Source organism: Sporomusa sp. KB1, from assembly GCF_007830295.1.
Classification (GTDB): domain Bacteria; phylum Bacillota; class Negativicutes; order Sporomusales; family Sporomusaceae; genus Sporomusa.
In genome coordinates, this window is the sequence record NZ_VLKC01000002.1 from 1,773,231 (window position 1) to 1,830,901 (window position 57,671).

50 protein-coding genes and 1 riboswitch (2 of these 51 cut by a window edge) are annotated in these 57,671 nt (G+C 43.3%); of the genes, 17 read left to right on the top strand and 33 right to left on the bottom strand.

The window, feature by feature from the left end:
* The 6 genes from SALPA_RS11940 to SALPA_RS11965 form a co-directional block, all read right to left on the bottom strand.
* On the bottom strand, positions 1-973 hold the start of the coding sequence (locus SALPA_RS11940) for a methyl-accepting chemotaxis protein (RefSeq protein WP_255451171.1). 998 nt of this gene lie to the left of the window's left edge; 973 of the gene's 1,971 nt are visible here — the first part of the coding sequence; the start codon lies at positions 971-973; the stop codon falls past the left edge of the window.
* A gap of 701 nt (positions 974-1,674) precedes the next feature.
* The gene (locus SALPA_RS11945) at positions 1,675-2,535 is read right to left on the bottom strand and encodes a VOC family protein (protein ID WP_145094061.1); all 861 of its coding nucleotides are present in this window, start codon (positions 2,533-2,535) and stop codon (positions 1,675-1,677) included.
* A 459-nt stretch (positions 2,536-2,994) separates the two neighbouring features.
* The gene (locus SALPA_RS11950; protein WP_145094064.1) at positions 2,995-3,225 is read right to left on the bottom strand and encodes a hypothetical protein; all 231 of its coding nucleotides are present in this window, start codon (positions 3,223-3,225) and stop codon (positions 2,995-2,997) included.
* A gap of 102 nt (positions 3,226-3,327) precedes the next feature.
* A complete protein-coding gene (locus SALPA_RS11955) occupies positions 3,328-3,762 on the bottom strand; it encodes a 4Fe-4S dicluster domain-containing protein (protein WP_145094066.1) in 435 nt (144 codons plus the stop codon).
* On the bottom strand, positions 3,737-6,112 hold the full coding sequence (locus SALPA_RS11960; RefSeq protein ID WP_145094069.1) for a molybdopterin-dependent oxidoreductase: 2,376 nt from the start codon (positions 6,110-6,112) through the stop codon (positions 3,737-3,739). The genes SALPA_RS11955 and SALPA_RS11960 overlap by 26 nt, the downstream gene beginning before the upstream one ends.
* A gap of 466 nt (positions 6,113-6,578) precedes the next feature.
* Positions 6,579-7,898: a CoA transferase gene (locus SALPA_RS11965; RefSeq protein ID WP_222427972.1), complete on the bottom strand. Its 1,320-nt coding sequence runs from the start codon at positions 7,896-7,898 to the stop codon at positions 6,579-6,581.
* A gap of 537 nt (positions 7,899-8,435) precedes the next feature.
* On the opposite strand from SALPA_RS11965, the gene SALPA_RS11970 reads away from it, so the two are divergent.
* From SALPA_RS11970 to SALPA_RS12000, 7 genes are all read left to right on the top strand, one after another.
* The gene (locus SALPA_RS11970) at positions 8,436-10,487 is read left to right on the top strand and encodes a sigma-54-dependent Fis family transcriptional regulator (protein ID WP_145094075.1); all 2,052 of its coding nucleotides are present in this window, start codon (positions 8,436-8,438) and stop codon (positions 10,485-10,487) included.
* A gap of 157 nt (positions 10,488-10,644) precedes the next feature.
* Positions 10,645-11,064, top strand: coding sequence for a PaaI family thioesterase (locus SALPA_RS11975; RefSeq protein WP_186451047.1), 420 nt, complete (start codon positions 10,645-10,647; stop codon positions 11,062-11,064).
* 540 nt (positions 11,065-11,604) lie between these two features.
* A complete protein-coding gene (locus SALPA_RS11980) occupies positions 11,605-12,840 on the top strand; it encodes an OFA family MFS transporter (protein ID WP_145094081.1) in 1,236 nt (411 codons plus the stop codon).
* A 67-nt stretch (positions 12,841-12,907) separates the two neighbouring features.
* Positions 12,908-14,518, top strand: a complete 1,611-nt coding sequence (locus tag SALPA_RS11985; RefSeq protein WP_222427973.1) for a class I adenylate-forming enzyme family protein — start codon at positions 12,908-12,910, stop codon at positions 14,516-14,518.
* A 53-nt stretch (positions 14,519-14,571) separates the two neighbouring features.
* A complete protein-coding gene (locus tag SALPA_RS11990; RefSeq protein ID WP_145094084.1) occupies positions 14,572-16,047 on the top strand; it encodes an S-layer homology domain-containing protein in 1,476 nt (491 codons plus the stop codon).
* A 216-nt stretch (positions 16,048-16,263) separates the two neighbouring features.
* Positions 16,264-17,565: a trigger factor gene (gene tig, locus SALPA_RS11995; RefSeq protein WP_145094087.1), complete on the top strand. Its 1,302-nt coding sequence runs from the start codon at positions 16,264-16,266 to the stop codon at positions 17,563-17,565.
* A gap of 34 nt (positions 17,566-17,599) precedes the next feature.
* Positions 17,600-18,436, top strand: coding sequence for a DUF2064 domain-containing protein (locus tag SALPA_RS12000; RefSeq protein WP_145094090.1), 837 nt, complete (start codon positions 17,600-17,602; stop codon positions 18,434-18,436).
* Between the two features lie 81 nt (positions 18,437-18,517).
* Here SALPA_RS12000 and SALPA_RS12005 read toward each other — a convergent pair whose 3' ends face one another.
* The 12 genes from SALPA_RS12005 to SALPA_RS12060 form a co-directional block, all read right to left on the bottom strand.
* Positions 18,518-19,822: a M20/M25/M40 family metallo-hydrolase gene (locus SALPA_RS12005; RefSeq protein ID WP_145094093.1), complete on the bottom strand. Its 1,305-nt coding sequence runs from the start codon at positions 19,820-19,822 to the stop codon at positions 18,518-18,520.
* Positions 19,823-19,870: 48 nt separating this feature from the next.
* On the bottom strand, positions 19,871-20,074 hold the full coding sequence (locus tag SALPA_RS12010) for a hypothetical protein (RefSeq protein ID WP_145094096.1): 204 nt from the start codon (positions 20,072-20,074) through the stop codon (positions 19,871-19,873).
* Between the two features lie 35 nt (positions 20,075-20,109).
* A complete protein-coding gene (locus SALPA_RS12015) occupies positions 20,110-21,534 on the bottom strand; it encodes an amidase (RefSeq protein ID WP_145094099.1) in 1,425 nt (474 codons plus the stop codon).
* 54 nt (positions 21,535-21,588) lie between these two features.
* Entirely contained in the window at positions 21,589-22,284 is a 696-nt protein-coding gene (urtE, locus tag SALPA_RS12020; RefSeq protein ID WP_145094102.1) for an urea ABC transporter ATP-binding subunit UrtE, read from the bottom strand.
* Positions 22,277-23,041 (bottom strand): urea ABC transporter ATP-binding protein UrtD, encoded by a 765-nt coding sequence (urtD, locus tag SALPA_RS12025; RefSeq protein WP_145094105.1) that lies wholly within the window; start codon positions 23,039-23,041, stop codon positions 22,277-22,279. The genes urtE and urtD overlap by 8 nt, the downstream gene beginning before the upstream one ends.
* A gap of 3 nt (positions 23,042-23,044) precedes the next feature.
* A complete protein-coding gene (gene urtC / locus SALPA_RS12030; RefSeq protein WP_186451048.1) occupies positions 23,045-24,148 on the bottom strand; it encodes an urea ABC transporter permease subunit UrtC in 1,104 nt (367 codons plus the stop codon).
* Between the two features lie 5 nt (positions 24,149-24,153).
* Complete coding sequence (urtB, locus tag SALPA_RS12035; protein WP_145094111.1) at positions 24,154-25,023, bottom strand: urea ABC transporter permease subunit UrtB; 870 nt, start codon at positions 25,021-25,023, stop codon at positions 24,154-24,156.
* Between the two features lie 145 nt (positions 25,024-25,168).
* Entirely contained in the window at positions 25,169-26,356 is a 1,188-nt protein-coding gene (locus SALPA_RS12040; protein WP_145094114.1) for a transporter substrate-binding domain-containing protein, read from the bottom strand.
* 14 nt (positions 26,357-26,370) lie between these two features.
* Entirely contained in the window at positions 26,371-27,681 is a 1,311-nt protein-coding gene (locus SALPA_RS12045) for a M20/M25/M40 family metallo-hydrolase (RefSeq protein WP_145094117.1), read from the bottom strand.
* A 14-nt stretch (positions 27,682-27,695) separates the two neighbouring features.
* On the bottom strand, positions 27,696-29,024 hold the full coding sequence (locus SALPA_RS12050; RefSeq protein WP_222427974.1) for an aminotransferase class III-fold pyridoxal phosphate-dependent enzyme: 1,329 nt from the start codon (positions 29,022-29,024) through the stop codon (positions 27,696-27,698).
* Positions 29,025-29,072: 48 nt separating this feature from the next.
* A complete protein-coding gene (locus SALPA_RS12055) occupies positions 29,073-30,212 on the bottom strand; it encodes an iron-containing alcohol dehydrogenase family protein (RefSeq protein ID WP_186451050.1) in 1,140 nt (379 codons plus the stop codon).
* 182 nt (positions 30,213-30,394) lie between these two features.
* Complete coding sequence (locus SALPA_RS12060) at positions 30,395-31,555, bottom strand: PucR family transcriptional regulator (protein WP_145094123.1); 1,161 nt, start codon at positions 31,553-31,555, stop codon at positions 30,395-30,397.
* Between the two features lie 452 nt (positions 31,556-32,007).
* Here SALPA_RS12060 and SALPA_RS12065 point away from each other — a divergent pair, with 452 nt between their 5' ends.
* From SALPA_RS12065 to SALPA_RS12095, 7 genes are read left to right on the top strand one after another with little or no spacing between them, the layout of a single operon-like run.
* On the top strand, positions 32,008-32,973 hold the full coding sequence (locus SALPA_RS12065; protein ID WP_222427975.1) for a Gfo/Idh/MocA family protein: 966 nt from the start codon (positions 32,008-32,010) through the stop codon (positions 32,971-32,973).
* Positions 32,960-33,931 carry a GNAT family N-acetyltransferase gene (locus tag SALPA_RS12070; RefSeq protein ID WP_145094129.1) on the top strand — a complete coding sequence of 324 codons (972 nt, stop codon included), beginning with the start codon at positions 32,960-32,962 and terminating at the stop codon, positions 33,929-33,931. The genes SALPA_RS12065 and SALPA_RS12070 overlap by 14 nt, the downstream gene beginning before the upstream one ends.
* A 14-nt stretch (positions 33,932-33,945) precedes the next feature.
* On the top strand, positions 33,946-34,917 hold the full coding sequence (locus SALPA_RS12075) for a glycosyltransferase (RefSeq protein WP_145094132.1): 972 nt from the start codon (positions 33,946-33,948) through the stop codon (positions 34,915-34,917).
* A complete protein-coding gene (locus SALPA_RS12080; protein WP_145094135.1) occupies positions 34,914-35,768 on the top strand; it encodes a UDP-3-O-acyl-N-acetylglucosamine deacetylase in 855 nt (284 codons plus the stop codon). The genes SALPA_RS12075 and SALPA_RS12080 overlap by 4 nt, the downstream gene beginning before the upstream one ends.
* Entirely contained in the window at positions 35,765-36,847 is a 1,083-nt protein-coding gene (locus SALPA_RS12085; RefSeq protein ID WP_145094137.1) for a DegT/DnrJ/EryC1/StrS aminotransferase family protein, read from the top strand. The genes SALPA_RS12080 and SALPA_RS12085 overlap by 4 nt, the downstream gene beginning before the upstream one ends.
* A 12-nt stretch (positions 36,848-36,859) precedes the next feature.
* Complete coding sequence (locus SALPA_RS12090; protein ID WP_145094140.1) at positions 36,860-37,546, top strand: WbqC family protein; 687 nt, start codon at positions 36,860-36,862, stop codon at positions 37,544-37,546.
* Positions 37,543-38,568, top strand: coding sequence for an ATP-grasp domain-containing protein (locus SALPA_RS12095; protein WP_145094143.1), 1,026 nt, complete (start codon positions 37,543-37,545; stop codon positions 38,566-38,568). The genes SALPA_RS12090 and SALPA_RS12095 overlap by 4 nt, the downstream gene beginning before the upstream one ends.
* A 425-nt stretch (positions 38,569-38,993) precedes the next feature.
* On the opposite strand, the gene SALPA_RS12100 is transcribed toward SALPA_RS12095, so the two are convergent.
* Positions 38,994-39,173 carry a hypothetical protein gene (locus tag SALPA_RS12100; protein ID WP_145094146.1) on the bottom strand — a complete coding sequence of 60 codons (180 nt, stop codon included), beginning with the start codon at positions 39,171-39,173 and terminating at the stop codon, positions 38,994-38,996.
* A 181-nt stretch (positions 39,174-39,354) separates the two neighbouring features.
* Positions 39,355-39,441: riboswitch (cyclic di-GMP riboswitch) on the bottom strand.
* 202 nt (positions 39,442-39,643) lie between these two features.
* On the opposite strand from SALPA_RS12100, the gene SALPA_RS29030 reads away from it, so the two are divergent.
* Entirely contained in the window at positions 39,644-39,802 is a 159-nt protein-coding gene (locus SALPA_RS29030; protein WP_186451051.1) for a hypothetical protein, read from the top strand.
* A 76-nt stretch (positions 39,803-39,878) separates the two neighbouring features.
* Here the strand turns inward: SALPA_RS29030 and SALPA_RS12105 are convergent, their stop codons facing one another.
* Positions 39,879-42,824, bottom strand: a complete 2,946-nt coding sequence (locus SALPA_RS12105; RefSeq protein ID WP_145094149.1) for a PEP/pyruvate-binding domain-containing protein — start codon at positions 42,822-42,824, stop codon at positions 39,879-39,881.
* A 656-nt stretch (positions 42,825-43,480) separates the two neighbouring features.
* Between SALPA_RS12105 and gdhA the strand changes: the two genes are divergently transcribed.
* Positions 43,481-44,836: an NADP-specific glutamate dehydrogenase gene (gdhA, locus tag SALPA_RS12110; RefSeq protein WP_145094152.1), complete on the top strand. Its 1,356-nt coding sequence runs from the start codon at positions 43,481-43,483 to the stop codon at positions 44,834-44,836.
* 122 nt (positions 44,837-44,958) lie between these two features.
* Positions 44,959-46,935 (top strand): methyl-accepting chemotaxis protein, encoded by a 1,977-nt coding sequence (locus SALPA_RS12115; protein WP_145094155.1) that lies wholly within the window; start codon positions 44,959-44,961, stop codon positions 46,933-46,935.
* Between the two features lie 130 nt (positions 46,936-47,065).
* Here SALPA_RS12115 and SALPA_RS12120 read toward each other — a convergent pair whose 3' ends face one another.
* The 13 genes from SALPA_RS12120 to pxpB all read right to left on the bottom strand — a co-directional run.
* Complete coding sequence (locus tag SALPA_RS12120; protein ID WP_145094158.1) at positions 47,066-47,434, bottom strand: biotin/lipoyl-containing protein; 369 nt, start codon at positions 47,432-47,434, stop codon at positions 47,066-47,068.
* A gap of 19 nt (positions 47,435-47,453) precedes the next feature.
* Entirely contained in the window at positions 47,454-47,660 is a 207-nt protein-coding gene (locus tag SALPA_RS12125; RefSeq protein ID WP_145094161.1) for a hypothetical protein, read from the bottom strand.
* A 28-nt stretch (positions 47,661-47,688) separates the two neighbouring features.
* Positions 47,689-49,218 (bottom strand): acyl-CoA carboxylase subunit beta, encoded by a 1,530-nt coding sequence (locus SALPA_RS12130; protein WP_145094164.1) that lies wholly within the window; start codon positions 49,216-49,218, stop codon positions 47,689-47,691.
* 60 nt (positions 49,219-49,278) lie between these two features.
* Complete coding sequence (mce, locus tag SALPA_RS12135; protein ID WP_145094167.1) at positions 49,279-49,686, bottom strand: methylmalonyl-CoA epimerase; 408 nt, start codon at positions 49,684-49,686, stop codon at positions 49,279-49,281.
* A 23-nt stretch (positions 49,687-49,709) separates the two neighbouring features.
* Positions 49,710-50,648: a methylmalonyl Co-A mutase-associated GTPase MeaB gene (meaB, locus tag SALPA_RS12140; RefSeq protein ID WP_145094170.1), complete on the bottom strand. Its 939-nt coding sequence runs from the start codon at positions 50,646-50,648 to the stop codon at positions 49,710-49,712.
* A 37-nt stretch (positions 50,649-50,685) separates the two neighbouring features.
* Positions 50,686-51,087: a cobalamin B12-binding domain-containing protein gene (locus SALPA_RS12145; RefSeq protein ID WP_222428170.1), complete on the bottom strand. Its 402-nt coding sequence runs from the start codon at positions 51,085-51,087 to the stop codon at positions 50,686-50,688.
* Between the two features lie 102 nt (positions 51,088-51,189).
* Positions 51,190-52,383, bottom strand: a complete 1,194-nt coding sequence (locus SALPA_RS12150; protein WP_145094176.1) for an NRAMP family divalent metal transporter — start codon at positions 52,381-52,383, stop codon at positions 51,190-51,192.
* Between the two features lie 200 nt (positions 52,384-52,583).
* Positions 52,584-54,230: a methylmalonyl-CoA mutase gene (locus SALPA_RS12155; protein ID WP_145094179.1), complete on the bottom strand. Its 1,647-nt coding sequence runs from the start codon at positions 54,228-54,230 to the stop codon at positions 52,584-52,586.
* A gap of 52 nt (positions 54,231-54,282) precedes the next feature.
* The gene (locus tag SALPA_RS12160; RefSeq protein ID WP_145094182.1) at positions 54,283-54,630 is read right to left on the bottom strand and encodes an RNA-binding protein; all 348 of its coding nucleotides are present in this window, start codon (positions 54,628-54,630) and stop codon (positions 54,283-54,285) included.
* A gap of 37 nt (positions 54,631-54,667) precedes the next feature.
* Positions 54,668-55,426: a LamB/YcsF family protein gene (locus SALPA_RS12165; protein WP_145094185.1), complete on the bottom strand. Its 759-nt coding sequence runs from the start codon at positions 55,424-55,426 to the stop codon at positions 54,668-54,670.
* 74 nt (positions 55,427-55,500) lie between these two features.
* Positions 55,501-56,274 carry a putative hydro-lyase gene (locus SALPA_RS12170; protein ID WP_370516734.1) on the bottom strand — a complete coding sequence of 258 codons (774 nt, stop codon included), beginning with the start codon at positions 56,272-56,274 and terminating at the stop codon, positions 55,501-55,503.
* Positions 56,275-56,344: 70 nt separating this feature from the next.
* Positions 56,345-57,370: a biotin-dependent carboxyltransferase family protein gene (locus SALPA_RS12175; RefSeq protein ID WP_145094191.1), complete on the bottom strand. Its 1,026-nt coding sequence runs from the start codon at positions 57,368-57,370 to the stop codon at positions 56,345-56,347.
* 4 nt (positions 57,371-57,374) lie between these two features.
* Positions 57,375-57,671, bottom strand: partial view of a 5-oxoprolinase subunit PxpB gene (pxpB, locus tag SALPA_RS12180; protein WP_145094194.1) — the end only. The gene runs 450 nt beyond the window's last position; the window shows 297 of its 747 coding nt (coding positions 451-747); the start codon falls outside the window, past its right edge; the stop codon is at positions 57,375-57,377.

A 57,671-nucleotide genomic window follows, 5' to 3' on the forward strand; every position in this document is an offset into this window, starting at 1 on the left:
CCAGTGTTATATTTGAAATATCACCATCGGCAATCCGGTTAGCCGCCATTTCCAGTTCGCGGAGGGGTTTCGTCATACTGCGGGCGTACCAGGCAATAAGTAAACCTGCCAAAACCAAAACTACAATGATTGTCACCAACGAAATTACCGTTAACGACGCCACTTCCTTTGACACTTCAGCAGTAGGAACTTTCACCACCAATGACCAGCCTGTTCTAGGCACAGGCGCGTATGCCACTGTGGTAGCAATACCTTTATCATCGTATTGGGCAAGCCCTTTTTCTCCCTTAACCATACGTTCGTACGTTGCCTTTATAGCCGAACTGGCCTCTTTGCTTTCTAAAACATTAATCTTCATTGCCATTTCCTTGTTCTGATGAACAATTAGTAAGCCATTCTCCTGCACCATGAAACCGTAGCCAGTCTCTCCCGCCTTAATCTCAAGCACCTTTTGGTTAATATCCGCTATACTAATTGCGCCAAACAATACACCATTAATTTTCCCCTCCACCTTGATCGGCACTGCCAGTACGATCTCCAAATCGCCAGAGGGCGATAAAACCGGGTCAGATACGCTAGCTTTACCTTGCATCGCCTCTTGAAACCAAGTCTTTGATCCAAAATTCAGCCTGAACCCTTTTGCGTCGATTGCTTGCCCATTTTGCGCTACGTATCCAATGGTGGCAAATTTAACCATATTTTTTTTAACCTGTACAAAAAAAGGAGCCATCTCTTCCAGATTACCACTTTGGACTGCCGGCGCCTTTGCTATCCCTTCAAGATGGAAAATGCCTTTATCCAACCAATCACCAATACTAAGCGCAGAATTCTCCGCTAGTTTTTCCATGCTGCTTGTGATTTCTCCGGTAACAATTGTTCGCGCTTTCCAGTAGTTGAGGCCACCCAAAACGCTCATCGCTATCAAGAAGATAATGAGAATAGTAACCGTTAGTTTAGTTTGAATGCTTTTCATCGCAACCTCCTGTTTATTACAAAAAAATCCATTTCTCCGTTCAGCTTAATATATATTTGAAATGCATTTATTGTGCCATAGGTGAAAACCCTGAAAATATGCACCCTTATTAAGGCGTTGGGACACAATCCTTTAATTATGAGTCAACCTTGTCCCAAATTGATTCGATATTGAGATGGCCAGTCTATCTAGGGAAAGTGCTGCTATTGGGGGATTTTCCTTCACAAAATTTGTACCTATCCTAAAAACTAAAAACTTTAAAAAACAAGAGTAAAATATGGTATGATAAAATAAATGTATAAATTCTCAGGGAGGATGAGCTGTATGGGCACGTGCTTAAGCTGTAACGAGTGTGGGAGATGCACAAGCATCAATAGAAAAATTATAAAATGTCCAAAATGTAGACGCGCAAATCTTAAGGATAATAAGATTTGTAAACGATGTGGCACTGTACTTGAACCTAATGAAGTTTAGTACCCCAAAAAAACCAAAAAGAAGAAACGTAGAAGGGCTGAGTTTGCGCCGCATCTATGATTCTTCTTTTTAATTTTCCTTACCTTTTTGTGAATAACTCAAATATGAATTATAAAATTTACTCAATTAACAAAACCAACTTTGCCGAAATGGTCAGAGACCAATCCAGCAAAGTTGCGGTAAATTCACTTTAGTCAAACCTTTTCCATTTTAAGTTACCGATGACCCTATTTATGCTTGTACAGCCCCACCCGATTGCCTTCGCAATCCTGGAAATGAGCAATGAAGCCAAGCTCGCCTAGTTCCGTCTGAGGCTGAAGTGTTTTTCCCCCATTAGCTTCTATTTTAACTAGGGTGCCCGGAATATCGTTAACCGACAGATAAACTACATTTCCGGTTTCCGCAGGTATATACCCATCCGCTTTTACCAAAGAACCACATGTTCCGGGGGTTTTGGGTTTCATTGGAAACCAAACCATATCCAACTTTCCCATTTTACTACTGGAAGGAAGAGAATAGCTAAACACTGTTTTGTAGAAATTCTTAGCTTTCATCAGATCATTAACTGGAATCTCAAACCAATTGACAGGATTCATTTTTGCAGCCATTGTCGTTGTATACAAACCCACCCGGTTGCCTTCACAATCCTGGAAATGAGCAATGAAGCCAAGATCTCCCATTGCTGTTTGAGACTGAAGTATTTTCCCCCCATTAGCTTCTATTTTAGCTAAGGTTTCCGGAATATCTTTAACCAATAGATAAACTATACACCCAGTTTCTGAAGGCGTATATCCATCCGCTTTTACCAAAGAACCACTTGTTCCGGTTATTGCCGGTGTAAATGGAAAATAGGCCCTATTCGGCGTTTCCGTTTCATTAATAGTAAGGGAATAGCCAAACACTGTTTCGTAGAACGTCCTAGCTCTCAACAAATCATTAACCGGGATATCAAACCAATTGATAGGGTTTATTTGTGTAATCGTAAGATCTGCTTGACATTTACTGCAGATTTTTTTCGTTGGCGGATTTACTGTACCACAATCAGGGCATTTTGCTGGTTTTACTATAGATGGAGGTCTAAAACACATTTTAACATCTCCCTAATACTTATTGAATTTTCTACGCTTCAAATTGATACTCAAGGCAAAGGAAGCTCAGCCTTGCATTTTCTACACATAGTATTTTTTCTTTTTGAGAAAATTATGGCTTTATTGCATCACACAATAAGATTCTCGCTTACTTCAGTTCGATGGGTCATAAAAGAATGTACAAGCACGAGTTGTCCCAAAAGAAAAGACCATCCATATCTTCACAGTAAAATTGGTAGCCAGCCGGCCTTTATCATATTTCCCCTTGAGTAATTATCTTTATCATAAGTAATTAGCAAAACCAACTTTGGTGAAATGGTCAGGGACCAACTTTGCTGAAATGGTCCCTGACCATTTCAGCAAAGTTGCGGTAAAATCACTTTAGTCAATAATACTTCGATTTTACTAAGGTTGCAGGCTGCCTTTTGTTCGTTATCAGGCAAATGATTAGCTGATTTCTTAAGGCCTGCCTTCAGCAGAACAAGTTTCTGTTGATCTCCAATCCACAATATACGTACCTGATGCTTGTTTTAACGCAACATACTTAACCTTTTGCGGTAATTCGGGAAATTTTTTGCTGTTCCGTGTTAATGCTTTGGCGTAAAGGGTAGCTATTGCTTCATCAGTAATTTCTTCCTTGTTTTCAAAAGCTTTTTTTGCATTCAGGATGTCTTCTTCAGTAATTACCATTCCAATTCCTCCTTAATTAAAAATCAAATAATTATCTGGAGACAAAGGGAAAAGATCCCTTTGTCTCCAGGTAAACCACTAAGTTATGTCCCAAACCGGACCTTATTTAGGTGTAAACAATACCATTTTGGGCTTTCTTGCCATTTTTTCAGCCAGTTCTTTAACAGGGCCATAACTCATTACCAGTGATTGGCAATGCTGTACGCAACTAGGTATCTTGCCCTCAGCGGTTCGGTCCTTACACAGATCGCACAGTGAGGTGGGGAAAGGAACATAATTCAAATCCCATTTGCCATCAGCCATCTTGCGAGGTCCATCTTCCAGTAGCTTAAGACCGTATTGATTGGGACCAAGATTTAACTCTTTGATGCAGGCAACTTCACAAGCGTGGCAGCCTGTGCAATATTCGTAGTCAATTAACAGACCATTTCCAGAGGTCTCCTCTGATTTTAGAAGGCGTTCCAAACCCTCTCTGGCTTGGGGAAACGCGGCTGCTTTTCCTTTGGTCTCTTTATTCTGGCAGTTGAGCTCTGACATATTCCCATCCTCCTCTTCGGGTGACTTGTTCACCTGGCATTATTTTACTATTTTCTTCAGTTACTTTATAAATCCGGCAAAGCAAGTTTTTGTTAGGTGCTCCATAACCAGTTGGCCCGTTCTGGCACTGGGAGGTCAGGTTATTAATATTGGAATCAAAGGTCCCAAAGAGGCTCGGCTCGGCTCCTTCTTTTTCCGGGAACCACCAACCATGCTCAGCACTTACTACTCTGGGGTCAATAGCAACTTTTAATGTAGCGATTTGTTTGCATCTGCCACGCTTGCTTTCGATCCATACCCAGTCTCCTTCTTGGATACCCAAGTTCTTGGCAGTATCAGGGTGAATTTCTACCAAGGGCTGTGGATGGAACATTCTCATAGTGGGCTGCTGCCGATGTTCAGAGTGGAAGAATTCCCATGAACGTGCACCTGAAGTTAGAATTAATGGATATTCTTTATACAGCTCAGGAGCTGAATAGGGACTTTCTGGCGGTTCAATATGAGTCGGCAACGGATCAACGTCAAAGGCGTCAAACAAGTCAATATATAATTGAACCTTGCCGTCAGCCGTATTGAAACCAGGCTGTCTATCACGGCGCAGAAGACCTTTTTCATATTTCTTGTACTGCCATTCGGGGTAAATATAAACGTTTTCCTTAAGTTCCGAATAAGTAAGACCCTGTGTATTACCTCTTTCACGGAACTTTTTACCTTCTTCGGACCATTCATACTTGAAGGCATCCGGATATTTGTCTTTGTCATTGCCCATTTTCCAGTTTAACCAATCTGGCACAGTTTCCCAGGGGAAGGCTTCGGGGTGCAGACGTTTTCCAAGGTCAAGAATAATCTGCTCGTCGGATTTGCATTCCTCATACTGTGTTAACTTGGTGATAGCACGCAGCGGTGCAAACCAGGCTCTGAAACTATCACGTTCTGCACTCATACCTGCAGGTAAGACGATATCTGCGCAAGCAACGGCAGTCGGAGTCATGAAGAGATCAACTACTACATTGAAGTCGACTTTTTTCATGGCCTCATAAACGCGGGGTGCCTCAGATGCCATGTTGGCAAAGGTATTTGTGGTTTGCAACCACAACATTTTAACCGGGTACGGATGACCGCCATTTTCAATTGCCTCGAGGCATGTATCCCCATGGGCAGTTGAAGCTAACCCATACTTTTTAAGAGGATTTTTCTCATTTCCAAAGCGTTCTTCCTGGATTTCTTTAGGCACCCAGCCGTAACCGCAGCTATAGCCATCATCAACATTGAATCCGCTCTTGGCAATGATGTTCCCACCCGGGACATCTGTATTTCCAGTTATCGCCCATAGGCTATTAACGGCCTGGGCAGTCGCAATACCGGTAACTTGTTGGTCAATAGCCAGACCCCACTGGATAGATGCCGGTTTGGCTTTAGCATAACGCCGTGCTGCGGCTTCGATGATTTCCTTCGGAACCCAGGTAATTTCAGCAACTTTGTCAGTCGGATATTCCTGAACACGTTCTTTTAATTCTTCAAATCCTGAACACCAGTTTTCAACAAAATCATGATCATAAAGATCTTCGTTGATAATGACATTTAGCATACCCATAGCCAGCGCACAGTCAGTTCCGGGCCTTAACTGCAGCCAGTAATCTGCTCTCGCTGCCAACCATGTCAAACGAGGGTCAACAACAATGAGTTTTGCTCCCATTCTCATTTCATCAACAATCCAATGTCCAAAGAACCCATCGCCATTACTGATGATAGGATTATTACCCCAGATCATGATCACTTCCGGGCACTTAAACTCGGGGTTATTATAGCGGTCTTCAAAAAATTGTCCACAGTCAGCAACGAAGAAGTCACTATTCATAACCGCCTGCTGCGCAGCTCTAGGCAGATAGCAGGAATCACCGCTCAGGAATCCCAGCACATAGTTGGGGCTGCCAAATGCAGCATAAGTCAGATAAGGTACCTGCCAGATAATATTTCTCCCGGTACCTTCCATGCCGACGATTGACTTGCCGCCAAATTCTTTTTGGATACCTTTGACTTTTTCAACGATAATATCGTAAGCTTCGTCCCAGGAAATACGTTCCCATTTATTTTCGCCGCGCTCACCGACACGCTTTAACGGCCATTTCAGACGTTGGGGGCTATTGTATGCTTCCACCTGATTCAGGCAACGCATACATAATCTTCCCATGTTATAGGGATTATCTAGGTCTCCCTCGACTTTTACTAATTTGTCATCTTTCGTGTAATACAGAAGGCCGCACCCATCATGACAACCCGGTCCTGACCAATGAGTAGAACGGGTTACAGTATATTCGCCTTCCTGCCACTGCCATTCTTTTGCAGACATTTAGCTTCCTCCTTTGAAAATTTAGTTTTTCAACTAATTAATTATTGTGGCTATCTTTTACTTTGGATGCCACCTCCTAAAAAACTCCTCCGTGGGAGTTTTTAGCCAGAAACCTAGATATAATCCAAAACAGATATGGATAATAAATTCGGCTGACATCTCTTAATATTGCAAGTATTGTGCCAACCGTTAAGCGCCTCTAATTCGCCACACAAATCTGGCTTTGGGACACACAATTTTATTTGTGAAACCATTCTGTCCCAAATTAATTTTGCTCGCATTCTGGTTATATCCGCCAAGTCATGGGCCGAATAAAGAAATAAAGTTGGCACGACTAATGTCTGCCAACCTCATCATTAGCTTATCCGATAACCAAGCTGCTCGACTTAGCTTCAGATGGGGTTAAAACCCTACCTAAAGCTAAGTCTCGCTTTATCCCCATATTGGATACTCTTTCAGGCAATGCTTAATCAATTATACCCTTACCCTTTAACGCCTCAATTTCGCTTTCGCTGTAGCCAAGGAGTTCGGTAAGAATCTTATTCGTGTCCTGTCCTAGAGCCGGAGCCCCACGCCATACCTGTCCCGGAGTTTCCGAGAGCTTAGGCATAACACCAAAGGCTTCCACTTCCTTGTTTAGCGTCTGATCGGTGTATTTTACCCAGTCACCTCTCATGCGCCAGTGCGGTTCATTGTAAACCTCCTCAGCGGTTTTAATATGTGCTGCTGAGATCTTGTTGTCAATGCAAATGTTTATTGCTTCCTGTGCCGTATGGTCCTTAAAGAATTTTTTGAAAATACCATCCAGTTCACGCCCCAGCGGACTGGCAACTGCTTCCGGTGAGCTGCTGCATTCTTCGTAGGAGTATTTCTTCGAGTCAATGCCAAAGCCTTTTAATACGTTATTGTAAGCTGTCTTTCCATAGGAACCAAGATTAATAAATCCTCCGTCCCCACATTCAAAAACGCCTGCTGGCTGGAAAGCCACCTGCATGATGCCCTGTCTGTGTTTGAGGGTTTTGTTCATGGTCCAAAGGACAAAGTTGTCATCCATTACCCTCATCCAGCTTTCAGTCAAGCTAGCATCGATCCTTTGACCCTTGCCGGTTTTTTGGGCATTCATATAAGCCATCAAAATTCCGTTGACTGCGATTAAACCTGTCAGGTAGTCACCTACATACTGCTGAGCATAGTATGGCGCAAGATCAGGATAACCCTGCAGCAGCGCCCAGCCCGATTCAGACTGTCCCAAGGGGTCATATCCGGGTCGGTTTATGTGTCTTTGCTCACCGCCAAATCCAGTTGTTCCGTAACCGCTGATGTGACAGATGACTAATTTGGGGTTGACCTCCATTAACATTTCATCGGTGATTCCCAGCTTGTCAATCCAAACCATGTTTTCAATCCAAACATCTGAGTTCTTAATCAACGACAAAAAGATTTCTTTGGATTCCGGTATATTCAGGTTGGTTTCCAAGGCAAAACTTAATTTGTTTCTGGAATTTTGCATCCATCCACCACCGATATGCTTGTCTCCTTCAACAATCTGTGGTTTCTGATGGCGGGCAGGATCACCGCCTACTTTAGGCCGTTCAAGAGCAATTACCTCGGCACCAAAGTCACTCATCATCGTCGCACAGAAGGGAGCTGCCACGACGGTTCCATTAAGCAGAACCCTGATTCCGGAAAGGGGCCCAAAGGTAGGGGCAAAAAGTGGAGCCGGTTTGTATTCAATTTGTTCCCATCGATTCATATTCATCATTTCCTCTCTATTTTTATTTTTCATGCAAAAACCAAACCACACTTGTCCATTGCTTGTTTGTATAGCTTGCGTATAGCTTGCAAAAGGCAATTCCCTAAGAAAAGACTTGACTTGTGCCAAGTCCTTAAGGACGCCGGCCGAAGCCTTAGTCGTTCACTCCCGGGAAAGTTTTATACTTTCTCTCTGGACTAGAAAGCTTGTTTCACTGACATGAACCACCCCTTCATCTAGCAATTTTTGCCGAATAATAACTGCGAGTACATCTAAGCCAAAAGAGCAATGGGTAACCGTGCGGCTTATCATATAATTGAGATGCAATTATTGTGCCATAGGGCAGAACCCCGGAAATATGCGCTTTATTCATGTGTTGGGACATAATCTTTTAATTGTGACCTAATCATGTCCCAAATTGATTAGGTATTGATAATGGGAAAAATGCTACCAATAAATTATTACGATGCAAAAACCACCTAGAACCTATAATTTCTGGTATAATAAAAAATATAACTAAACTTTTAAATATGTTACACTTAGAATATAAGCGAGAAAGGGAGTGTCATCATGAAACCTCTGGAGCATTTACTCAGCCCAATTATAAATAATTTAAACAGCATTACTACTATTAATGAAAATGATAAAATTCTCATCGGGAAAATAAAGAAACAAAAAATGGATCTGCTTCAGAAAAAAATCACCCCTTCTCAAGCTGACTTAGTTCGACCAGAAATAGTTGAGTCATGGATAAGATCAAGCGAAAATGGTCTTGACCCTTTAGTTTATAATGATCCGCCCCTTATGGATGCACTTTCCTTTGACAAGCGAATTAAAGAAAAAGACTTTTTTATTCAAACAGCAAATCCCTATATCGCTCAATTAGAAAACATGCTGTCCCATATCGAGTCTTATATTTTCCTAACAGATGAACATGGACTCATTCTTCGGGTAGTTCAGGCTTTGGGTAAAAATAATTTCCGCCTTACTCCAGGCACAATTTGGACAGAGAAAACAATCGGAACCTGTGCACATGAAATGTGTATACAATTGAAAACCCCTATTCAACTCTGCGGTCCTGAACATTTCTGCCGAATATTTAATAATATTTCTTCCTCATCTGCCCCTGTTTTTGATTCGAATGGTAATCTGGAGGGAACACTGACTATTACCAGTCCACGCTTTGACCGTCAAAATTCATATTCACTGGGACTTGCTGTTATCATGGCTGAAACAATCCAGAAGGAGTTTCAGCTTTCGGTAAACAGGGAGTTGTTTCATATTGCGCTTACGGGCACAGAAGATGCTATTATTATGATTAATAAGTGCGGGATAGTTCAAAAAGCTAACGAGGCCGCCTGCGGGATAGTTAAACATGTCATCCCAAATTTAATTGGTTTGCAAATTGGCGATATTTTTGAAAACCAGCTCTTGGTGAACTCTATTTTGGAGACAGAAAAGCCCAATATAAATACTAATATTAAACTAAAAAAAATAAAGCAAAAATCATTTTCACTTTTTATCCAACCAATAAAAAGTGAAAGCATCATTGTAGGCTACTTATTAACTCTTAAACCAATTAATCAACCACTAAAGATTAGTCAATCATGCAACGGTTTTGCATCAAGATTTACGTTTGATAATATAGTTGGCACTTCCCCACAATCCGTAAAATTAATAAGCTTAGCAAAAAGATATGCACGCTACACTTCTAATGTACTTATACAAGGTGAGAGCGGAACTGGCAAAGAGGTATTTGCCCAGGCAATTCATAATGAAAGCAGGCCGGATGGCCCATTTGTAGCCGTAAACTGTGCAGCAATTCCTAAAAACCTGATCGAAAGCGAACTATTTGGTTATGAACCAGGTGCATTTACTGGCGCTGAACGCATAGGCAAACCTGGCAAAATTGAGCAGGCCTGTGACGGCACTCTCTTTCTGGATGAGATTGGCGATATGCCTGTAGAGCTTCAGGCAGTCCTACTTAGAGTGCTGGAAGATAAAATGATTATGCGCCTGGGAGGTAGCCACTACATTCCTGTTAATTTCCGATTAATTACAGCTACTAATAAAAAATTGTTAGATCTAGTGGAGAAGGATTTATTTCGTGAGGATTTATACTACCGTATATCAGTATTTAAACTCAATATCTCACCCTTAAGAGAAAGAGGGTCAGACGTCGTTCAACTGATAGATCACTTAATTACTGCATATGCTAACGCGGAAGGTATTGATAAACCTACTTTAAGTAACACTGCTAAATATATATTATTGCAGTATAACTGGCCTGGGAATATTCGGCAATTGAAAAATGTTATTTCTTATGCGATGTGCATGCATACCGACGGTATTATTTATCCTGAACACCTTCCAGATGAAATTCTAAATACAGCTTCTACTCCCATCTCAGAAAAAGATGTAGTTGAAATAGAATCGCTGGCCACTAGCGATGTGTTAACAAATACTGTTTCCGTCAAAGAAATGGAAAAAGAGGTTATTAAAAAAGCTCTTCATAGTTCCGATAATCATGTACGCGATGCAGCCAAAATAGTAGGTCTTAGTAAGTCCACTCTTTATAGAAAAATAAAGGAATACGGACTAGACCCCAATGACACATTATAAAGACAGACAAAAAACTCAGAGGACAAGCCTTTGAGTTTTTTCAATTCTCTAATTACGCTTCTTTTCTTGTACACTTTCAGTTTAGACAAAACAGTTGGGCTTGGCACGCAATTTGCATTATCATATAGACAAGATGAGAAAAAAAGGAGATTACAGGATGAATCATACAGAGAATGCAAAAGAACAGCCTGCGCCTTCCCAAGTACCTTTTTTAAGTGAATTTTCTAAATCTGTCGGCATAACGGTCGAAATGGTTACCGAGAATTGCTCCAGACTCCACTTGACCACTAATGAAGGAACTACGAATGCCTATGGTATTATTCATGGAGGCGTCTTAGCTACCTTAGCCGACAATTGTATGGGCATAATTTTACGTGCTGCAAATTTACCGGCAGTTACGCTGGAGTTAGCGATAAATTATCTTAGTGCCACTAAACCCGGAGACGAACTAATTGCCGACGGACAGGTAGTTCATTTCGGCGGCTCCGTCATTACTACTCAGTGTATGATAAGCTCCACTAGTGGTAAAAAAATTGCTATCGCAAAAGGTACTTTCTTCCTGCGTAAGCATCAGTGAGGAACACCGGTGCCATTCTTGCTAACTAGTGGCACCCAGGCTTCTTAGATATCCTGCAAAAGTACCCTGTTTTGAACTTGCAAATTGATAACAAGTAAAAAACTGCAGCGAGCCCGTTAAAGGGTGGCTGCAGTTTTTTACTACAGTTGCAGCTTAAAACACCCTTTTCACATTGGGCATGTCTTACACTGTTCTACATTAAAGTAAACTATTACTGATTTGACCAAAAATCAAATTGGGACACCCGAGTTCACAATTTGATTTTTTTGTCCCATGAAGGATTCGTCTTGAGCAATAATGGGTGTTTCAAAATGGCATGAATATTGCATAAATTTAAAATTGGACAATTGGCCGCCTGCCAATACTCTTGTGTCTGAAAAAGTGACCGTGAAACTTCAACGGCATAATGCCTTGAATATTCTTCCCGGCCACAGGGAGGTGTTAGCAGTGACATAGTAATTACTATAAAAACTGATTCCGAGATGGTATCTTCAAACTTTGGCGTGCCCGGTTACCAAGACGGATAATGGGAGGAAAGGTATGAAAGCAAACTATAACCGCTGGTTAATTCTCGTTGCAACAATAATCGTTAATATTTGTATCGGAGCACAATACGCTTGGAGCGTGTTCGCTCTTCCCTTGTCGAAACTATTCGGGTGGAGTGGGATGACGCTGGCCTTAGCCTTTACGATCACCTTTGCCACAGGACCGATTGTCATGATTTGCGGCGGCATGCTGCAAGACCGCAAAGGGGCAAAATTTAACATTGTTCTTGGAGGTATCCTTTGGGGTGCAGGGTTATTTCTTACAGGATTTGTTTCAACCCCTGAGGCTCTTTACTTAACGTTTTCAGTAATTGCCGCTGTTGGCGCTGGCATCGTTTATTCTGGCAATGTTGCCAACACGAACAAATTTTTCCCGGATAAACGGGGCCTTGCCGTGGGTTTGGCTGCCGCCGGGTATGGTTCCGGAGCAATGATTGTCGCTCCGATTGCCAGCTCTTTAATTATCAGCTATGGAGTACTTACCACTTTTAAAATCCTCGGTGCCGCATTCCTGATCATTATCATGCTGTGCTCCCTAATTATCAAAGGTGCTCCGGCTGGATATAAACCTGAGGGCTGGGTACCGCCGGTTTCGGCAGGCAAACCCGGGGGTAACGACAAGAATTGGAAACAGATGCTGCAAGATCCCCTATGGTATGTTATGGCTTGCATGTTTGCAATCGCTGCGCTGGCCGGGCTGATGATTTTAGCGCATGCTTCACCAATCGGTCAGACAATGTTCAAGCTAGAACCACAAGTCGCAGCTTTTTACGTCAGTTTAATCGCCTTGTTTAACATGGCTGGACGAGTTATCTTTGGATTTATATCAGATAAAATTGGGCGACCCAATACTCTGGCAATTATGTTTGCACTCTCAGCTGGAATGCTTTTCCTTCTGACAAACACAACTTCAAGTTTCATGTTCGGCGTTGCTGGCGCTGGAGTAGGAGCTTGCTTTGGCGGGGCCCAGGCCGTTTTCCCATCGCTTGTAGCTGAAAAATATGGGACACAAAATATCGGCGTCAACTATGGAGTAACCTTTGTTGCCTTTGGTATTGCCGCTTATTTTGGTCCAATGATTGCAGCAAATGTTGCGAAGGCCAGCAACGGAATCTATACACAGGCTTTCTATATTGCGATGATTTTAAATATCATCGGTATTGCCGTAACATTTATCTACAGACTTCTCGACAAAAAAGGTAAAAACACAACCACCAATGTGGCGCAATGAGAATCCTAAAAAAAATCCATCAACAGGTAGCTTACATGAAGTAAAATGATGTCATGGAGGCTAAATCATGACTATTCGATCCAAAATACCATATATTCCATTAGAGCAACAGCCTTATCTTAAAGGACGACAACTGGAATTTGAGAGTATCGCACAAATGCTTACTGTACGCTCAAATGAAACCCCGAATGCTCCGCATGTTTATTACTATGACCAGACATTAACTTATAAGGATACCAATGATCGGGCAAATAGGGTCGCAAACTATCTCAAAGAAAAGGGTGTAAAAAAAGGGGATATCATAACTATTATGCTATCGAATTCTCCCGAATTTTACTACGCCATGTGGGGAACTCATAAACTGGGAGCAATTGCGATGTGTATCTCGCCTATGCTGAGAGGCCCGGAAATTGCCTATATCTTGGATGATGCAAAACCGAAGGTAGCGTTTGTTGTTAGTGATAGCATGACTGAATTTTTCAAGGGATTAAATAACGCTACTACTAAACCGATTGTCGTCGAAGTAGCAACCGGAGATAAGTATGATTCAACAATAGCCCAGGATAATCTTGACAACATTTTGAACAAGTTTCCGGATGATGAGTGTTTGATCAAACAAAACCCTGATGATATATTTTTGCTATTATATTCATCCGGTACAACCGGAAGACCCAAAGGTATATTACTTTCCAACAAAGCCGGGCTGTCATTATGCCGTGATCAAAACAGGAGCGGGATCGTAACCGGCAATGACGTCATGTTGCTTATTCTGCCGATGTATCACTGTTGCCCCTTATGTGTGTTTACATACCCCCTGAGCTATGCCGGACAAGCTCTCTGTATACGCCAATTTTCTGTTAACGATTTCTGGCCAACCGTTATTCAATATGGGATAACAATTATTATGGCTGTTCCCACCATGCTTGACTATATTCTCAGTCGGATTGATGCGAAGGAAGTTGATCTGTCCCAAGTAAAAATAAGGTATGCAAACACCGGCGCAGGTCCTCTTTCCCTTGAAACGCGCAAGCGGTTTAAAGAACAGTACCATATTGATCTGTTGGTAGGATATGGTCTCACTGAAGGGGGTGGAGGATGCTGCGTCGAGCCGCCCCTAGGCCGTTACAAAGAAGGGTCGTGCGGATTACCTTATCCTGAACAGCAAATCGAGATACTAGACGAACACGATACTATACTGCCAAATAACCAAATTGGTCAAATCTGTATAAAAGGCGATAATGTGATGTCAGGGTACCTGAATAAGCCTGATGAATTTGCCAAGGTTATGGCTGGTGGCTTTTTGCATACTGGGGATGTAGGCTATTTTGATGATGAAGGCTATCTATTCGTTACAGACCGTAAGGGAGACATGATTGTTCGCGGCGGGGAAAATATCTATCCACGAGAGATAGAGAGCGTATTAGAATCCAATCAACTGGTTGCTGAGGTTGCTGTTATCGGCGTTCTTGACAACCTGCTTGGAGAAAGATTAAAAGCGTTTATTGTTCCAAAAGTGCAGGGAACTATGAACGCCGAAGCAACAAAAGCATGGTTGGCAGAACGAATCGCTGATTTCAAAATTCCTGATTATTATGAATTTGTAAGTTCACTTCCACGGACGGCAACAGGTAAAATTCAAAAATTTGAATTGCGGAAAAGAGCAAACTCACCGGGATAACTTAGATTAAATTAGCAGAACGAAAAATAGTAGGAATAGGGGAGAAATTATTCATGACAAAGAAGAAACAACTAAAAAAATGGTTATCTATTGTACCTGTGGCACTTATGACCATCACCCTGAGCGGAACTACCATGATCCCAGGCACCGTTCAAGCTGCGCTTGGCCAGTCCTTTAACGATGTTCCAGCAAACCACTGGGCCTATGCTGCCGTAACGAAACTGGCTAATGCCGGTATTGTTACTGGCTACGACAACAGCTACTTCAAAGGTGATAGAACTATAACCCGCTACGAAATGGCCGTTATGGTGGCAAAAGCGATTGACAAATATGACACAGCCAACGATGCCGACAAGCAGGTAATTGATAAGCTGTCTGCTGAATTTGCCAGCGAACTTAACAAGTTAAGTGGTCGGGTAACGAAAGTAGAATCGAAAACAAATACCTGGCTCAGCGGTGAAACCCGGTTCCGTTTTATGGGAAATGATGCCAATGCTCCCGGTGCAAAAAAGCTCAGCGGTTCCGACAGATTTGAGTTTCGTCAGCGTATTAAGATTAATGGCAATATCAATGAAAATATATCCCTGACAGCCCGGATGAATGCCACCACCAAAATGGGTAACTACGGCGCTTCCAGTGGTGATGCAATGACCATGGATATCGCTGCAGTGACTGCCAAAAATGCGCTTGGCTTAGATAGTATTCGTTTGGGGCGTTACTTTTACGATCCCTTTACCCATGGCCTGTTCGGCAAAGCGATTGGTGTTGATGGCGTTCGGGTTGACAAAACCATCGGCACTACCCGGTTTACCGGATCAGTTAATAATGTTGTCGGCAATGGTAGTGCCGCAAACGCGTTCAAAGACAGTGCTGTGGGGGATGCTGAAACCGTTACAGCGGCGCAACTTACCTTTAAAGCAAGCAACAAGCTTAATCTGACTGGCGGCTATTACTGGTCTGATGTTCCTGGTACCAGCAGCACAGCCGGAGTTGGTGGCACTATGAATATCACTACCGGTGACAGCTTTGATGGCTCGAAAGGCTGGGCTGTAGGCTTTGATGCCAAAATAGGGGATAAACTGCTGCTTATGGGTGACTATGTTTCCACTAAACTTAACGATGTCAATGGATCGCACCTGTCCGATAGTCCTAAGGGCTGGGCTGTAGAACTTACGAGCGCCACCAAAATGCCGGCGGCCTACTTTGAGGCCAAACCGCTGACAGACTATAGGAAAGTCCACGACTTTGGCTGGTCGATTTCGTACCGCAGCGTTGAGGCTGGCGCCACTCCGTATGGTATTGGCGGCTTTGACGGTCAAGCTGTAAGCTCTACGTCTGGAGCATATCCAACCTATATGAAAGGCACTGACAATATCAAGGGTGTGTCCATAGCCCTGGCTAGCACGATTGCTAAGAATGTAACCTGGACAATTGGAATGCAAGACCTCAGAATTAAGGATAGCAAGCTTACTGGCGGAGTAAGCGACCTCGGCAAATCGTATTTTTCGAAGGTTGAGTTCTTCTATTAAAAGTAAGGGATTTAAAACAAGCGTTTCTTGACCCCTGCCCTTCATAGAACACAGCTAGGTGTCCTATGAAGGGCTTACCAATATCTAAATACTCCCCCACCATGACTTGCTTAAATCCTGGGAATATAATACCATAATACCTAGGTCAAGCTCCCGCATATCTATAAAAAGAAGTACTAGAATCCACTAAATATTATTTTTAAGGAGTAATACTACATGAATGCAACGTTAGAAAAGGTCGAAAACGGCGAAGCTCATTTGGAAATTATAATTGCAGCAGACAAAATGGAAGAAGGTCTGGAAAAGTCGTACAAAAAGAATGGTAAGAAATATAACATTCCCGGCTTCAGAAACGGAGCAACGCCTCGAACAATTTTAGAATCGAAATTTGGAGCGGAAATTTTTCTAGAAGATGCCCTTGAGTTTGTTGTGCCTAATGAATATTATGCTGCAATTAAACAATTTGAACTAAACATTATTGGTGAACCTGATATTGAAGTGGGTTATGTAAAAAAAGGAAAACCAGTTAGTGTTAAGGTACGTGTGCCGGTTAAACCTGAAATTACCCTCGGAACGCTGGAAGGACTGGAAGTCAAAGTGCCAAAGGATGTTGAGGTAACTGAAAAAACTATTGATAACTATTTACAAAACTTGCGTTCCCAAAATAAAAAAGTAATTGATAAAGCGAATGACCCTGCTGCTATTGGGGATACCGTAACTATTGATTATGAAGGCTCACTACAAGACACCACCATGAACCAAACAGAAAAAGATTTTAAATTACTCCTCGGCTCAGGCACTTTTTTCCCTGGTTTCGAAGACAAATTGGTGGGTGTAAAAAAAGGCAACAAATTGAATGTTGAAATTTGCTTCCCGCAAGACCACTCGCTGGTTCAATTAGCTGGCAAATGTGCCTCATTCAAAGTAACCGTAAAGAAAGTTGAAAACATTCAACTTAGAGAACTGAATGATCAATTCGCTCAAGAAGTATTTAAACTGACTAGCCTGGAAGAATTGCGTTTAGATAGCAAGAAAAAACTACTTGAAATGGCCTCCCAACGTACTTCAAATGCTAAAAAACAAGCTGCTATTCATGCTTTATTGGATATGCACCCCTTCACTGTTTCTGAATCCATTATTATGTCGCAGGCTAAGGCAATGCTAGAACAATTTGCTAACCAATTGAAAGCCCAGGGAGGAAGTATTGAATTATATCTCCAAATGACTAACAGCACTATGGATAACCTCAAAAAGGAAATATGGCAAGATGCTACAACTATTACGAAATCCAATTATATCTTGGAGAAAATCATTAAAGAAAAGAAAATTGAAGTAAGTGATGAGGAGCTAAATAGCGGTATTGAGGCTTTTGCTGCCAGTATCGGCATGGCTACGAAAAATGCGAAGGAGAACCTTGGTCCGCTAGTTGAGAAAGTGCTGTTTGATTTAAAAGCAAATAAGGCAATCCAATATTTGCTGGATCATGCGGTTATTACGATTGCTGATTTTGCCGCATAAAAGGAGACTCCACACTACAAGGAGGTACGGAGAATTGAGGAATGCTATTGTCATATTTACAAAGGTCCCCAAAATTGGCGACAACAAGACTCGGCTCACAACAGAACGGGGCGGCATTTTAACAGTTGAAGAAGCAAAGGAATTTTATGAAGCTTCTCTGTTAGATGTAATTGATAGCTGTATTGCTGCAAATTGTGGTGATGTGTATATTTGCCAAAACCTGAATGGAGATAAAGACTATCTGAATCAGCTCATTGAATCAACGTTCGGCAAAGAAGCGGTAAAGGAAATCTTCACAGATGAGGGCCGCTCTTTCGATCAGGGCATGCAATATGCGGTTGATTACATATTTAAAGATGGTTCCGGTCAAAGACTAGCAGACAGTGTCTTTATTATGGGTGGAGATATCCCTTCACTTCAACCCTCTACAATACGAGAAGCAGTAAAAAAACTTGAGCTAATTGCCTCCAGCCCCCAAGCATTTACTTGTGTAAAGCAGACAGAAATAGTAAATCCAACGATTGGCGCAGGAATCATCGAGTCTGTCGATCAAGAAGGCGGCTTTAATTTAATTGGGTACACTTATTCAACGCCCTTTTCATTTAATGGCGTTTTCTATAATTCTGATGGTGTAACAGCCTTGGATATGATTGCTTTTAAAGCTGCGGAACATACTATTCCCATTATGCTCGTGGAAATGATTCCGGACATTGATCTGCCGGTAGACCTGGCCAGCTTTCTCCCGGTATTAAACACTCTTAAAATTGTTCAGCAATACGATTCGAATATTATGCTGCCTAAAAGAACGATACGCTATTTGGAAGAATTAGGCCTGCAAACTACAGCCCCGGTAACTAAGATTGTTGACTAACTAATCTCGCATACCTAAAAAAAAAGGCCCGCAGGCCTTGAATTGAGCTCATTACTTTAGCAGCATTTGTTTTATGCCAAATTAGTCAAGCACAAATGCATCACTGGAAAGCTGGCACATTTCTAAAAAAATAGCTACATTACCGGCAATTGCTTTTTCCATGTAATCAATTCTGACTTTATCAATAGGCCGGTGACAATACAGTTCCTGCATGGGTGAATAGCCAACCGACGGCTTGCGTATCCGACCGCAAACAACGGATAAATCGGTGCCAAAATCCCAATAACCATATTTAACTGGCTGGCCTAACTTCGCGAGTCCTGCTGACGCGGCTTGAACAAAAGGATTGGTTTCGCTTATTTTCCAGGCTTCTTTAACGTTTGGCAACGTGGCGCCTTTACCTGTATAAGATATGCGAGGTACTGCGGCTATTTCGACGTTAGCCCTAAAATTCTGATCTTGCGCAGAAAGAGCATCAATAATGTCTTGTATCTGCTGCACACAGCTTTCCGGTGTCTCACCGGGAACAAGCCGGCGGTCATAGGTTATATAACACCGGTCAGGCACAATACACATTGAGCCAGGCGAACAGGTTATATTAGTCAGAGCAATACTTGAACGTCCAAGTTGTGGGTCCTGAAGCGCACTTTCGGCTACTGACGCTTCGACTTTTTCAATAAATTTGGCGGCCTTATTGACGGCATTAATACCTAGCCATGGAGCACTGCCATGAGAAGTAACACCCTCAACAGTAATCTTAAGCTCAACGCGCCCCCTGTGCCCTAAATATAGTTTCAGCCCGGTAGCTTCACAGGAAACCACACCATCAAAGGGTATCCCCTTCGCCGGCAAAGTCTCTTCGACAAGCTTAATCATGCCTAGTTGCTCAGCAGGTTCCTCCAACACCACCCCGGTAAACATAAAATTACCGGCAATCTTATACCCCTTTTCACGGAGTTTCAGCAGAGCTGCCCCCGAGTAAACCTGACAAGCACCGCCTCCCTTTACGTCGGACGCAGCCCGACCATGGATTACTTCCGTCTTTTCCAGCGCGGTACGATCCTGATTTTCCATTTCATCTATATCAATGGCAGCGCCATATGGATCATATCCTTGCCACTCACTATAGTCACCAGGGTCTACGTGATCTAAATGGCAGTTGTACATAATGGTCGGTCCTGGTTCGGTTCCCTTAATGATACCGACAACATTACCCCATTCATCCCTAAAAACCTCATCATACCCAAGTTTCTCCATCTCCGCGAGGTATAAATCAGCTACCCCTTCCTCGCGCCCGGATAATGCCGGCACACGTATCAGACGCTGACAAAACTCAACAGTGAGAGGTTTTAGTTCGGCAGCGATCATGGTCAATTCTTTAAACATCTTCCTTCTCCTCACCTTCTGTAAAAATAGCTAAAACAAGTACAGCTTCTATTTACCAACATCCCTTTTATACCAAGGGATAAAAACCTGAGCAGGGCTCAGTTCCAGCGGAAAATTCCGAGCAACCGTGTTGACCGATTGCAGCAGCGTCTCTAGTTCCAGGGTATACTGCGGTAAGTGAGACTCTATGAAGACGTCCGTATTTCTTCCAGAAAATTGTGCCGTTATATCGCGCAAGGTATTTACCTGCATAATCCATTCACCTCATTTCGTTAGGGTCGATAAACTCAACAACATAGCGGCGGCAGCCGCCGCTGGTTTGTATGTGTCTGCTCGTAAATATACGCGGTTTGCAACAGGCTGGCTTCCTCAAATGGTTTGCCCTGCAGTTGAATACCTACCGGCAATCCTTCTGCCGTAAAGCCGCAAGGCAGGGAAATAGCAGGATAGCCGTTGAAATCACTGATTGAGGTCATTAGCGTTAACGTATTATGAATTCTCGGGTCTACTTCTTCATCGCCAAAAGGAATTGTATCGATTCCGATTGGAAAAGCAGAAACAATTGTTGTCGGCAATATGACTAAATCAACTTCATTATATATCTTGGCCCATTCTTGCTGATCCAGCTGGCGCAAGCGCTGCGCATTCACATAGGTATGGGCCGGAACGTACTGGCTTTTTTCCATTCTTCGCCGTACTATGCTGCCATACTTTTCGGGACAAGTCTTTAAAAACCGTTCATGGTACGCGTAAACTTCTCCCATCGTAAGTACACCGGTAATTCCAAGGATATCCCGCGGCGGATAAGAAAGGGTTCTGATGCAGGCACCGTTATCTTCAAACCAGCAAATGACCTCTTTAAGTACCGTTGCAATGTCCGGCTCTAAAATACCGTCATAACAATCCGGGCAAATTCCGATGCGCATACCCTTAATGTTTGCAATACTATTGCGGGATAACGGCTCAATATAATCATCACAGGGTACTAGCGCCGAAGCCGGATCTTGAGGATCAAACCCGGCAATTGCCGTCAAGACAGCGGCGTTATCCCACACCGATTTAGCAATAGGACCGGCATGATCTTGTGACCAGCTTAAAGGGATGACACCGTGCTTGCTTACTCTGCCATATGTCGGCTTTAAGCCGGTAACACCACATAATGCGGACGGTATCCGTATCGATCCTCCGGTATCGGTTCCCAGAGAAAATAGGGAACTGCCTGCCGCGACCGAGGCGGCCGAGCCACCGCTCGACCCTCCGGGTATCCTATTGGTATTCCAGGGATTGCGGCATGGCCCGAAATATTCATTTTCATTAGTCGTCCCATAGGCAAATTCGTGCAGGTTATTTTTTCCCAGCAATATGGCACCGGCCTGGGTTAGCCGTTCAATGACAGTGGCACTATAATCTGGAATAAAATCGGTTAATACTTCTGAACCGCCTGTGGTTCTTATTCCTTTTGTATAATATAAGTCTTTGGCGGAATAGGGTATTCCGTGCAAAACTCCTTGGTACCGTCCCTGCAAAATATCCTTTTCAGCTTTATTTGCCGCGCGCAGCGACTCTTCCTTAAAAACTGAGATATAGGCGTTCAGTTCCGGTTCGGTTTTTTCAATCTGTTCCAGGCAGGCAGTAACCAATTCAACCGGTGAAATTTGCTTTTGCTTAAGTAACGGCGCTAACTCCTGAATCGTTTTTTGTATGAGTGACATGAATTCACCCCTTTTCTTAAGTAAGCCTCTAGTGGTGTCTATGCTAAGCTATCCTTATACAGTTAAGTATTTATGAATAATTTCGTCCGTCAATTCGCCCGCTTTGCCGCTGGCCACTATTTCGCCTTTTTGCATAACGACAAAGCAATCGGCAAGTTTTTTGGCAAATTTTAGATTCTGTTCCACGATAATGATTGGAATCAACATTTTCCGGTGTATTCTGGTCAAAATATTGGCGATTTCAGCGACTACATTGGGTTGTATTCCCTCTGTCGGTTCATCCAGCAGCAGTGTTTGCGGATGACTCATGAGAGCTCTGCCGATAGCCAGTTGTTGTTGCTGCCCGCCGGATAATACACCGCCTTTGCGGTGCAGATGCTCTGTTAGAATCGGAAAGTATTCAAAAATTTCTTCCATGCGCTGGGTAATTTCTTTGGTATGTGCCAGTGCTCCCAATTCCAAATTTTCCTTAACAGTAAGGTGAGGAATAATTTCCCTGCCTTGCGGCACATAAGCCACGCCTCTAATGGCTCGTTCATAGGCTTTCAGTCCGCTAAGATCTTCATTATTGAGAATGATTTTGCCATTTTGCAGCGGCAATAAACCGATAATACTTTTCAACAGCGTAGTTTTACCGACTCCGTTACGGCCGAGAATGACCAGCTTTTCTAATGGCTGCACCTGAAAGGAGACATTGTTGACAACCCTGCTTTGCCCGTAATTTACGGATACATTACAGATTTCAAGCATTTTTTTCCACCTCCCCGTCATCATCGTCCTTAAGATAAACCTGCACAACCTTCGGATTTTTCTTGACCTCGGCAAAGGAACCTTCTGCCAGCAATTTACCTTGATGCAAAACAGTAACCTTTTGGGCAATTTGTTCTACAAAATCAATGTCATGCTCTACCACAATAACCGTCTTATCCTTCATCATTGTTTTTATCATTTCACCGGTTTTACAAGTTTCATCAGCGGTCATACCTGCTGTAGGCTCGTCGAGGGTAATAAGCTCCGGTTTCTGTGCAATCACCATCCCCATCTCCAACCATTGCCGTTCTCCGTGCGATAAAGAAGTTGAAATGACATCACGCTTGTTATATAGATTAATCTGACTCAATATAGACTTTATTTCCTCTTTTATAGCCTTATCACGCTTATAAACAAAGCTTTTGAAAACACTGCTGTGCCCGGCTAAAGCTACCTCGATATTTTCGTAAACGGTAAGACTATCAAATAAATTAGGTCCTTGAAATTTACGTCCGACTTTATGTTTAGAGGCTATTTCATAAGGATCCAGTCCGGTAATATCTGCCCCGTCCAACAGAATTTTACCTCCGGTCGGAGCCGTTTTGCCTGTAACCATATCAATGATGGTCGTTTTACCGGCCCCGTTGGGACCAATGATAACCCGCGTTTCTCCCTTCTCTACCCCTAACGATACGCTATCGACAGCCAAAAATCCGCTAAAATTTACACTGACCGCTTGTAGTTCTAAGAAGGACATTGTCTACACCTTCTCTCTTATCACATTGTAGTTATCAGGAGGTATCGCCTGCTTTGCACTGTCATCACACTCTGACGGCTGGTGGTGGCCTCTTTTGTTTTTCTGCCAATCGATTAAAGTACCGATAATTCCTTTGGGAAAGAAGACAACCACAATCAGCATGACTGCCCCTAGCACTAATTGCCAGCTATCGGCAAGTCTTTCAGACAACAAGCTCTCCATCCAGGTTATCAAAAAGGCGCCAATCATGGCTCCCGTTAAATTTCCCCGGCCGCCGACTGCCAGCCATACCAAAACTGAGGTTGAGAATACTACACCAATATTATTTGGTGAAATAAAGGAATTGACCGGAACATACAGCATCCCGGCCAGCCCGGCAATCATCCCTGAAACCATAAAAACAACCAGTTTAAAGGCTGCCGGATTAAACCCTAGAAACTGCAATCGGCTTTCATTCTCCCGCACGGAACGGAGGATCAGTCCAAAGCGGCAGTTATTCAGCCACCGACAGAAAATATACACCAGTAGAGCTGCCACCAGCACCAAATAATAGGTCTCCAGAATGGATAGCGGCGACCCGCCGAAGGACAGTGGCGGCAAACCGCTGATTCCGTTGGCACCACCGGTATATTTTTGCTGGTTATTGAAAAACAGTTCTATCAACGAAGCCAACGCTAATGTAATTATATTGAAGAAAACGCCCTTTACTCTACTGGTAAAAATAAAGTAACCCAAGAGGGCAGCGACTGCACCGGGTACCAGTAATCCAAGCAAGAAAGCCACCGCCTGATTTTGCAGAATCTGCATAAACCAGGGAAGTTCGGTAACACCAAAACTAGCCATAAAGGCCGGAACTCCATTTTTTACCGCATAGGAAAGCGCCAGTACGTATCCTCCCAAACCAAAGAACATGGCATGTCCTAAATTCATTAAGCCGGCACTGCCCCACAGGATATCAAGAGAAAGTGCAAATATCAGATATATTACGCATTTACTCATAAGCTCTACCCGAAAGGGTGATGCAAGCAAAGGAAAGCTTATTAAAAAGACAAGCAGAAAAAGATCAATATATTTTTCTATACCTAAATTCCTAATTTTATTGAGCATAATAGTCATCTCCTTTCGCTCGTAAATAACCCTTCAGGTTTAAACCTGATTACAATAATAATGATACAGAAAACAAGAACTCTAGCTGTTATTTCACTCATATAGCCGGCCATCACGGTAACCGATTCACTAATTACCACTGAACTGGCGGCAGTCCCGATGATCGAGGTAAATCCGCCTAAAACAACCGTAAGAAATCCATCTACGATATAAGCAGTACCCATATAAGGCATTACACTTTTGACCGGCGCCAAAAGAGCGCCTGCCAGTCCTGCCAGCCCTGAGCCAAACGCAAAAGTGAGACTATCAATGCGTGTCGTATTAATACCAAGGCACTGTGACATACTTCGGTTCTTAGTGACGGCCCTTAGCTGCATACCAAAAGAAGTTTTAAAGAACAAGCCTAACGTTGCCAGCAAAATTAAAATTGAAATTGCTATAAGAAACAGATTATATTGCGGTATTACTATACTCCCGACGGTAAAGCTCCCCTCTATCGGCAAGCCGACAAACTTATCTTCAGGTCCCATGGTCATTCTGACCACTTGCTCGATAATGATGGAGAGTGCAAAGGTCGCTAATAAGGTTTCAGCAACTTTTCCGTATAGTTTTTTTATCAGTGTTGCTTCGATTACTACGCCGAATAGAGCAGTAAGAATAAACGCCAGTACCATCGCAAGGAAAAATGAAGCATGAAAAACGGTAGTTACAAAATAGGTTATATAGGCACCCAGCATAATGAGATCACCGTGAGCCATATTGACAACATCCATCAAGCCAAATATAATGACCAGCCCTAATGCTGCGATAAACAACATTGAGGAAACACTCACACCATTTATAAGCTGTGAAAGGAGAAGTTCCATGATCGCCATTCCTCTCTAATACGTGCCTGAACAAAAGAATACGCCTCTCTACGATCCTATCCGGAAATTAGAGAGGCGCACTACACTGTGCTGCAAGCACTGTTATTTTTTTGCCGGCCTTGGCCGGCACTGCTATTTTGTCAGATTAAACATCCTAAAGCTCGGGTTTAACCAAATCTTTTGAGCTATAAACAATTTCAAATGTCCCATCTTCCTTAATTCTGGCAATCCGTGACTGCAGCCAAGTATGGTTATTGGTTTCATCCACTTTAATCTTGCCTTGCGGCGAATCAAGCTCCAGTCCTTTAAAGGCACTGATTAGCGTTTTGCCATCGTAAGCACTTGCTTTTTCCAAAGCCTTGGCCAAAAGGTATACACCGTGATACGCACCTTCAGCCAAATTAGTTACTGTTGTGTTATCATTAAATGCCTTATTGTAAGCTTCAATAAACTTTTTGCTTTCCGGTGTATCAATAACCTGGAAGTAGTCAAAGGAACTGTAATGTCCGGCAGCAGCCGCGGCACCAATACCTTTTACAGTGGCCTCATGAGTCGCAATCGAGCAGATAGGAATTTCTTTCGCGGAGATGCCATATTGCTGGTATTGTTTATAAAACGGTACCACACTGTCACCGGCAATAGCGGAAAATACAACATCCGGTTTGGCTTGTTTTATCTTGTTAATTAATGAAGAAAACTCCGTATGTCCGAGCGGTACATATTCTTCGCCTACCACTTCACCGCCGGCTTGAATCAGCATTGCTTTAGCCTTTTTGATTGAATTTACGGGGAATATATAGTCAGAACCAACGAACATAACACGCTTGCCGATATTTTTTACTATCCAGGGCATATACTCAGCAATTTGCTGACTGGGAACCGTATTGGTATAGATAACATTCGGGGATGGTTTTTCACCTTCATAATAGGTATTGTATACCAGCACTGAATTGTTGCGTTCCACTTCAGGAATCGCCGCCAGCCGGGAAGCCGAAGAATTGGTGCCAATGGTAGCGACAACTTTATCCTGTAAAATCAGTTTTTTGATTTTTTCTGTAGCTTTAGCCGGATCGGAAGCATAATCTTCATAGACAGGAATTAATTTTTTCCCTTTAATGCCACCGGCGGCATTAATTTCTTCAATCGCCAACTTAGTGGCATTAAGCATTGGTTTTTCTGAAATAGAGAATGGACCAGTCGTCGAGTAAAGCACCCCGATCTTAATACCCTCTTCTTTACTCGCAGCGTCGGAGCCTTTAGAACTGTTTGAACAGCCTGTAAGGGATAACGCTGCCATGGCAACTATGAAACAGAGCGCTAACCACTTTTTGGATAAATTCATGTTGTTTTCCCCCTTTATATTGGTTTAAATGTTTCCCGGGTTCGGTTGCTGGCCGCAATATAGATTGCTGCATTGCCGGCGAGCGCCTTAAGTATATAATCGCACCTTACCTTGTCATAAGGAGTGTGCGCATATTGTTCTTGCATCGGCGAATAGCCTATACACGGTTTGCGGTCAAGCCCGGCTGTTTTGGATGCATCTGTGCCGAAATCCCAGTAACTGTATTGAACTTCTTGCCCCACTGCTGCAAGCGCCTCTGCGCAGGCCGTAACAAAAGGATGCTCTTTAGCAATCTTCCAAGCTACCATAGCCTTAGGCAAAACATGTGTTAACCCAGTATAAGAAGTCTGCGGTATGGAGTTTACTTTAACCTCTGCACTAAAGGCAGTATCCTGCCGTTTAATCTTATCAATAATCGTCTGGATCTCATCCGTGGCTGTCGCTGCCGTTTCACCCGGTAACAGTCTGCGGTCTATCGCAATCTGGCATCGGTCTGGTATGATACTTAACTGTCCAGGCGTGCAGGATATAATCGTGGGGGTAATTGTTGCCTTACCCAAGTCGTCATCACAAGGCAGCTTGTCAGCAAAATCCCTCAGAGCACTTAGAAAAGAAACAGCCTTTTCAATAGCATTAATACCGCGCCAGGGTGTGCTTGCATGGGAAGTTCTGCCCTGAATTGTTACCAACAGCTCTACTCTGCCCCGCGAACCAAGTACCAACCTAAGGGAACTGGCTTCAGAGCTTACCATCGCATCATAGGTAAGATTGTGTTTAGGAAACGTTGTGTCAATTAAATAGCTCATACCGGCACATTCGGCCGGCTCCTCCTGAACAACGCCCGTAAAGATAAATTTGCCTTTTAATGCAAAACCCCGCTGTTTAAGTTCCTTTAGCATTGCGCCTGTATACACTGCGACTGCGGCTCCGCCCTTTACGTCGGAAGCCGCGCGTCCATGAATACAACGGGCTGTTTCCTGAACCGAAGCGTCCTGATTGTCTACCTGGCATTCATCTAGTAAGCCCCCATAGGGGTCATATCCCTGCCAGTTATCTAAGGCACCTTCATCCACATGATCCATATGGGAATTGTACATAATGGCCGGACCGTCATCACTGAAGGTAATACAGCCTACGACGTTTCCCATTTCATCACGAAAAACACTTTCATAGCCGAGTTTACGCATTTCATTCATATAACAGTCTGCCACAGCCTTTTCGTTACAGCTGACACTCTTTGTCTGAATCAGCCTGACAGCAAAATCAACTGTCTCCGGATGAACCTTTACCGATAGTTCTTTAATCTCATCTTGCAGTAAGCTCATCACATCATCTCCGACTAGATAAATTCGCGATCCACAACAGCCAGTACTTCATCCATAATGGCCATGGCTTCCACCATTTGCTCTGCGGTAATAATTAATGGCGGTGCAACAAGAATCATATTTTCATGCGAATAAGTGATAAAGCCTTTTTGTACCAGCATCTTAATAATGCGGCCCATAATACCCTCCGGATCGGTTCCATATTGCACCAGTGGCTCTCTGGTCTCTTTGTCCTTAACTAACTCAATTGCCGAGAATAAACCGATATATCTTACATCGCCGACACAGGCATGTTTGGCTTTAAGCTCATCAAGTATATCGCCTAAAAGCTTGCCGGTTTTTTGAACATTCCCCAGAATGTCAGCCTCCTGATAATAGTTCAAAGCTGCCACACCGGCGGCACAGGCCAAGGGATGACCACTGTAGGTAAGTCCGCAAAGCAGGGTATTATCATTGAAGTAAGCAGCAATTTCCTTGCTGACCGCAACCCCGCCTAGCGGTACATAACCGCAAGTAATACCTTTTGCAAAGGACACAATATCAGGCTGTACATTCCAGTGTTCAAAGGCAAACATTTTACCAGTGCGGCCAAAACCGGCCATTACTTCATCACAAATCATCATAATGCCATAATCATCGCAAATTTTGCGGACTCCCTGGAGATAGCCGTCTGGCGGAATAATAACCCCATTAGAGCCGGTAACCGTCTCAAGTACAATCGCTGCAACATTGTTGGAACCTTCATAAATAATTTGTTCACGCAGTTTAGCCACATAGTAGGCTGCCGCTTTTTCCGGGCTCTCAAATTGAATCGGCTCCCGGTACATATAGGGATCAAAGAATTTTACAAAGCCGGGAATACCCGGTTCCAACGGATATCGTCTTGGTTCGCCGGTAAGGTTTCCAGCACCAAAAGTGGAACCATGATAGCTGCGGTAGCGGCTGAATACCTTGTTGCGTCCGGTGAACATTCTGGCCATTTTTATGGCGTTCTCATTCGCATCGGCTCCGCCGTTAGTAAAAAACACTTTGCCTATATTATCAGGCAGTACCGCGATCAGTTTTTCGGCCAAGATGGAACGCGACTCCACAGCATAGCTTGGTGCTATGAAACAAAGTTTTTCTGCCTGCTCTTTGATCGCTGCTATAATCGCCGGATTGCCGTGTCCTAAATTCATGTTTACTAATTGGGAAGACATATCTGTATAGCGCTTGCCATCATAGTCCCAAAAATAAATTCCCTCGCTTTTGGCTACTGGTATTGGGTTGAGGTTACCCTGCTTTGACCACGAATGTAAATTGTACTGCAAATCTTTTTCTTTAACTTCCTGTCCTGTCAGCATTTCAATCACTCCAATTTATTTTTACGAAATCGTCTGATGACATCCGGCTTAATATATACTTTTGTAAATAGAAATCACTTCAGATTCTAAGGCTTTGCGGGGGTTGACCCTGGCACTGGCATTAACATAAGCGTCTTTCGCCATTTTGGGAATATCGTCAACAGATACCTCAAACTGCCTGAGTTTATTTTTCAAGGGCAATGCGCTAAATAGTTCGGCAACGTAAGAAACAAGGCTTTTGGCAATATAATCCCGATCCTTGTTTTCAGTCCTAATACCTACTGCTTCGGCAATCGGTTTATATCGATCAGTGCAAGCCAGTCGGTTAAATTCAAGCACTGTCGCCAACAGCATGGCATTAGCTTCCCCATGCGGAATACCGTAGTAAGCACCAAGGGGTCTAGACATCGCGTGTACCAAAGCGACCGAAGAGTTATTAAAAGCAACGCCGGCGTACATCTGCCCAAGCAGCATTTCTGTCCGGGCATGTATATCGGTAGGATTATAGGTTGCGGTAAGGATATTCTTGGTCAGCATGCTTATGGCTTTTAAACTCCATAGTTCGGAGAGCGGCGTCGCCTTATCCGATATAAAGGCTTCGATAGCATGTGTCAACGCATCCATCCCCGTCGCTGCTGTTACTTCTCTTGGCATGGAAATTGTCAATATCGGATCAAGCACTACCATTGCCGGCATCAGATATTCGTGGCCGATAGCCATTTTCTTTTTCAGCACCGGATCGGTAATAATACTCCACTTTGTAACCTCGCTGCCCGTACCGGCCGTTGTTGGTATCGCCACAATTGGCGGGCATTTGTATTTGGGCGGTGTAAATTCATAATCTGTGATCTTGCCGGCATTCGCCGCCAGTAGCCCAATGGCCTTAGCAGCATCAAGAACACTGCCGCCTCCCGCGGCCACTATGCAGTCGCAGTCGCTCGTCCTGTACACAGTAAGACCGGCGTTAACTGTTTCAATGTCTGGATCTGACGGCACGTTCTCAAATAAAGCATAGTTTTCACCCAAACCAGCTGTCAGTCGATCAAGCGTTCCATTTTGTTTAATTGAACCGGAACCAATTATAAGGAGCGGCTTGCGGCCAATCCCCACAATTTCTTTACCCAATGTTTCGATTGCATTGCTGCCGGCAATAATCTTGGGTACACTCAGTAAAGCAGCATTTTGCACAATAAAACCTCCTAGAATAACACAAAGGGGCTTTGTTCTCATTGAACAAAGCCCCTTTGCTTTTATCCTTATTTCGTAAGCATTATCTTGTTTTCTTGTACCAAGTATAGCATTGCAAAAGCATGCAGCACAATAGTTCAAAACACAAAGTAATTTGTGCTACAGCACAAGCGGCGATTCCTCTACAAAATATCTTTAATCATAAAGGCCAGCATGATCTTTAGCCGGTCCTCCTCACGAGCAATATCATAGCCCGTAATTTCTTTGATTTTGTTCAGTTTATAGTTAATCGTATTGCGATGCACAAAAGAGAGTTTGGCCACAGCCTGTACACTGGCATCGTTTTCAAGATATACCTTAAGTGTACTCATATAATCTGTATTTTTAGCAACATCATAGTCAGCCAGCTTCCCCAGCACATCATTGTAAACCTCGCTCAATACGGTACTATCTTCTGTCGAAAGCAGAATTTTATATATTCCTAATTGTTGATAGTAGACCCTGGCCTGATCACTTTTTACTGCCATATGCAGCGCAGAGGAAGCCTGTTTATAGCTTCTGGCCAAGTTTGGCAATCCTTCTGCATTCTGCCCTATACCGATATGCAGTTTATAGCCTTGCCTGCCTGATTGGTAGTACTCAATCAGGCTGTTCATACAGGCAGCTATATCTTTATCGGAGTACTTAGCCAATACGAGATTTAGCCGATTATCCTGCGAAAAGATATTATACTTATCACCAAACCGGTTGACAATATTTTCAATACGAAAACGGACAGCAGCTATATCTTCCTTGCTTTTGGACTCGTCATATGAATTTATCGATAGCACAACTGCGCAAAAATAGGAGGACGCATTAAACCCGTGCCGTTCCAACTGCGCCTGATATTGTGAGACATCTTCCGGGAAAAAAATAGCATTTTTAAAAGCACTGGATAGCCCGATTTCTGTTTGCTCGCTTTTAATAATACGGCGGCAAAAATCGCGCGTTACATCTACCAAACGGATGTGCCACGGTATGGTGAATAGCGGAAAATTACTATGGTTACAAAAATCAATAACATCTTGCGGAACAGTGTTGATATACGGCCCTACATTGAGGATAAGTCCACTTGTCTGATTATGAAAAAGCCGGTGTGCAAAACCATTGAGCCAAGCCTCTGTATTATGAGCAATGCCGGTGGTAATTATCAGTTCATTGCCGCGTAAAAACTCCGCAACCTGATCATCCTCAATCATGTGAACCCAATTGATGATATTCCCTATTCCGCCTTTACCGGCAATAAGCTTCATTTCATAGGAATGCGCCGCCTGTTTAAATAGTTTTTCCAGTCTAATCGCCATACAAAAACCTCCTTAACAAAAAAAGTCTTAGCTTTATTACCAAGACTTAATCGTTAATTTTACCGCTAATAGTATCCAAAATAATCTATTTTTCAATTATATACTTGTATCTTACGCGACTCAAGCCGGAAAATGAGTTGTTGCGAAATTTTCTTGTCTTATTTTTCCTATACCTCTTACCTCGCAGCATGCTGTGGTAAATCTGTGTTTGGCTTTTCATTCGAGTATATCACACTGTTGCCCCTATGCAGAATTTACCGTTTACTCATCCGCGTGTCAACAGACCTGTCCTGTGGCACCCCTGTCTAATCCAGGGGAACTTTTTTGTAGGAGGAAATGATTTACAATCCTTAAGTTATCACCTTTCCAGTATTTGCAGAATACCCTACTAGTAAATAGTAACTTTTTATTTAAACTTAAAGCGTGGTGGGTGAAATATGATTAGAACTGGATTGGTAGGCTGTGGCGCTTGGGGGTTTAATTACATCAACACTTTATGCTCTATACCAGAAGTAAAACTTCAATGTATATGTGATATAAAAGAAGAATCGCTGCAAAAGGTCAGAAAAACTTATCCCAATATAAGAACAACTACCGACTACCGTGAACTTTTAAATGATGACCATTTGGATGGTGTTATCATTGCAACACCACCTCATAGCCACTTTTCCATCGCAACAGAATTTTTATCGCAAAACAAGGCGGTGTTGGTGGAAAAGCCGTGCACTGTTTCCTATCATGAAGCAGATACCTTAATTAAGCTGGCTGAAAAGAATAATAGCATTTTAATGGCAGGGCATTTAATGGAATATCACCCCGCAGTATTAAAAATGCAAGAGTATATTAGTCAGGGCTTGCCAGGACGGTTGCGTTATATTTTACTGGAGCGTACCAGCCTTGGAAAAAACCATAATGATGTGGGTGTGCACTGGGATCTCACTGTGCATGATCTTTCAATGGTCAGATGCCTGGTTAACAGCAATCCGAAATGGGTGTCTGCACATGGAGTAAGTTATCGGCAACAAAATATTTATGACCTAGTTATCATTACTATGGAATTTCCTGATAACCTACTTGTACAATTTCATGCAAACTGGATCAGCCCAATTAAAAAACGACAGGTGGTAATTTCCGGAGAACAAATGACAATGGTCTTTGACGATGTCAAAGACACCGATAAGTTACAGCTACTATCTAATAGCGGCGAAATTACTATGCCCGGGTTCGAAAAAAATTTACCCTTAACTAACCAGTGTATGCATTTTGTTGACTGTATAAAGACCAAGTCACCGCCCAAAACCGGATCAGCAGATATTATCTGGGTAATAAAGGCGATGGATCTGGCGGAACAATCACTCTTACACAACGGAGCAAAACTCTCTTGGGATGGGAATGGTGGTTTAGATGGTAAAGCTTGAGATATATAACCAATCGCATCAAAAAGACTGGGATAATTTCATCGGCACCTCACGGAACGGTACATTTATGCAGCAGCGAACTTTTCTAAACTATCACCCTCCGGGCCGGTTTGTTGATTGTTCCTTGATGGTTTATAATTCCCACGGTAATTTAATTGCTGTAATACCGGCGGCTCAAAAAATGGAAGGTCAAAAAAAAGTTTTCTCTTCTTATCCTGGTGCTTCACACGGCGGAATCATCGTTGACCAAAAGTTTGGCACCTACGAAGCAATGGCCTTGGTACCCTTATTAACTGAATACTGTAAGTCTGATAACTTTAACGCTATCCAAATAAAAATGGTCCCTCGAATTTATCATTTTTGGCCCAGTGACGAAATAGAATTTGCCTTACGGTATTACGGTTTTTCCATAAACACTACCGAGTTAGCCACGGCATTGCCGATAAAAGCGCTTGCCAATGCTTCAGATCACCTGATCGAGAGTACACAAAGGAATATTCGAAAAGCGCAAAAGCTCGGGGTTACTATCGAAGAAAGCAATGATTTAACAGCCTATTGGAGTATTCTTACAGATAACCTTAAACAAAAGCATCATGCAGAGCCCACCCATACGTTAGCGGAAATCACTGATTTAACCAATAGGTACCCACAGTCAATAAAGTTATTTGCCGCTTTTCTGCAAGAAGAAATGGTTAGCGGAGTAGTCGTCTTTCTACTCAACAGCCGTGTTATTAACTGTTTCTACATTGCCAGTAACAATAAATACCAGAACCTACGCTCACTTGAACTACTGTTTTACAAATTGATTAGCTGGGGTATGGAAAAGGGTTATGATTATTTGGATTGGGGTATTTCCACCGAGAACAAGGGGCTAGTGATAAATCAAGGTCTCTTCGAATTTAAAGAAAAATTTGGCGGGCGGGGCATATTACGGGAATCGTATTATCTTGATTTATAAATGGAGATGATTTTGTGAAAATACTTTTTATTGACGTGGATCCCCAGTATTTACTGGGCTTACCTCCCGGGTTTGAAAAAAACGGGTGTGAAGTAAAGATATTAACCGACATCGTAGAAGAAGAACTGGAACAATTGTTGACAGAATATCATCCAGACCTTGTGGTAACTACTGGGTGGACTAAAATACACACTGATTCAAGACTTAAAATACTAGGGGATATGGTGGAGAAATACCAATTAACGCATGCCTACTGGGCGACAGAGGATCCCCGCTGGACGGATGATTGGTCATTACCCTATATTAAAGCAACAAAGCCGGAATATATTTTTACAATAGACCGGGAATCAGTAGCTTTTTACCAACAGCTTGGTTTTAAAGCTTACTATTTGCCCTGGGCCTGCAATCCGGAGTTTCACCGGCCTGCTGAACCGATGGAAAAATACAAATGCGATATCGCGCTTGTAGCCACCGCCGGGATAACCTGGAGTTCCTATCGCCGTGACAGCGCCCGGATATTATTAAAACCATTGGTAGAAAGAGGCTATGATGTATCCATTTGGGGCAAACGCTGGGAGAATCTAGACCCGGATATTGTTGGATTTAACGTAGATGCCCGGCACCTGCGGGGTAAATTATCATATCAGGAAACAAACCATGTTTACAGTTCGGCTAAAATAATTCTCGGGTTTCAAAACGTGACCACAGAGCTAACCTCACGAACCTACGAGGTTATGGGTGCCCGGGGATTTCTTCTGGCCCCGGCTACTCCCGCCGTTTTAGAGAAGTTTAACCCGGGAAAACATTTAGCCGTTACCCAGTCGGAAGAGGAAACCCTGCGCCTGGTGGATTATTACTTGAACCAGGAAGAAAAGAGGAAGGAAATTGCTTTAAACGGTCAGCGGGAAGTATATTTTTACCATAATACGTACAGTGACAGAGCTGCGCAAATCCTTACGCTTACTAGTTTAAGCCGGGGAAAATGATGCAGAAAACAATAAAACAAACAGCTTGCTGCACCGGCGTTAGTATTACCGGTCAAACCTATACCACAGTAACGTTTCAGCCGGCCCCACCTGATACCGGGATCATTTTTATCAGAGAAGATTTACCGGGAAAGCCGGAAGTTCCATGCCGGCCGGAATATGCACGGGTAGACGCCCGCTGGACTTCACTTGTTAACAACGATATACGCATTGAGCACACTGAACACCTGCTGGCTGCCATTGCAGGACTGGGCCTGGATAATGTAAAGGTTAGCTTAAGCAGTCCGTTTATTCCGGTGGTAAGCAGCTTCAGCAGCAGGGATTTTGTGCAAACTTTTTTAAAGGCAGAACCTGTTTTACAGGATGTGCCCAAAAGATGCTTTAGCGTACAAGAACCGGTTTGTATCGCAAACCCATTTTTTCATCAAGAAAAGCGTTATGACCGGTTCCTGCTGGCATTACCTGCACCTGAGCTTACTCTCACATACTTGCTTGACTACCCGGATAAAGAAATTCCCACTCAGTTGGCTCATTTTACCTTCGACAATTCTTTCGATTTTGCTTCCGAACTGGCAACAGCACGGTCATACATTCTGGAAAATGAATATGAAACAGTTGTCAAATTGATTGGAAAAAGTATTGAGGACTGCCTCGTCATATCAAAGGATCCCATAAATTTGCAATGGGCTAACGAGCCGGCAAGACATAAGGTGCTAGACCTGCTGGGTGACCTTTATACGCTGGGCCGCCCCATAAACGGTCACTTTATTGGCATCAGAACAGGACACAAAGACAACAATCAACTGTGTCATCAATTAAAGCTGCACATTAAGGAGGAGTTGTTTACATGATTCCCCATGCCAAACCCCTGTTAGGTAAAGAAGAGGAAGATCGGGTGATAGATGTTTTGCGCAGCGGCATGCTGGCAGCAGGCAGCTATGTTCAGGAGTTTGAAGATGAGTTTAAGCGGTATCACGATTCCCAGTATGCTATTGCTACTTCCTCTGGTACGACCGCACTGCACGTAATCCTGCAGGCCATGGGTATCGGTGCCGGAGATAAGGTCATCACTACTCCCTACTCGTTTATAGCTACGGCTAATGCAATTTTATACACCGGGGCTACCCCGATTTTTGCTGATATCGACCCGGTAACGTATAATCTTTCGCCCTCCGCATTAAATACTGCCGTGAAAGACCACCCAGAAGCCAAAGCTGTACTCATAGTTCATCTTTTTGGGTTACCGGCAGATATGGATGCCATTCAAGAAATTGCGAAAAAAAACAAGCTTATCCTCCTGGAAGATTGTGCCCAGGCACACGGAGCTACTTACCAGGATCAAAAGGTCGGTACCTTCGGCACTGCTTCGGCCTTTAGTTTTTACCCCACCAAAAATATAACCGCCGGAGAAGGCGGCATGGTATTAACCGATGACCCAATGATCGCAGAAAAAGTAAAAATACTGGTCAATCAGGGACAACGCCAGCGCTACTACCATGAAATGGTGGGATATAACTACCGAATGACCAACATTCATGCAGCTATCGGGCTTGAGCAACTAAAAAAATTAGAGCTATATAACCAAAAAAGAATAGCCAACGCAAAATTCTACGATGACCACATTGTAAATCCTTGCATCCAAAAACCAGTATCACCACCAGGTAGAAGGCATGTTTACCATCAATATACCTTGAAAATGAAAAATAGAGATGCTTTCACGACTTACCTGGCTGCCAACGGCATCGGCTATGGCATTCACTACCCGTTAATAATACCGGCTCAGCCGGTATACAAAACTATGGCGGCCTGCTCCGGTACGTGGCCGGTGGCAGAAGATCTGGCTGATAACTGTGTTTCAATACCGGTTCACCCGGCTCTTTCCCAGAGTGACTTAACAACCATTGTAGAAGTAATTAATAATTACCGTTGAGGGGGATTGCACGTGATTATTAGCGGCCATCAACCGAATTATCTGCCATGGCTGGGATATTTTCACAAAATGATGTCCTGTGATTTGTTTGTCATTCTGGATGATGTCCTTATCTCTAGAAGGGAAGTTACTAAAAAAAACAAAATCAAAGGCCCGGAGGGAGAACGATTATTAAGCGTACAGATTAGTAGAAAAAAGGGCCTGATTAAAGATACTGTCATTCAAAATGATTTCCCGTGGTATTCAAACCACTGGGGTTCATTAGAAACTTGCTATGCACGTTCGCCCTATTGGCAGAAATACAAAAACTTATTTTCCCCCATTTATAAAAATCCGGGGGAACTGCTGATAGACCTGAACCTGCGGTTGATCCAGGTTATTCGAGAAATTTTAGAAATTAATACGCCAATGATACGCTCTTCCGAAATCCCCGGAATTGAAGGAACCAAAGGGGAACGTATCCTTAGTCTATGTAAGCAATGTAAAGCTGATATCTACCTCTCCGGTAACGGAGCCCGAACCTATAATGACGAGGCGGCATTTGCGAGAAACAACATTCGGCTGGTTTACCAGGAGTTTGAACATCCTGTTTACTCACAGGTGTGGGGAGACTTCATCTCTAATCTGTCGGCAGTGGATTTGATTTTTAATTGTGGCCCCAATAGCAAGGACTATCTTACCAAGCAGGTGATCTTGTGAAAAAAGTAAATGTATTGATATCGGGTTCTGGCTCGCTCTACGGAGTAGCCATCATTCAATCTTTACTGAAATCAAAGCTACCCCTAAAACTGGTGGCCTGTGATGTGAGCGCCCGTACAGTAGGCCTATACCTCGCACACCAGGCCTATATCGTGCCACCCGCCCATCAGGAGGAACTCTATTTAACTAGCTTGTTAACTATTATTGCAAAGGAGAATATACACGCTATTTTTGTTGCTTCCTCCCATGAGCTTGCTTTTTATAGCCATAATAAACTGGATATTGAAAACAAGACCGGTGCTAAAGTGTTTACTAATTTTCCCGAAACACTAAATTTATGTAATGACAAATGGCTTACGGTAAACTTTTTAAAAGAAAATAACTTTTATTTTCCGCTTACCATTCGCTATCCGGAAGATCAGGATCAACTCGAGCAATTTGTTAAAGACGTGCAATTTCCCATCGTAATTAAACCGAGAGAGGGTGCGGGATCACAGGGCTTGTACATTGTTAACCAATATGAAGATCTTCACCCGCTGCTCGAAAACAAAAAAGGCATCATTCTTCAGCAATATTTACCAGATAACTGCGGTGAATTTACGACCGGTATTTGTACCGGAGCCAACGGCAGAATTCTGTCAGGGATAACATTAAAGAGATGCTTGCAAGACGGCATGACTATGTCGGCAGACTCGGGTGATTTCACAGAGATCACCGATTATTGCAAAAAAGTGGCCCAGGTTCTAAAACCTTACGGGCCGAGCAACTTTCAATTGCGCCTCTTGAGCGGTAAGCCTTACATTTTCGAAATAAATCCTCGCTTCAGCAGTTCCACTGGAATGCGCTCTTTACTAGGCGTTAATGAGGCTGAAATTCTAATAAGAGCGGAAATACTGGGCGAAGCAATTAGTCAAAATACAATTTTAAAATGCAGTGTAATCAGACAGTATATCGATTACCTCGTTCCAACCGAGAAAATTGTTATGCTGCAGGAGAAATTTAATATGGAGCACGAAAACTAACCAAGCTGTGGCATCATAGGCTTGGACATGGGCTGTCTAATCCATTCATTCACGGTTATCCTAAAAACGGCCCCTGGCACACGCCAGGGGCTGAACTATGGGTGGGGGTTAATCATTCTTTCCATTCCCAGCGCGAGTGACTAATAGTCAGAAGTACAATCCGAACAGCAAAAGATTCTTAACAAAAGTACAACGATGACTAATATAAGCCAAGTCCAATCACGCTCCGGAGTGAGAGAATCACAACCACAACTAGAGAACATGGATATAATACCTCCCACGAAAGAAATAACCTATCCATGTACTTTATGATAGGCAGTGAAAAACTGTCACTAATAAAATTATCCGCATGCCAATAGGCTCGTGTCGTTATGACACTTATTTTATTAGGCAAATATGAAGTTTGTTTGAACAGAAATAATTCGTCACGATTCGGTGCTCAAAATATGAATAGCCTTTGCTAACTTTGTTTCTAGATTTTTTAGGCGTTCTGCTGTAGGAATTTCACCTTTTTGACGGTAAGTAATTTCGGTTGCTTGAATTATAATCCGTAATTGTTCCAATTCTGTACGTTTTTCCTCGACTGCTTTAAACACTTGAAGCATAAATATTCCTCCATATCTGCGGACTGATCCTCCGTGTTACCGAAACAGTACTATAAATTCGCAGCTGTATGCTGCTGTCAGTGTGGCTTTCCATGGTAGTTAATCAGACAATACTCATTTTGAGAAAATAAATGGCACCAATCTATAATGGATTGATGCCAACAAGTACAATTCTTTACGAATCGGCAACTTGCCAGTCATAGACCAATCTGTCCTTAGGCCCATAGCTTTGCGTCCTCAGCTTGCAATAAGTTTGCCTATTAACTTTGCATTATCATGTAATACAGGAATTTTAGTTATAATCTTATAGTAAGACAAACTAATAGTCAATACAAAAATCAGGACTAAAACCTCTCTTTAGGCTGCTATTGTCTCCAGGACAGGATGAAATAAGCACCACAAGTATCCAGTAATTAATTACCAGTTATCTTGTTTCTTCCTGTGGGCAACCTATTGCTGGAGGTGATTCTATGAGAAACGAAAACCGTCGCGAAAATAACGAACAGTGCCGTAATGAGAGGAACCCAATGGACCTTGAGTTCGCCCGTGAGTTATCAGACGTAGAAGAACGCCGCAATAAAAACAAAGCGGTGGTGGCTACGGCTATAAACGGTAAAGTTCTTAAATAGATCAATCTCCATGGACGGCTTTTTATAGCCGTCTTTTTATATTTTCTATCCCATGATGTTACTATGAAAAGCTTGTTTATTTGTAGATAATCCCCTTAAAGCTCCTACCATCAATTTTAACCTGGAAGGCCTCCTGCCGTCTAACCAGCTTGACATGTTTTGTGTGCTGCAGAACCGGTTGTTTGAGCAGCCACTCCCAATCAAGCATCCCCTCAGCTTCATTATCATATTGAATATGGAAGTATCCCATATGGGTAGCCGTCAAATTATGAAAGAAATGACTGCCAAGCGAAGGTTCGGGACGGAGGTCTTTAAGATCGACTTCCACAATAATCAGCGCCTGCGACATTTGCTCCCATGCCAGAGGAATTCCCAGCCATCGATCCGATGTTCCCAGCCGCCCAAAGCCAACGAGAATGCACCGGCGCCCTTCCTTGAACAGTCTCTGGTTTAGCTCACTGATCTCACTGGCAATTTGCACACTTTCCTGCAAAGTAAAGGTCTCAGGGTCTACAAAAATGATATCGTAGATATTTTGATAGATTCCGTTGCCAATGGTGCGTTTACTGCAGCACCAGGAATCTATCGACTCGTCCATATTGATCTGAAATGCTTCTCTGCCGACCACCATCGGCCTAATCTGCAAGAAATTAAACTCCTTAGGTTTGCTTGCATCCTTAGGAATATTGACGGCAAATTCGATTTCAACATCTGTGCCAAACGATTGTTTTCCTAGCCGCAGCAAGTCTTTAATAATTTGCGTCAGTGGCAGCCTGTTGTACTTGAGAATGGGCGCAAACGTCACCAGCTTGGGCCCCGTCTGATATACGTTGTCATAAATGCAGTCATTTTCAGCCGAATAGGTGCTGCCAGTATACTCCAGTGACTGATCTTTATGTGCCTGAGAAACCGTCAGCTTCTTGTAAATATAGTTTTCGTCGGCATGCAACGTGATATCGGCAGATTCTTTGATATTTATAGCATAGAACGCATTTTGCGATTGTTTTAAATACTCCTTGGGACCAGAAACGAGAGGATTGAGTTTGGGATGAGCCGGGGAGAAACGGTATACCCGCTCACCTTCAACAATGGCTTTTCCTAATCCCAGCGCCAGACTTACTGTCCCTTCTTCCGGCTGTAACGGATAATAAGGATAAAAATTATAGGATTGAGCCACGCCGGAAATGGCTGGGTAATAGAGGTCGCCATAGCGTTCACCAACCAATTCCTGAATCAGAACAGCCATTTTCTCTTCTTCAATCCGAATATCCGCATTCTTGGCATATTGCACAGGAGCCGCATAAAACACCGAAGCATAGACCAGCTTAACCGCATCCGCAAGCTGTTTAAACCGAACTTCACAGTCTGTGTGGCTATTTGGAACTACATATGTATTATAGATACCGGCAAAAGGCAATATTCTCGAATCCTCCAGGATGCTCGATGAGCGAACTGCGAGCGGACATTTTATATGTTGGGTCAAGACACGCAGGTTTTCTTGCATAGCAATTGGTAAAGAGCTTTGGGTAAATTTTTGCGCAATCGCCTCTTCTGTTGGGTTAGTGGCAAGAAAGGAATAAAGTTCGTTCTCTTCAATAAACTTTTCAAAAACATCACTGCCAATAACAAATGAGCGCGGCACCTTGACTTTCATGTCTTCATACTTATCTGTCAGCTGGGCCTTGGCAATCATTACGTTCATATAGGCAACCCCTCTGGCCTTCCCTCCCAAGGAGCCTGTCCCCAGTTTAATGAACGCGTTCTCCATATCCTTTTTGGAAAGACCTTCAAAATCAAGCACCAACCCAGATTGGTATTTTTGAAAATAATCATTTAACACTTTTAGGATATAGGCCCGAATATCAGAAGCACTGCCCACTTGCTCCGTGTCCACAAATCGCAATTTGTCCGCCACTTCAACTTCGACCCGCGCGCGGAACCAACGCGAAAAGTGATTTTTGGTCGCATGATAGTACAGACTCTCATCTGGCAGATCACGGATTATCCTTTCTAAACTTGTGATGTCGTTTGCTTCAGCAATGACTCTTCCATCAGGATACTTAAACACAAAAGAACCGAAACCGTAGTTTTCCAGAATATAGGTACGCAGATTGTGCAGTAGATTGGGGGAGTTTTTGTTCAGAAAATCCAAATGTAATGCAATCGCTCTTTCCGCATTCTCCAATTCCTCTGATTGTAATAAAAACGGTAGGTCGGGGATCATCTCCCGCACTCTTTGGTTCAGTTCAAAACCAGCCAAGGGATTAAGTTTTCCCTCCATAGGAAACCGTACATCTGAAATCACTCCCAATAAATTGTAGCGATACTTGCTAATAATCGCCATTGCTTCTTCATAGGTTTCCGCAAGAAGAATCTTCGGCCTAAGGCGGACTCTAAGCAAACCATGGTTGATGTTCATGGCATGCAGCACCAAGCAGCGAGTTTGTGTCAAAATTTCGGTATAAATAATAGGCAAAATCTGCGAATAATACGCCGGAGAATCATCCACCAAAAGGATGGACTGAACTCCCAACTTGCTATCTGCCTCTAAATTTTGCTGGTCTTCAATATATTTAATGATCGCTAATAAAACCCTATTGTCTCCTGACCAGTGAAACACCCTGTTTATACAAGAAATTTTCCGGATTCGGGCAATCATTTCCGGAGTCAACCGGTCATAAGAAAGCATAACAATCGGAATGTCTGGGTAGGTTCTATGGATTTTGGTTTCAACCTCAAATGAGCTCATATCGCTTATGCGGGACATAGTAATAATCAAATGAATGGTTCCCGTTGCCAGTTCTTCGCAAGCATCTTCCCCGTTGGCTACCCAATGAATCCTGGGTATAAAAGGAATACTTAAATCGTTGAACTGATGGTAAATCTGCTCAGCTAACTGTCCATCTTCTTCAAGGACATATGCGTCGTACTCAGTAGATATCAACAGTATTTCCGTAACCCTGAATTTCATTAGGTCATGAACACCTAAAAAACGGGCCTTCATATCACCGAATTTCTTCATAGCACTTCTCCTATTCCCTGAAATATCTCAGCAAACCTTACTATCAGTATATACTAAATTGGATTTGGAATCGATTCTTCAATGCTATCACTGTCTTCAACAAAATAGAATATACGTATTTATTTTTTCAATTTTACCAACACCTCTATTAATGATATTATAAATATGAAAGATATCTAGAAAGTAATTATCTACTTGACAGGCAAAGTCGATAATTACTCCAAGAACAGAGTCTATATTAAAATATCTAAATATTATTAAAGTTTCTAATAGTGGAATTTATTATTGATAATGAGGGGTAGAGCTTGCCTGTGATGGGTGATTCTATAAGTAGGTTACGTGCTGGTTGCTGGAGAGACACAAAAGGACTACGTTCGGGAATTTATTATCCGAAAATTACAATTATTTAGAACAGTGTAACCAGTATGTTACGGGAGGGTGCTTATTTTTCTTATAAACATAATACAATATATTTATTTGATACTGTATTACGTTTGTAAGAAATACTTAGATTTTTATATCCTGCAGAAGGTGAGGTGTATGTGTTTAAAATTGATCATATCAAGTGTAATGATGGGTAAAGTATGTTGTTCGTGAGGAAGCGTAAGTAACGTTGATTGGATGTATTGATCAAAAAAATTGAGGAGGATTTTAACATGACTACAAACGCTCAAAAGTACTGTGATGAACTCTATCGCCGAGTTGTCGAACGAAACGCAAACGAACCAGAATTCCATCAAACAGTCCAGGAAGTTATGGGTTCTTTGGTGCCTGTTCTTGAGAAAAATCCCGAATATATCGAACTGGGAATTGTTGAGAGGATTGTAGAGCCAGAGCGCCAATTTATTTTTCGTGTACCTTGGATGGATGACACTGGCAGGGTAAGAGTGAACCGCGGCTTTAGGGTTCAGTTCAATAGCGCGATTGGACCTTACAAAGGCGGCTTGCGTTTTCACCCGTCAGTTAACAATGGCATCATCAAGTTCCTCGGTTTTGAACAGATCTTTAAAAATTCACTGACAAGTTTACCAATGGGCGGCGGCAAAGGCGGCTCCGATTTTGATCCGAAAGGCAAATCAGATGCAGAGGTTATGCGATTCTGCCAGAGTTTCATGACAGAGCTATATCGTTATGTCGGTCCTAATACAGATGTGCCGGCCGGTGACCTTGGCGTCGGCGGCCGGGAGATTGGCTACCTTTTCGGACAATATAAGAGACTCCTGGGCAGTTATGAAAATGGTGTTATAACTGGAAAAGGCCTTTCTTTTGGCGGCAGCTTGGCTCGCCCGGAGGCTACGGGCTTCGGAATCGTGTATTTCTGTCAGGAAATGTTGAAAGCTAAAGGAACATCTTTTGAAGGCAAGACTGTCGCAGTATCCGGTTTTGGCAATGTTACCTGGGGTACGGTAAAAAAGGTTACTGAATTGGGCGGCAAGGTTGTTACCCTCTCAGGCCCTGACGGATATATATACGATCCTGACGGTGTTAGTGGCGAAAAAATTGAATACCTGCTCGAAATGAGAGCGTCTTGTCGTGACCAGGTTGAAGATTACGCTGAGAAGTTTGGCGTTACATTCTTTCCGGGTGAAAAGCCTTGGGGTGCTAAAGTTGACGTTATTATCCCCTGTGCTACTCAAAACGAGATCCTTATTGAAGATGCTAAAAAGATTGTCGCGAACGGGGTGAAATTTGTTTGCGAAGGATCAAATATGCCCTGTACTAACGAGGCAATTGAATACTTCCTGGAAAATGGCGTATATCTTGGACCGTCAAAAGCAGCCAATGCCGGCGGCGTGGCTGTTTCCGGTCTTGAAATGTCTCAAAACAGCATGCGGATAGCCTGGTCTTTTGAAGAAGTTGATGTTAAACTCAAAACGATTATGCTTAACATTTATAAAAACTCCAGCAAGGCGGCAGAAGATTATGGCTTTAAGGACAACCTGGTTGTTGGCGCCAACATAGCTGGGTTTATTAAAGTCGCTGAAGCAATGAAAGCGCAAGGTTTAGTATAAAAGAATAAATGTGCAGTTGATTGGAAGCAATGGGGTATTCGAAGCCTAATTCTGGCACGAATATTCCCATTGCTTTTTGAGGTTACTAGTTTCAACATTAATACGAGGAGGATGGAATAAATTTGAAAAGTATTAAAATAAAACTGATGCTTGCTATTGCAATTATGATGATTTTATCATTGACAGTTGTTGCGAGTTTTAGTTATTGGAAATCGAGTGATCTATTAACAAGGCAGACAGAAGATACTCTCAAAATACAGACCGAGGCTATTAGCAAAGAATGCAGTTTATGGTTGTTTGCGCGTCAGAGTGATATGGAAATGCTGGCGAATACTAGTGATTTGATTTCCGGTAAGCCGGAAGCAGTTCTTTCGTATATTATGCAGGAGGATAAACGGCTTATTCTTTATGATGGAATATTTGTTTCTAATATAAATGGAGATGGGTTCTCGTCGAGGGGCTGGAAAGGCTCTATTAAGGAAAGAACATACTTTCAGGACGTCATGAAAACTGGAAAAACTGTTTTTTCGGAGGTACTATTGAATAAGTCTACCGGTAAATTATCAATTATCGTTTCTTCTCCCATAAAAAAGGATGGAAAAGTGGTTGGCCTGGTTGGTGCCAATATTCCATTCAGTGTTATTCAGGAACAAGTCAATGTAACCAAAGTTGGCGAAACTGGCAGTAATTTTATGATTCAAAAAGATGGTTTTATCATTGTCCATCCAAATACGGAATTAGTGATGAAACTCAATCTTCTTGAGGATAAAACAATTTCAGCAGATTTAAGAAGTGCTGCTAAAAAAATGACACAGGGCGAAACCGGAATTGCCAAGTATACCTACAATGGCATTGAACAGATCGCGGCCTATGCACCGGTTCCAGGAACAGACTGGGCGATTGCAGCCAATATTGAAAAAAGTGAAATGACAAGTCGTCTGAATTCTTTAATGATGATGTTTATACTTTTAACTTTGATAAGCCTTCTAATTAGTATCTTTATTACCTACAAAATAACGCTGCGCATGGTAAATCCTATTGATGGTATACGGCAGCTGTCAGAAAAGGTTGCAGACGGCGATTTAAGAATAGGAAAATTAAATATTATTTCACAGGATGAATTGGGGCAGTTAGCTGGAAGCTTTGAAAAGATGACGACAAATATGGTAGCATTGATTCGCAAAATACAAGCTGGTGCTGAACAAGTAGCAGCTTCTTCCGAAGAACTGACGGCCAGCGCCGAACAGTCAGCTCAGGCTGTCAGTCAGGTAGCAGGCGTTATTAGCAATGTAGCAAACGGCGCAGAAGAGCAATTAAGGGCAGTAGACAAAACATCGGCTGTAGTAGTGCATTTGTCAGCCGGTACCCAACAGATAGCGGCCAGTTCCAGTCAGGTAGCCGCGCAATCAGCTCAAGCTGCTGATAAAGCGAATGAAGGTCGTGCGTCAGTAGAGAAAGCTGTTAGTCAGATGCTTCATATCGAGCAGACTATCAATAATTCAGCAGACGTTGTTACTAAGTTAGGCGAAGGCTCGAAAGAAATCGGGCAGATTGTCGATGCGATATCCGGTATTGCCGGACAGACAAACCTACTTGCCCTTAACGCTGCGATAGAGGCCGCCAGAGCAGGAGAACAGGGAAAAGGATTTGCCGTTGTAGCTGAAGAAGTCCGTAAGCTTGCCGAACAGTCGCAAGCTGCAGCCAAGCAAATTGCTGCCCTAATTGGTGATATCAAAAGAGACACAGAAAAGGCCGTTATTGCTATGGACCAAGGTACTCGTGAGGTCAAAGTCGGGACAGAAGTTGTCACTATGGCAGGACACACCTTTAAAGAAATTGCAACATTGGTAACGCAAGTATCGGAACAGGTGAAGTCAATTTCCGCTGCTATTCGGCAGATGGCCAATAGTACTCAACAGATTGTAGCGGCAGTGGAGGAAATCGATGAACACAGCAAAACAGCGGTTGGACAAGCTCAGACTGTGTCCGCGGCTACCGAAGAACAATCGGCCGCCATGGAGGAAATTGCCTCATCCAGCCAGAATCTTGCCAAGCTAGCCCAGGATCTTCAGACCGCTGTCAGCCAGTTTAGAGTGTAGTATTTGTATGTACGGGGCGCGTTCTTCCTCTTAATCAAACACCAAAGAGCTTGCTGACTCCCGTAAGCAGGGATAAGCAAGCTCTTTTCTTTAGGTTACTACTTTCAAAGACTTCATATGGCGGGATTCATTAGCTAATAACGGCCATCACTTCGCCAGGTTTAACACTCTTGCCATTCGCTGCATTCATCATCGTAACACAGCCACTAGCCGGAGAGGTGATTTCATTCTGCATTTTCATGGCTTCAAGAATCATCAGGACATCGCCCTTTTTAACCTTATCACCCTTTTTAATGAGAACTTTAGTAATCTTACCAGGCATCGGTGCCTTAATTGCACTATCGCCTGCAGCGATTTCCACTGGAGCAGCAGCCGGGGACGGGGCATGAGCAGCAGGAACAACAGCTTGACCGCAGGGAACAGCGGTAACAGACTTGATTTCTTCCTCGACCTCGACGTTATAGGAAGTACCATTGACAGTAACCCTAAATTTTCTCATTTCTATCACCCCTACCTTTCTATCTAACCAGACGATTATTCATATTGTTTTGTCGGCCAGCATCTATCCACACTCTATGAGTACGGTTAATCCGTACAGCAAGACTACCCTGCCTGTTTCCAGGCAGCAGCTTCGTCGGCTTTGCACCGTTATCGCCAAGCACAATGCCAATACTGGCACTAATTGCAGCAATTATTTCCGGAGTAATACCTTGTAACTCTTTCACAGGCTTCACTGTCCTCTCTTAACAGCAATTACAGTGGTATATTGCCATGTTTCTTAGCAGGCCGAACTTCGCGTTTGCTTGCCAGCATTGACAGGGCAGTAATAATACGCGGTCTGGTTTCACTAGGCTCAATGACCTGGTCTACAAAGCCCCGTTCAGCAGCTTTATACGGTGTGGCGAATTCCTCAACATACTCAGCGGTTTTGGCTTCAACTTCCGGGTCACCCCGGAAAATGATGTTGGCAGCACCCGCCGGACCCATAACTGCAATTTCAGCCGAAGGCCAGGCTAATACCTGATCAGCGCCCAGATCCTGGGAACACATTGCCAAATAAGAACCACCATAGGCTTTTCGGGTAATCAAGGTTATTTTAGGTACTGTTGCTTCCGAGTACGCATATAGCATTTTGGCCCCATGACGGATAATACCGCCATATTCCTGGTCAGTACCAGGCAGGAAACCAGGCACATCAACAATATTAAGCAACGGAATATTAAATGCATCGCAAAAACGAATAAACCTAGCCGCTTTGTCTGAGGCGTTGATGTCCAGGCAACCAGCCATGACTGCCGGTTGATTGGCGATAATACCTGCCGTCTGCCCATCAAATCGTGCAAAGCAAGTGATTATATTGGCAGCATAATGCGCATGCACTTCGTAAAATTCGCCCTTATCCACAAGCATTTTGATAACTTGTTTCATATCATAGGCCTGATTTGAATTATCGGGAACTATCGTGTTCAATCCAGGCTCAATGCGGTCTGGGTCGTCGCCGGTTGCAACAATAGGCGCTTCTTCCAGGTTGTTGCCGGGCAAAAAGCTCAACAAATAACGAACCTTTTGCATACAATCATCATCGTTCTCCGCCGCAAAATGAGCTACACCGGATGTAGAATTATGGGTCATTGCACCACCTAAATCCTCGGCGGTAACCTCTTCAGCCGTAACCGATTTGATTACCTGCGGACCAGTAATAAACATCTGACTTGTTTTCTTAACCATAAAGATGAAGTCAGTCAGGGCAGGCGAATACACTGCCCCGCCGGCACAAGGCCCCATAATGACTGATATCTGAGGAATTACGCCGGAAGCCAGCGTATTGCGATAAAAGATCTTGCCGTAGCCAGATAGTGCGTCCACAGCCTCTTGTATCCGCGCACCGCCTGAATCATTGAGACCTATTAGTGGCGCTCCCATTTTCAACGCCAAATCTTGCACTTTGACAATTTTAGCGGCATGCATTTCACCAAGTGAGCCACCAATAACGGTGAAGTCTTGCGCAAAAATATAGACCAACCGGCCGTCAACAGTACCATAACCGGTTACTACACCTTCTCCGGGGGCTTCTGTAGCTTCCATCCCAAAATTGGTGCACCGATGCTTGACAAATTGATCCAGTTCGACAAAGGTACCCGGATCTAGTAATTTCTCTATCCGTTCACGGGCGGTCAGCTTGCCTTGGTCATGTTGCTTTTCAATCCGTTTTACTCCGCCGCCGAGTATTACCTTTTGCTGAATCTTTTTCAAATGATTTATTTTTTCCTGAACAGTAGCCATAACACACCTCCAGATGACGATAAGCTTTATCTATGACAGTAAGACGTCTTTAATGCTAACCTATTTACGTTCCGATAGTTCGAGTAAAATGCCACCCGTGGCTTTAGGATGAACAAAGGCAATGCTTGCACCGCCCGCACCATAACGGGGTGATTCATCAATCAGCCGAACACCTTTCGCTTTGAGGTCTTTTAACGCATTTTCGATATTATCAACGCGCAAAGCAATGTGTTGAATACCTTCGCCTTTCTTCTCAATAAACTTTGCAATCGGACCATCAGGTGTAGTTGACTCCAGCAATTCTACTTCGCTGTCGCCACTGGGAATAAAACATACTTTTACCTTTTGCGGCTCAATGACTTCTTCTCCTTGAGCCGCCATACCCAATACATCAGTGTAAAACTTTTTGGCTGCATCCAAGTCTTTCACAGCAATACCAATATGATCTACTCTGAGTACTTTAAACATAGTAAGTCCTCCTCTGAAACTCTTTATCTGAGACACTTCCCTAAAATTATGTTTGCGATGGTATACGGATCTTCTTCACGCCGTTCAATACTGGCTACCAGCGAATCAAATTGTCCTGATTCGTTCATTTTCTTAACTACATAACGCTTGATACCCTCTTCCATCAGTGACAGCAATTCATTTTTTGCCCGCATACTTCGGCGTCGGTGCAGCTCCCCGGATTGATTCAGATAATAGCTATGGCCATCAATAGCTTCTATCAGTTCATCAATGCCGCTGCCGTTACTAGCCACCGTTTTTTTGATGGGCGGTCTCCATTTTATGCCACCTTGGTTGAGAACAAGCATCATTTCCAGTTCACTGTTAAGCCGTTCCGCACCCTCATGGTCGGCTTTGTTAATCACAAAAACATCACCAATCTCCAATATTCCCGCCTTAATAGCCTGTATGTCGTCACCAAGTCCGGGAACCAGCACAACCACCGTAGTATCCGCTGCTTTTACAATATCAACTTCCGACTGCCCTACTCCCACGGTTTCAATAAAAATCACATCTTTACCGAAGGCGTCCAGAATGGCGACGACATCAGCCGTTTTGCATGATAAACCGCCAAGACTGCCTCTCGTTCCCATGCTGCGTATAAATACGCCCTCATCAAGAATCAATTCATTCATGCGGATGCGATCTCCCAGGATAGCTCCGCCCGAAAACGGGCTAGTCGGATCTACAGCGACAATACCGACAGTTTTTCCTTGTTGCCGGTATTTCTTTGCTAGTTTATCAGTAAGCGTACTTTTCCCTGCCCCCGGTGGGCCGGTTATACCAATAACCAGTGCCTTACCTGTTCGCGGGTAAAGCTGCTGCATCATCGCGGCAGCTTCAGAACATTCGTTTTCCACCATGGTAATCGCCCGCGACAGAGCACGCTTTGAACCAGTTAACAATTCGGCAACTACGTCCACTGGAATTACACCACCTCATGAGCAAAAACTACTTCGCTCAGTGTTTTGCTGCAACATTTGCCTTAATATATTCCACAATGCTGGCAGTGGGCGTACCTGGCGTAAAGACTTCCGCGATACCCGCCTTTTGTAAACCAGGAATATCGGTATCCGGGATTACGCCCCCGCCAATAACAAGCACATCATCCATTTTTCTGTCCTTTAGCAGGTTTACTACTTTCGGAAACAGTGTGTTATGGGCACCTGACAGCAAGCTCAATGCTACGACATTAACGTCCTCCTGCAGGGCTGTTTCCGCAATTTGTTCCGGAGTTTGCCGCAGTCCTGTATAGATTACTTCAAAACCGGCATCGCGCAGTGCACGGGCCACAACTTTTGCCCCACGGTCATGGCCGTCAAGTCCGGGCTTAGCTACTAATACTCTAACTCTTTGTTCCATCATTGTCCTCCTACCTCTTCCAGTACGCTCTCAGAAACCCGAAAGCAAGAAACTGTCCGTAAAAAAAGATCCTGTCACCTACAAAAGTAAAACATACTATGGTTACATTAAAAATTGATTAATAAATGTACGTACACTCATATATCCCATGATAGCAACAACAAGAACACCGGTAACGGTCATCCACACAGGATGTTTGTATTCACCGACAATTTTTTTATTATAAGCCCCAACTAATATCGAAGCCAAAGCTAACGGTAATATAAACCCATTAATTGTTCCCACGACCACAAGTACCTTAACCGGCTGACCAACCATAACAAAAACAATTGTCGAAAAAATAATAAACCCAATTATTATTTTGCTATAATATTCATCAACTTTCTTGCTAAAAGACTTTAAAAAGGATACAGACGTGTAAGCACAGCCAATAACCGAAGTAGTACCGGCTGACCATATTACAATACCGAACAGCTTATAACCTATGTTTCCTGCTGCAGCCTGGAAGACGGAAGCAGCCGGATTTGCCGGATCTATAAAATGGCCATGTACGATAACACCAAGAGCACCTAAGAAAAGAACTACACGCATAACACCGGTGATTAAAATACCGCTTATGGCGCTTCGCGTTGCCTGCGGAATAAATTTTATGCCCTTGATGCCAGCGTCCAAAAGCCGGTGCCCACCGGAAAATGTTATATATCCGCCTACACTGCCGCCAATGAGTGTGATCAGCGCTACTACATCAATTTGATCAGGCACAAAAGATTTAACAACCGCTTCGCCTACTGGCGGCATAGCTGCTATGGCAACAAATACAGCCAATAGAATCCTAACAATACCAAAGCTGCTTACAAAGCTGTCCATGATTTTGCCTATCTGCTTAAAACAAAAAATAGATAAGGCAATGATGCCGCTAATGATTGCTCCGGCTTCAATTGGTGTGCCAAACAAAACATTTAGCCCCAGTGACGCTCCGGCGATATTGCCAATGTTGAAACACAAACCGCCCATTACAATTAAAATAGAAATAAAATAACCTAACCCCGGCAGGACTGTATTCCCAATTTCCTGGCCACGCATACCGGAAGCAACGATAATTCTCCAAACATTGATCTGAACCAAAATATCAATTACTAACGACGCCAAGATGACAAAGCCAAAACTGGCTCCCGTTTTTTGAGTGAACACGGTGGTTTGCATCAAAAATCCCGGGCCAATTGCCGTGATAGCCATCAAAAAGATAGCGCCGAGATAGGATCCTTTAAATCTATTCTCTACCTTACTCTCACCCATTGCTGATCACACTCCTCAATTATTTGATATTAAATGGTTGCAGCTTGCTACATTAACTTTCGGCTATAACGTTCCTGTAGGCGATGATTTTTACGTAACGTTATCTCTCTTTTGAGACGTTTAGATTATTACTATACTTTGCTCTCTTCCTGTCATGAAACTTGTGGTTTTCTGTCTGCTTTCCGAGAAGCTACTTCACTTTACAGGCTTACGTGCGCTTCGTATTCACCAAATACCTTACGCAGTACACCGCAGATTTCGCCAAGAGTTGCATAAACCTTAACCGCTTCAAGGATAAACGGCATGAGATTTGTTTCTTCTTCCCCAGCAGCTTTCTCAAGCATGGCCAATTTTGCTTTGACTGCTTCCTTATCACGTTTGGCATGAAGATCAGCCAGCTTTTGTTTCTGTAGTTCGCCAACAGAAGAATCTACCCGCAGTAGGCCTTCTGCTGCCTTTTCCTGTATCTGGAATTGGTTGACGCCAACAATAATCCGTTGCTTGGACTCAACCTCCATTTGCCATTTGTAGGCGCTTTCCTGAATCTCTCTTTGAATATAACCTTTTTCAATAGCAACAACCGCACCGCCGAGTTCATCAATTTTTTCAATATATGCCATGGCTTCTTGTTCGATTTTATCGGTAAGTGCCTCGATAAAGTACGAGCCTCCTAACGGGTCAACGACATCAGCCAGCCCACTTTCATAGGCTACAATCTGTTGCGTCCTGAGAGCAACCCGTACAGAATCTTCCGTAGGCAGCGCCAATGCTTCGTCTTGAGAATTAGTATGCAGCGATTGAGTACCACCAAGAACTGCCGCTGCGGTTTGTAAAGCAACACGGACGATGTTGTTGGCAGGTTGCTGGGCTGTAAGCATGGAGCCTGCAGTCTGGGTGTGGAACCGAAGCATCATGGATTTGGGGTTAGTCGCACCAAAACGCTCTTTCATGATTCTGGCCCATATGCGGCGGGAAGCACGGAACTTGGCTACCTCCTCCAATACATTGTTATGCGCATTCCAGAAAAAGGACAGCCTGCCGGCAAAATCATCCACATTCAAACCAGCCTTAATAGCGGCCTCTACATAAGCAATTCCATCAGCAATCGTAAAGGCTATTTCCTGCGCGGCCGTCGAACCGGCCTCACGAATGTGATAGCCAGAAATTGAAATGGTATTCCATTTAGGAACATTCTTCGAACAATATTCAAAAATGTTGGTAATCAACCGCATGGAAGGCTTGGGCGGAAAAATATAGGTACCGCGCGCTGCATATTCTTTTAGAATGTCATTTTGAATGGTGCCTTTAAGCTGTTCGAGAGCTACGCCTTGTTTTTCCGCAACTGCAATATACATAGCCAAGAGCACCGAAGCCGGGGCATTAATCGTCATAGAAGTAGATACCTTACCAAGGTCGATGCCGCTAAACAGTATTTCCATATCGGCCAACGAATCAATGGCCACGCCAACTTTACCTACTTCACCTTCGGCGATTGCGTCATCCGAATCGTACCCAATCTGCGTAGGCAGGTCAAAAGCACAGGACAAACCGGTAGCACCTGACTCAATTAAATAGCGGTAGCGCTTATTGGATTCTTCAGCTGTCGAAAACCCGGCATACATTCGCATAGTCCAAAACCGGCCACGATACATGGTAGGTTGTACACCGCGGGTATAGGGATAATCACCCGGAAATCCGAGCTTATGCTCATAATCAGAGTTTTCGAGATCAAGCGGGGTATAGAGTCTATTGTACGGTAGATTTTTACGTTCAGGATTTTTCGCAATTACTTTGTCGACTTTGGCGTCATACGCCATCTGTTTGGCTTTTATTGACTCATCAGACATTTTTCGTTCTCCTTTAAAGTAACTAATCGTTATTGCCTCAACCTCGCCATGGTTATCCGATAATTTCAGAAAAATAAATAACCGTAACAACATCTGATCGATTCATTGGTTTTTTAAAAGCGCTACGATACCAGGCAAGAAATTCATCATTGGTGTTCAGCTTATCATTCTCCCCATTTAATTCCTGTCCAGTTAACAATCGAATTGGTTTTACAAGCACTTTATCAATATAGGCGGTATATACCTTTGTCTTTTTTGTATAAGTATCACCAAAGGTAATATTTATGACCTGCCCTTCCTTATATCGTTCTGTTATATCTCCATAACGAATCGTACATACCGTATTACGCGCTTGTAAAGCGTTATACGATTCGGGCAAAGTAAAGTTTATGGCTTGCATAAATTGCACCTCAATATATTGACCCTTCAACTATCTTTTAGACGCTAAACGGTCTAACTTCGATTCCTTCCTGAACTACGCTTGTTCTAATTGCCTTGATCATATCAATTGCTCCGGGAGTATCGCCATGTACACAAATGGTCTGTGGTTTTAAGGCCACCTCAGAACCATCAATTGTTTGTACTTTTCCGGTCGTAATCATAGTAAGCACTCTGGCAGCAACCACTTGCGGATCATGGATAACCGCTCCCTGCTCACGCCGTGAGACCAGTGTGCCATCTTGCGTGTATGCCCTGTCAGCGAAGGCCTCTTCAACGTATTTGACACTCACACTTTGCGCGCCTTGAATCATCATGGAGCCACATGAACAAATCATGAAAAGATTCGGGTCCACATCTTTTATGGCCTTGGCAATAGCAGCAGCCACCTTACTATCCTTTTCCGCCATATTATAAAGCGCCCCATGAGGTTTAACATGCTGCAACGTAAGACCTTCTGTTTTGCAAATTCCCATTAAGGCACCAATTTGATAAACCACATCTGCGTATATCTCTTCCTGCGATGCCGCCATTGCCCGCCTGCCAAAACCAACTAAATCAGGAAAGGAAGGGTGAGCCCCAATAGCTAAATTATGTCTTTTGGCTTTTTTGATCGTTTTAACAATATTATTCGGATCAGATGCGTGAAAACCGCATGCTACATTAATTGAAGTAACATAAGGCATAGCCGTTTCATCATGTCCAAGAGTATAAACTCCAAAACTTTCTCCCATATCACAATTTAAGTCAATCCTCATAGCTAATGACCTCCTAATAGAATTTTTTCTCAACATTATAACCCTTGTCTACAGGTGTGCTTAACTACGTTTACTTAAAATACCGATAGGTCTTCATCACGAGTGTCGCAAATGAACATATAGCCTGGAGCATGGGTTATCATCAAATCAGGTTTTACCTTCATCGCCACTGCCTGGGGAGTAACACCGCAAGCCCAAAATACCGGGACTTCGCCCTCGTTTATCGTCACCGCATCACCGAAGTCCGGTTTATTAATATCTCTTATACCAATAGCTTCTGGAGCACCAATATGGATCGGAGCGCCATGGACAGCAGGAAAACGGGATGTTACCTGAACCGCACGGATTACTAGTTCTTGAGGAATCGGACGCATACTCACAACAACAGGGCCGGAAAAAATCCCTGCCGGTTTACATTCAATAGAAGTGATATACATCGGAACATTGCAGTTTTCTTCAATATGTCGCACAGGTATCCCATTTTTTATCATCGGTGTTTCAAAAGTAAAACTACATCCCAGCAAAAAAGCTACTAAATCGTTATTCCAATATTCCTCTATGTCGAGCACTTCTTTATACAATTGACCTTTTTTATATACCCGGTATTTAGGTATATCGTAACGCAAATCTGCTCCTGGTGCGGCCAGCTTAGGTTCAGGCGAACCTATCTCTGTTACATCAAGAATCGGACAGGGCTTAGGATTACGCTGAGCAAACAGTAAGAAATCATACGCCACTTCTTTGGGTAAAATAGCTAAATTAGCCTGGGTATAGCCCTGTGCTATACCGGCAGTCGGCCTCACTAGCTGTTTTTTCCGGATTAAGCTTCTCACATCTTTGGGATTCATACAACCTAAGTTCTCCATGCATAACTCCCCTCTCTTTACAGTACTATAATCCAAACCAGATCAAGCACCGTTACTTGTACTCTTCTACTTGAACTGTATACACCTGGTTCTCGATAACAAGGTTAAATTGCCGGCCATTTTCGGGAAATAGGTTCTGTGGCTGAATACTGCGGGCAATATTTTCGTAAGCTTGCCGCTCTGCCCGTAATGCGTTTACTGCCGCTTCTTCCGAACATAACCGGAAACAAACTTTATCACCTGGCTTGGCTTGCGCCAGCTTTGACAAATCCGGACCAATTACTGCGCCTATTTTGGCATATCCACCTGTTGTTTGACGGTCGGCCATCATGATAATCGGCATACCATGCGCAGGTACTTGAATAGCACCGAAAGGCAGCGCGTCGGAGACGATATCGGCTTTGTCAATATGGGCAATTTTAGGACCTGCCAACCGATACCCCATACGGTCAGCTTCATCGGTAATTACATATTCGCTTTTCAACAAAGTTGCTATCGCTTCTGCTGTAAACATATCATCCTGCGGCCCTAAAAGAATGCGTAACAGTAGGCTTTGTTCGTACTGGGGAACATACTCTGCCTTCAGCTTTCCCGCCTGAATTTCGACTTCCTTGTCGGTTCCGACATTCAATACATCACCTTGACAAAGAGCTCTGCCTTCCAAGCCACCAACTTTCGCGCGTGTATAAGTAGAACGGCTGCCTAATACACTAGGTACATCAATTCCGCCGCGAACCGCAAGGTAGGCTCTACAGCCTGTCACAGCATACTCAAGTTTAAGCTCGCTGCCTTTTTGTACAACAAAGGCAGACCAGTTTGTAACACTTACACCATCCAATTTTGCTTGCATATCAGCACCACAAAGGGCAACAAGCTGACTCTCATCAAATTTAAAGGAGGCACCAAGTATCGTCATTTCAATAGCAGCAGCATTTGCTTTATTGCCAACTAATAAATTGGCCACCCGATAAGCATAGCGATCCATTGCTCCAGCCACCGGCATTCCATAGGCTTGGTATCCCCAGCGTCCGCCATCCTGAATTGTTGAAAAAAAGCCTGGGTTTATTGTTGTAAACACATCGTCACCCCCTCTGCCATTTTGTAACCTCAGGACTATAGGTACCTGCATCCACCTGTTTACCGATTTGGCGAAATTCATCTACAGATATAGGTTTAAACTGCAAATAATCACCTGCGGAAAATAAGAACGGATTTGCAACAGCTGGATTAAAGGCTTTTATTGGTGTACGCCCAATCAGACGCCACCCTCCTGGGCTCTCAATAGGATAAAAACCTGTTTGACTGCCTGCAATACCAACAGATCCGGCTGGAATTTGTACTCTGGGCTTGTCCAAACGCGGGGCAGCTATCTTTGGCGA

Excerpts from the sequence above, each read along its gene's own strand:
- SALPA_RS11945 (WP_145094061.1), bottom strand. The coding sequence starts at position 2,535 with ATGTGTTTTAGACCTCCATCTATAGTAAAACCAGCAAAATGCCCTGAT.
- SALPA_RS11950 (WP_145094064.1), bottom strand. The coding sequence starts at position 3,225 with ATGGTAATTACTGAAGAAGACATCCTGAATGCAAAAAAAGCTTTTGAA.
- SALPA_RS11955 (WP_145094066.1), bottom strand. The coding sequence starts at position 3,762 with ATGTCAGAGCTCAACTGCCAGAATAAAGAGACCAAAGGAAAAGCAGCC.
- SALPA_RS11960 (WP_145094069.1), bottom strand. The coding sequence starts at position 6,112 with ATGTCTGCAAAAGAATGGCAGTGGCAGGAAGGCGAATATACTGTAACC.
- SALPA_RS11965 (WP_222427972.1), bottom strand. The coding sequence starts at position 7,898 with ATGAAAAATAAAAATAGAGAGGAAATGATGAATATGAATCGATGGGAA.
- SALPA_RS11970 (WP_145094075.1), top strand. The coding sequence starts at position 8,436 with ATGAAACCTCTGGAGCATTTACTCAGCCCAATTATAAATAATTTAAAC.
- SALPA_RS11975 (WP_186451047.1), top strand. The coding sequence starts at position 10,645 with ATGAATCATACAGAGAATGCAAAAGAACAGCCTGCGCCTTCCCAAGTA.
- SALPA_RS11980 (WP_145094081.1), top strand. The coding sequence starts at position 11,605 with ATGAAAGCAAACTATAACCGCTGGTTAATTCTCGTTGCAACAATAATC.
- SALPA_RS11985 (WP_222427973.1), top strand. The coding sequence starts at position 12,908 with ATGACTATTCGATCCAAAATACCATATATTCCATTAGAGCAACAGCCT.
- SALPA_RS11990 (WP_145094084.1), top strand. The coding sequence starts at position 14,572 with ATGACAAAGAAGAAACAACTAAAAAAATGGTTATCTATTGTACCTGTG.
- tig (WP_145094087.1), top strand. The coding sequence starts at position 16,264 with ATGAATGCAACGTTAGAAAAGGTCGAAAACGGCGAAGCTCATTTGGAA.
- SALPA_RS12005 (WP_145094093.1), bottom strand. The coding sequence starts at position 19,822 with ATGTTTAAAGAATTGACCATGATCGCTGCCGAACTAAAACCTCTCACT.
- SALPA_RS12010 (WP_145094096.1), bottom strand. The coding sequence starts at position 20,074 with ATGCAGGTAAATACCTTGCGCGATATAACGGCACAATTTTCTGGAAGA.
- SALPA_RS12015 (WP_145094099.1), bottom strand. The coding sequence starts at position 21,534 with ATGTCACTCATACAAAAAACGATTCAGGAGTTAGCGCCGTTACTTAAG.
- urtE (WP_145094102.1), bottom strand. The coding sequence starts at position 22,284 with ATGCTTGAAATCTGTAATGTATCCGTAAATTACGGGCAAAGCAGGGTT.
- urtD (WP_145094105.1), bottom strand. The coding sequence starts at position 23,041 with ATGTCCTTCTTAGAACTACAAGCGGTCAGTGTAAATTTTAGCGGATTT.
- urtC (WP_186451048.1), bottom strand. The coding sequence starts at position 24,148 with ATGCTCAATAAAATTAGGAATTTAGGTATAGAAAAATATATTGATCTT.
- urtB (WP_145094111.1), bottom strand. The coding sequence starts at position 25,023 with ATGGCGATCATGGAACTTCTCCTTTCACAGCTTATAAATGGTGTGAGT.
- SALPA_RS12040 (WP_145094114.1), bottom strand. The coding sequence starts at position 26,356 with ATGAATTTATCCAAAAAGTGGTTAGCGCTCTGTTTCATAGTTGCCATG.
- SALPA_RS12045 (WP_145094117.1), bottom strand. The coding sequence starts at position 27,681 with ATGAGCTTACTGCAAGATGAGATTAAAGAACTATCGGTAAAGGTTCAT.
- SALPA_RS12050 (WP_222427974.1), bottom strand. The coding sequence starts at position 29,024 with ATGCTGACAGGACAGGAAGTTAAAGAAAAAGATTTGCAGTACAATTTA.
- SALPA_RS12060 (WP_145094123.1), bottom strand. The coding sequence starts at position 31,555 with ATGGCGATTAGACTGGAAAAACTATTTAAACAGGCGGCGCATTCCTAT.
- SALPA_RS12070 (WP_145094129.1), top strand. The coding sequence starts at position 32,960 with ATGGTAAAGCTTGAGATATATAACCAATCGCATCAAAAAGACTGGGAT.
- SALPA_RS12080 (WP_145094135.1), top strand. The coding sequence starts at position 34,914 with ATGATGCAGAAAACAATAAAACAAACAGCTTGCTGCACCGGCGTTAGT.
- SALPA_RS12085 (WP_145094137.1), top strand. The coding sequence starts at position 35,765 with ATGATTCCCCATGCCAAACCCCTGTTAGGTAAAGAAGAGGAAGATCGG.
- SALPA_RS12100 (WP_145094146.1), bottom strand. The coding sequence starts at position 39,173 with ATGCTTCAAGTGTTTAAAGCAGTCGAGGAAAAACGTACAGAATTGGAA.
- SALPA_RS29030 (WP_186451051.1), top strand. The coding sequence starts at position 39,644 with ATGAGAAACGAAAACCGTCGCGAAAATAACGAACAGTGCCGTAATGAG.
- SALPA_RS12105 (WP_145094149.1), bottom strand. The coding sequence starts at position 42,824 with ATGAAGAAATTCGGTGATATGAAGGCCCGTTTTTTAGGTGTTCATGAC.
- gdhA (WP_145094152.1), top strand. The coding sequence starts at position 43,481 with ATGACTACAAACGCTCAAAAGTACTGTGATGAACTCTATCGCCGAGTT.
- SALPA_RS12120 (WP_145094158.1), bottom strand. The coding sequence starts at position 47,434 with ATGAGAAAATTTAGGGTTACTGTCAATGGTACTTCCTATAACGTCGAG.
- SALPA_RS12130 (WP_145094164.1), bottom strand. The coding sequence starts at position 49,218 with ATGGCTACTGTTCAGGAAAAAATAAATCATTTGAAAAAGATTCAGCAA.
- mce (WP_145094167.1), bottom strand. The coding sequence starts at position 49,686 with ATGTTTAAAGTACTCAGAGTAGATCATATTGGTATTGCTGTGAAAGAC.
- SALPA_RS12145 (WP_222428170.1), bottom strand. The coding sequence starts at position 51,087 with ATGGAACAAAGAGTTAGAGTATTAGTAGCTAAGCCCGGACTTGACGGC.
- SALPA_RS12150 (WP_145094176.1), bottom strand. The coding sequence starts at position 52,383 with ATGGGTGAGAGTAAGGTAGAGAATAGATTTAAAGGATCCTATCTCGGC.
- SALPA_RS12155 (WP_145094179.1), bottom strand. The coding sequence starts at position 54,230 with ATGTCTGATGAGTCAATAAAAGCCAAACAGATGGCGTATGACGCCAAA.
- SALPA_RS12160 (WP_145094182.1), bottom strand. The coding sequence starts at position 54,630 with ATGCAAGCCATAAACTTTACTTTGCCCGAATCGTATAACGCTTTACAA.
- SALPA_RS12165 (WP_145094185.1), bottom strand. The coding sequence starts at position 55,426 with ATGAGGATTGACTTAAATTGTGATATGGGAGAAAGTTTTGGAGTTTAT.
- SALPA_RS12170 (WP_370516734.1), bottom strand. The coding sequence starts at position 56,274 with ATGAATCCCAAAGATGTGAGAAGCTTAATCCGGAAAAAACAGCTAGTG.